The organism is Pseudomonas sp. HS6-2, assembly GCF_049325675.2.
In the GTDB taxonomy this organism is placed as follows: Bacteria; Pseudomonadota; Gammaproteobacteria; order Pseudomonadales; family Pseudomonadaceae; genus Aquipseudomonas; species Aquipseudomonas putida_N.
The window spans coordinates 4,068,185-4,121,592 of sequence record NZ_CM143906.1 but is presented as its reverse complement, the minus strand read 5'-3'; the positions used below and the strand labels follow the sequence as shown (position 1 = coordinate 4,121,592).

62 protein-coding genes and 4 pseudogenes (2 of these 66 running past the window's edge) are annotated in these 53,408 nt (G+C 56.9%); 49 read left to right on the top strand and 17 right to left on the bottom strand.

Annotated features, from left to right (window positions below; translation table 11 throughout):
- The 18 genes in view from ACOKS3_RS19125 to ACOKS3_RS19040 are tightly spaced (at most 50 nt apart) and all read left to right on the top strand, a layout consistent with a single transcriptional unit that may run on beyond the window.
- On the top strand, nt 1-1,086 hold the 3' portion of the coding sequence (locus ACOKS3_RS19125) for a hypothetical protein (protein WP_422763861.1). Its footprint begins 510 nt before the window's first position; only the last 1,086 of its 1,596 coding nucleotides appear in the window; its start codon lies beyond the left edge, outside the window; it ends in the stop codon at nt 1,084-1,086.
- Nucleotides 1,083-2,549 (top strand): DUF1073 domain-containing protein, encoded by a 1,467-nt coding sequence (locus tag ACOKS3_RS19120; protein ID WP_422763860.1) that lies wholly within the window; start codon nt 1,083-1,085, stop codon nt 2,547-2,549. The genes ACOKS3_RS19125 and ACOKS3_RS19120 overlap by 4 nt, the downstream gene beginning before the upstream one ends.
- A complete protein-coding gene (locus ACOKS3_RS19115; protein ID WP_422763859.1) occupies nt 2,488-3,222 on the top strand; it encodes a phage head morphogenesis protein in 735 nt (244 codons plus the stop codon). Before ACOKS3_RS19120 ends, ACOKS3_RS19115 begins: the two co-directional genes overlap by 62 nt.
- A 5-nt stretch (nt 3,223-3,227) precedes the next feature.
- Nucleotides 3,228-4,505, top strand: coding sequence for a DUF2213 domain-containing protein (locus ACOKS3_RS19110; RefSeq protein ID WP_422763858.1), 1,278 nt, complete (start codon nt 3,228-3,230; stop codon nt 4,503-4,505).
- A gap of 11 nt (nt 4,506-4,516) precedes the next feature.
- Nucleotides 4,517-5,011 (top strand): structural cement protein Gp24, encoded by a 495-nt coding sequence (locus ACOKS3_RS19105; protein ID WP_422763857.1) that lies wholly within the window; start codon nt 4,517-4,519, stop codon nt 5,009-5,011.
- Nucleotides 5,012-5,023: 12 nt separating this feature from the next.
- Nucleotides 5,024-6,022, top strand: a complete 999-nt coding sequence (locus ACOKS3_RS19100; protein ID WP_422763856.1) for a DUF2184 domain-containing protein — start codon at nt 5,024-5,026, stop codon at nt 6,020-6,022.
- Nucleotides 6,023-6,032: 10 nt separating this feature from the next.
- On the top strand, nt 6,033-6,302 hold the full coding sequence (locus ACOKS3_RS19095) for an STY1053 family phage-associated protein (RefSeq protein WP_422763855.1): 270 nt from the start codon (nt 6,033-6,035) through the stop codon (nt 6,300-6,302).
- 14 nt (nt 6,303-6,316) lie between these two features.
- On the top strand, nt 6,317-6,700 hold the full coding sequence (locus tag ACOKS3_RS19090) for a DUF4054 domain-containing protein (RefSeq protein ID WP_422763854.1): 384 nt from the start codon (nt 6,317-6,319) through the stop codon (nt 6,698-6,700).
- Nucleotides 6,697-7,269, top strand: coding sequence for a hypothetical protein (locus ACOKS3_RS19085; protein WP_422763853.1), 573 nt, complete (start codon nt 6,697-6,699; stop codon nt 7,267-7,269). Before ACOKS3_RS19090 ends, ACOKS3_RS19085 begins: the two co-directional genes overlap by 4 nt.
- A gap of 2 nt (nt 7,270-7,271) precedes the next feature.
- Complete coding sequence (locus tag ACOKS3_RS19080) at nt 7,272-7,646, top strand: hypothetical protein (protein ID WP_422763852.1); 375 nt, start codon at nt 7,272-7,274, stop codon at nt 7,644-7,646.
- Nucleotides 7,647-7,649: 3 nt separating this feature from the next.
- Complete coding sequence (locus ACOKS3_RS19075; protein WP_422763851.1) at nt 7,650-8,201, top strand: phage neck terminator protein; 552 nt, start codon at nt 7,650-7,652, stop codon at nt 8,199-8,201.
- An 18-nt stretch (nt 8,202-8,219) separates the two neighbouring features.
- On the top strand, nt 8,220-9,698 hold the full coding sequence (locus tag ACOKS3_RS19070) for a DUF3383 domain-containing protein (protein WP_422763850.1): 1,479 nt from the start codon (nt 8,220-8,222) through the stop codon (nt 9,696-9,698).
- A 16-nt stretch (nt 9,699-9,714) separates the two neighbouring features.
- Complete coding sequence (locus ACOKS3_RS19065) at nt 9,715-10,155, top strand: phage structural protein (protein ID WP_099815988.1); 441 nt, start codon at nt 9,715-9,717, stop codon at nt 10,153-10,155.
- Complete coding sequence (locus ACOKS3_RS19060) at nt 10,155-10,592, top strand: phage tail assembly chaperone (RefSeq protein ID WP_422763849.1); 438 nt, start codon at nt 10,155-10,157, stop codon at nt 10,590-10,592. The genes ACOKS3_RS19065 and ACOKS3_RS19060 overlap by 1 nt, the downstream gene beginning before the upstream one ends.
- A 50-nt stretch (nt 10,593-10,642) precedes the next feature.
- On the top strand, nt 10,643-10,786 hold the full coding sequence (locus tag ACOKS3_RS19055) for a DUF6889 family protein (protein WP_422763929.1): 144 nt from the start codon (nt 10,643-10,645) through the stop codon (nt 10,784-10,786).
- A complete protein-coding gene (locus tag ACOKS3_RS19050; RefSeq protein ID WP_422763848.1) occupies nt 10,779-12,455 on the top strand; it encodes a phage tail tip lysozyme in 1,677 nt (558 codons plus the stop codon). The genes ACOKS3_RS19055 and ACOKS3_RS19050 overlap by 8 nt, the downstream gene beginning before the upstream one ends.
- A 1-nt stretch (nt 12,456) precedes the next feature.
- Nucleotides 12,457-13,047: a phage baseplate protein gene (locus tag ACOKS3_RS19045; RefSeq protein WP_422763847.1), complete on the top strand. Its 591-nt coding sequence runs from the start codon at nt 12,457-12,459 to the stop codon at nt 13,045-13,047.
- A gap of 3 nt (nt 13,048-13,050) precedes the next feature.
- The gene (locus tag ACOKS3_RS19040; RefSeq protein ID WP_422763846.1) at nt 13,051-13,365 is read left to right on the top strand and encodes a phage baseplate plug family protein; all 315 of its coding nucleotides are present in this window, start codon (nt 13,051-13,053) and stop codon (nt 13,363-13,365) included.
- Here ACOKS3_RS19040 and ACOKS3_RS19035 read toward each other — a convergent pair.
- Entirely contained in the window at nt 13,362-13,742 is a 381-nt protein-coding gene (locus ACOKS3_RS19035) for a hypothetical protein (protein ID WP_422763845.1), read from the bottom strand. The genes ACOKS3_RS19040 and ACOKS3_RS19035 overlap by 4 nt on opposite strands.
- Nucleotides 13,743-13,772: 30 nt before the next feature.
- On the opposite strand from ACOKS3_RS19035, the gene ACOKS3_RS19030 reads away from it, so the two are divergent.
- On the top strand, nt 13,773-14,756 hold the full coding sequence (locus ACOKS3_RS19030; protein ID WP_422763844.1) for a phage protein: 984 nt from the start codon (nt 13,773-13,775) through the stop codon (nt 14,754-14,756).
- Here the strand turns inward: ACOKS3_RS19030 and ACOKS3_RS19025 are convergent.
- The gene (locus ACOKS3_RS19025; RefSeq protein WP_422763843.1) at nt 14,753-15,313 is read right to left on the bottom strand and encodes a hypothetical protein; all 561 of its coding nucleotides are present in this window, start codon (nt 15,311-15,313) and stop codon (nt 14,753-14,755) included. The genes ACOKS3_RS19030 and ACOKS3_RS19025 overlap by 4 nt on opposite strands.
- Here ACOKS3_RS19025 and ACOKS3_RS19020 point away from each other — a divergent pair.
- From ACOKS3_RS19020 to ACOKS3_RS18975, 10 genes are all read left to right on the top strand, one after another.
- Entirely contained in the window at nt 15,288-15,863 is a 576-nt protein-coding gene (locus ACOKS3_RS19020; protein ID WP_422763842.1) for a Gp138 family membrane-puncturing spike protein, read from the top strand. The two genes, ACOKS3_RS19025 and ACOKS3_RS19020, sit on opposite strands and share 26 nt — an antisense overlap.
- 1 nt (nt 15,864) lies before the next feature.
- Nucleotides 15,865-16,218: a hypothetical protein gene (locus ACOKS3_RS19015; RefSeq protein WP_422763841.1), complete on the top strand. Its 354-nt coding sequence runs from the start codon at nt 15,865-15,867 to the stop codon at nt 16,216-16,218.
- On the top strand, nt 16,219-17,397 hold the full coding sequence (locus tag ACOKS3_RS19010; protein WP_422763840.1) for a baseplate J/gp47 family protein: 1,179 nt from the start codon (nt 16,219-16,221) through the stop codon (nt 17,395-17,397).
- Between the two features lies 1 nt (nt 17,398).
- Complete coding sequence (locus ACOKS3_RS19005; protein WP_422763838.1) at nt 17,399-18,910, top strand: baseplate wedge 1 family protein; 1,512 nt, start codon at nt 17,399-17,401, stop codon at nt 18,908-18,910.
- Between the two features lie 12 nt (nt 18,911-18,922).
- Complete coding sequence (locus ACOKS3_RS19000) at nt 18,923-19,852, top strand: glycine-rich domain-containing protein (RefSeq protein WP_422763837.1); 930 nt, start codon at nt 18,923-18,925, stop codon at nt 19,850-19,852.
- Between the two features lie 5 nt (nt 19,853-19,857).
- The gene (locus ACOKS3_RS18995) at nt 19,858-20,289 is read left to right on the top strand and encodes a tail fiber assembly protein (RefSeq protein WP_422763836.1); all 432 of its coding nucleotides are present in this window, start codon (nt 19,858-19,860) and stop codon (nt 20,287-20,289) included.
- Between the two features lie 69 nt (nt 20,290-20,358).
- The gene (locus ACOKS3_RS18990; protein WP_422763834.1) at nt 20,359-20,985 is read left to right on the top strand and encodes a glycoside hydrolase family 19 protein; all 627 of its coding nucleotides are present in this window, start codon (nt 20,359-20,361) and stop codon (nt 20,983-20,985) included.
- Entirely contained in the window at nt 20,982-21,497 is a 516-nt protein-coding gene (locus tag ACOKS3_RS18985) for a DUF2514 family protein (RefSeq protein WP_422763833.1), read from the top strand. Before ACOKS3_RS18990 ends, ACOKS3_RS18985 begins: the two co-directional genes overlap by 4 nt.
- A 65-nt stretch (nt 21,498-21,562) precedes the next feature.
- Entirely contained in the window at nt 21,563-21,856 is a 294-nt protein-coding gene (locus tag ACOKS3_RS18980) for a hypothetical protein (protein WP_422763832.1), read from the top strand.
- A complete protein-coding gene (locus tag ACOKS3_RS18975) occupies nt 21,853-22,086 on the top strand; it encodes a hypothetical protein (protein ID WP_422763831.1) in 234 nt (77 codons plus the stop codon). The genes ACOKS3_RS18980 and ACOKS3_RS18975 overlap by 4 nt, the downstream gene beginning before the upstream one ends.
- Here ACOKS3_RS18975 and ACOKS3_RS18970 read toward each other — a convergent pair.
- Together ACOKS3_RS18970 and ACOKS3_RS18965 are read right to left on the bottom strand one after the other, a co-directional pair.
- The gene (locus ACOKS3_RS18970) at nt 22,083-23,267 is read right to left on the bottom strand and encodes a tyrosine-type recombinase/integrase (RefSeq protein ID WP_422763830.1); all 1,185 of its coding nucleotides are present in this window, start codon (nt 23,265-23,267) and stop codon (nt 22,083-22,085) included. The two genes, ACOKS3_RS18975 and ACOKS3_RS18970, sit on opposite strands and share 4 nt — an antisense overlap.
- Before the next feature lie 234 nt (nt 23,268-23,501).
- The gene (locus ACOKS3_RS18965) at nt 23,502-24,581 is read right to left on the bottom strand and encodes a patatin-like phospholipase domain-containing protein (protein ID WP_103448137.1); all 1,080 of its coding nucleotides are present in this window, start codon (nt 24,579-24,581) and stop codon (nt 23,502-23,504) included.
- Nucleotides 24,582-24,733: 152 nt separating this feature from the next.
- On the opposite strand from ACOKS3_RS18965, the gene ACOKS3_RS18960 reads away from it, so the two are divergent.
- The 5 genes from ACOKS3_RS18960 (at nt 24,734) to ACOKS3_RS18940 (ending at nt 28,734) form a co-directional block, all read left to right on the top strand.
- Nucleotides 24,734-25,042: a PepSY domain-containing protein gene (locus tag ACOKS3_RS18960; RefSeq protein ID WP_422763829.1), complete on the top strand. Its 309-nt coding sequence runs from the start codon at nt 24,734-24,736 to the stop codon at nt 25,040-25,042.
- Complete coding sequence (locus ACOKS3_RS18955) at nt 25,042-25,356, top strand: PepSY domain-containing protein (RefSeq protein WP_103448135.1); 315 nt, start codon at nt 25,042-25,044, stop codon at nt 25,354-25,356. The genes ACOKS3_RS18960 and ACOKS3_RS18955 overlap by 1 nt, the downstream gene beginning before the upstream one ends.
- Before the next feature lies 1 nt (nt 25,357).
- Entirely contained in the window at nt 25,358-26,026 is a 669-nt protein-coding gene (locus ACOKS3_RS18950; RefSeq protein ID WP_422763828.1) for a response regulator transcription factor, read from the top strand.
- Entirely contained in the window at nt 26,023-27,342 is a 1,320-nt protein-coding gene (locus ACOKS3_RS18945; protein ID WP_103448133.1) for an ATP-binding protein, read from the top strand. Before ACOKS3_RS18950 ends, ACOKS3_RS18945 begins: the two co-directional genes overlap by 4 nt.
- Before the next feature lie 243 nt (nt 27,343-27,585).
- Nucleotides 27,586-28,734, top strand: a complete 1,149-nt coding sequence (locus ACOKS3_RS18940) for an HPP family protein (protein WP_422763827.1) — start codon at nt 27,586-27,588, stop codon at nt 28,732-28,734.
- Here the strand turns inward: ACOKS3_RS18940 and ACOKS3_RS18935 are convergent.
- Complete coding sequence (locus ACOKS3_RS18935) at nt 28,708-29,574, bottom strand: LysR family transcriptional regulator (protein ID WP_103448131.1); 867 nt, start codon at nt 29,572-29,574, stop codon at nt 28,708-28,710. The genes ACOKS3_RS18940 and ACOKS3_RS18935 overlap by 27 nt on opposite strands.
- 180 nt (nt 29,575-29,754) lie before the next feature.
- Here ACOKS3_RS18935 and ACOKS3_RS18930 point away from each other — a divergent pair.
- Nucleotides 29,755-30,468 (top strand): annotated as a pseudogene (locus ACOKS3_RS18930) (AMP-binding protein); the annotation flags it as partial.
- An 822-nt stretch (nt 30,469-31,290) separates the two neighbouring features.
- Here the strand turns inward: ACOKS3_RS18930 and ACOKS3_RS18925 are convergent.
- Nucleotides 31,291-31,653, bottom strand: coding sequence for a helix-turn-helix domain-containing protein (locus ACOKS3_RS18925; protein ID WP_087535182.1), 363 nt, complete (start codon nt 31,651-31,653; stop codon nt 31,291-31,293).
- A 257-nt stretch (nt 31,654-31,910) separates the two neighbouring features.
- On the opposite strand from ACOKS3_RS18925, the gene ACOKS3_RS18920 reads away from it, so the two are divergent.
- The 3 genes from ACOKS3_RS18920 (at nt 31,911) to ACOKS3_RS18910 (ending at nt 33,510) form a co-directional block, all read left to right on the top strand.
- The gene (locus ACOKS3_RS18920) at nt 31,911-32,294 is read left to right on the top strand and encodes a hypothetical protein (RefSeq protein ID WP_140400459.1); all 384 of its coding nucleotides are present in this window, start codon (nt 31,911-31,913) and stop codon (nt 32,292-32,294) included.
- Between the two features lie 42 nt (nt 32,295-32,336).
- Entirely contained in the window at nt 32,337-33,026 is a 690-nt protein-coding gene (locus ACOKS3_RS18915) for an antitoxin Xre/MbcA/ParS toxin-binding domain-containing protein (RefSeq protein ID WP_087535181.1), read from the top strand.
- 136 nt (nt 33,027-33,162) lie between these two features.
- A complete protein-coding gene (locus ACOKS3_RS18910; protein WP_176393454.1) occupies nt 33,163-33,510 on the top strand; it encodes a hypothetical protein in 348 nt (115 codons plus the stop codon).
- Between the two features lie 61 nt (nt 33,511-33,571).
- On the opposite strand, the gene ACOKS3_RS18905 is transcribed toward ACOKS3_RS18910, so the two are convergent.
- Complete coding sequence (locus tag ACOKS3_RS18905) at nt 33,572-33,778, bottom strand: hypothetical protein (protein ID WP_236166879.1); 207 nt, start codon at nt 33,776-33,778, stop codon at nt 33,572-33,574.
- A 361-nt stretch (nt 33,779-34,139) separates the two neighbouring features.
- Between ACOKS3_RS18905 and ACOKS3_RS18900 the strand changes: the two genes are divergently transcribed.
- Both ACOKS3_RS18900 and ACOKS3_RS18895 read left to right on the top strand, forming a co-directional pair.
- Nucleotides 34,140-34,919, top strand: a complete 780-nt coding sequence (locus tag ACOKS3_RS18900; protein ID WP_087535180.1) for a hypothetical protein — start codon at nt 34,140-34,142, stop codon at nt 34,917-34,919.
- A gap of 721 nt (nt 34,920-35,640) precedes the next feature.
- Nucleotides 35,641-36,519 carry a DUF2971 domain-containing protein gene (locus ACOKS3_RS18895; RefSeq protein WP_087535179.1) on the top strand — a complete coding sequence of 293 codons (879 nt, stop codon included), beginning with the start codon at nt 35,641-35,643 and terminating at the stop codon, nt 36,517-36,519.
- A gap of 353 nt (nt 36,520-36,872) precedes the next feature.
- Here ACOKS3_RS18895 and ACOKS3_RS18890 read toward each other — a convergent pair whose 3' ends face one another.
- Entirely contained in the window at nt 36,873-37,238 is a 366-nt protein-coding gene (locus ACOKS3_RS18890) for a putative phage abortive infection protein (RefSeq protein ID WP_206405307.1), read from the bottom strand.
- Nucleotides 37,239-37,476: 238 nt separating this feature from the next.
- The gene (cadR, locus tag ACOKS3_RS18885; protein WP_009403731.1) at nt 37,477-37,884 is read right to left on the bottom strand and encodes a Cd(II)/Pb(II)-responsive transcriptional regulator; all 408 of its coding nucleotides are present in this window, start codon (nt 37,882-37,884) and stop codon (nt 37,477-37,479) included.
- A 95-nt stretch (nt 37,885-37,979) separates the two neighbouring features.
- Between cadR and ACOKS3_RS18880 the strand changes: the two genes are divergently transcribed.
- From ACOKS3_RS18880 to ACOKS3_RS18870, 3 genes are read left to right on the top strand one after another with little or no spacing between them, the layout of a single operon-like run.
- Complete coding sequence (locus ACOKS3_RS18880; RefSeq protein WP_004364974.1) at nt 37,980-38,876, top strand: cation efflux transmembrane domain-containing protein; 897 nt, start codon at nt 37,980-37,982, stop codon at nt 38,874-38,876.
- 3 nt (nt 38,877-38,879) lie between these two features.
- Nucleotides 38,880-39,392 (top strand): signal peptidase II, encoded by a 513-nt coding sequence (gene lspA / locus ACOKS3_RS18875; RefSeq protein ID WP_003821921.1) that lies wholly within the window; start codon nt 38,880-38,882, stop codon nt 39,390-39,392.
- Between the two features lie 21 nt (nt 39,393-39,413).
- The gene (locus ACOKS3_RS18870; RefSeq protein WP_004574636.1) at nt 39,414-40,703 is read left to right on the top strand and encodes an ISL3-like element ISPpu12 family transposase; all 1,290 of its coding nucleotides are present in this window, start codon (nt 39,414-39,416) and stop codon (nt 40,701-40,703) included.
- 35 nt (nt 40,704-40,738) lie between these two features.
- Here ACOKS3_RS18870 and ACOKS3_RS18865 read toward each other — a convergent pair whose 3' ends face one another.
- The gene (locus ACOKS3_RS18865; protein WP_140400458.1) at nt 40,739-41,176 is read right to left on the bottom strand and encodes a hypothetical protein; all 438 of its coding nucleotides are present in this window, start codon (nt 41,174-41,176) and stop codon (nt 40,739-40,741) included.
- Nucleotides 41,177-41,613: 437 nt separating this feature from the next.
- Here ACOKS3_RS18865 and ACOKS3_RS18860 point away from each other — a divergent pair, with 437 nt between their 5' ends.
- Complete coding sequence (locus tag ACOKS3_RS18860; RefSeq protein ID WP_236166878.1) at nt 41,614-43,269, top strand: GGDEF domain-containing protein; 1,656 nt, start codon at nt 41,614-41,616, stop codon at nt 43,267-43,269.
- Between the two features lie 221 nt (nt 43,270-43,490).
- On the opposite strand, the gene ACOKS3_RS18855 is transcribed toward ACOKS3_RS18860, so the two are convergent.
- Complete coding sequence (locus ACOKS3_RS18855; protein ID WP_087535176.1) at nt 43,491-44,114, bottom strand: glutathione S-transferase family protein; 624 nt, start codon at nt 44,112-44,114, stop codon at nt 43,491-43,493.
- A 140-nt stretch (nt 44,115-44,254) separates the two neighbouring features.
- Between ACOKS3_RS18855 and ACOKS3_RS18850 the strand changes: the two genes are divergently transcribed.
- On the top strand, nt 44,255-44,785 hold the full coding sequence (locus ACOKS3_RS18850; protein WP_087535175.1) for a tyrosine-type recombinase/integrase: 531 nt from the start codon (nt 44,255-44,257) through the stop codon (nt 44,783-44,785).
- A 75-nt stretch (nt 44,786-44,860) separates the two neighbouring features.
- On the opposite strand, the gene ACOKS3_RS18845 is transcribed toward ACOKS3_RS18850, so the two are convergent.
- Nucleotides 44,861-45,862 carry a hypothetical protein gene (locus tag ACOKS3_RS18845; RefSeq protein ID WP_140400457.1) on the bottom strand — a complete coding sequence of 334 codons (1,002 nt, stop codon included), beginning with the start codon at nt 45,860-45,862 and terminating at the stop codon, nt 44,861-44,863.
- 128 nt (nt 45,863-45,990) lie between these two features.
- Nucleotides 45,991-47,178, bottom strand: a complete 1,188-nt coding sequence (locus ACOKS3_RS18840; protein WP_206405305.1) for a hypothetical protein — start codon at nt 47,176-47,178, stop codon at nt 45,991-45,993.
- A 439-nt stretch (nt 47,179-47,617) separates the two neighbouring features.
- Between ACOKS3_RS18840 and ACOKS3_RS18835 the strand changes: the two are divergent.
- Both ACOKS3_RS18835 and ACOKS3_RS18830 read left to right on the top strand, forming a co-directional pair.
- Nucleotides 47,618-48,804: pseudogene (locus tag ACOKS3_RS18835) on the top strand (IS1182 family transposase); the annotation flags it as partial.
- 77 nt (nt 48,805-48,881) lie between these two features.
- A complete protein-coding gene (locus ACOKS3_RS18830) occupies nt 48,882-49,640 on the top strand; it encodes a hypothetical protein (RefSeq protein WP_140400455.1) in 759 nt (252 codons plus the stop codon).
- Nucleotides 49,641-49,774: 134 nt separating this feature from the next.
- Here ACOKS3_RS18830 and ACOKS3_RS18825 read toward each other — a convergent pair.
- Nucleotides 49,775-50,008, bottom strand: a pseudogene (locus ACOKS3_RS18825) (2-keto-3-deoxy-L-rhamnonate aldolase); the annotation flags it as partial.
- Nucleotides 50,009-50,177: 169 nt separating this feature from the next.
- Between ACOKS3_RS18825 and ACOKS3_RS18820 the strand changes: the two are divergent.
- A pseudogene (locus tag ACOKS3_RS18820) lies at nt 50,178-50,354 on the top strand (carbohydrate porin); the annotation flags it as partial.
- 340 nt (nt 50,355-50,694) lie between these two features.
- The gene (locus tag ACOKS3_RS18815; protein WP_087535173.1) at nt 50,695-51,060 is read left to right on the top strand and encodes a histone-like nucleoid-structuring protein, MvaT/MvaU family; all 366 of its coding nucleotides are present in this window, start codon (nt 50,695-50,697) and stop codon (nt 51,058-51,060) included.
- A 260-nt stretch (nt 51,061-51,320) separates the two neighbouring features.
- On the opposite strand, the gene ACOKS3_RS18810 is transcribed toward ACOKS3_RS18815, so the two are convergent.
- The 3 genes from ACOKS3_RS18810 to ACOKS3_RS18800 form a co-directional block, all read right to left on the bottom strand.
- The gene (locus ACOKS3_RS18810; RefSeq protein ID WP_236166877.1) at nt 51,321-51,722 is read right to left on the bottom strand and encodes a TetR family transcriptional regulator; all 402 of its coding nucleotides are present in this window, start codon (nt 51,720-51,722) and stop codon (nt 51,321-51,323) included.
- Nucleotides 51,706-53,097 (bottom strand): site-specific integrase, encoded by a 1,392-nt coding sequence (locus tag ACOKS3_RS18805; protein WP_463581451.1) that lies wholly within the window; start codon nt 53,095-53,097, stop codon nt 51,706-51,708. Before ACOKS3_RS18805 ends, ACOKS3_RS18810 begins: the two co-directional genes overlap by 17 nt.
- Nucleotides 53,090-53,408, bottom strand: a protein-coding gene (locus ACOKS3_RS18800; RefSeq protein ID WP_087535084.1) for an IS3 family transposase (it continues 832 nt past the right edge of the window). Within the gene, nt 53,090-53,408 belong to an annotated coding region that runs on past the window's edge; the region does not span the whole gene. Before ACOKS3_RS18800 ends, ACOKS3_RS18805 begins: the two co-directional genes overlap by 8 nt.

Here is a 53,408-nt window from a genome sequence, read left to right as displayed (position 1 = left end):
CACATGCGCATCATGTTCCCCGGTACCGACTCGGTCATCACCGGCGAGTCTGGCGACGGCATCGGCCGGGGCGACCGCAGCAGCTTCTACATTGTCGACGAGGCAGCGTTTCTTGAGCGCCCACAGCTCGTCGATGCGTCATTGTCGGCAACCACCAACTGCCGGCAAGACATCTCAACACCAAACGGCATGGGCAACCCGTTCGCCCAGCGCCGGCACGGAGGCAAGATCAAGGTCTTCACCTTCCACTGGCGTGACGACCCGCGGAAGGACGACGCTTGGTACGCCAAGCAGGTCAACGACCTGGATCCGGTGGTGGTGGCGCAAGAGATCGACATCAACTACTCGGCTTCGGTCGAGGGTGTCGTTATCCCGTCCGCCTGGGTGCAGGCCGCCATCGGCGCCCACATCAAGCTCGACATCGAGCCTACCGGCATGCGCCGGGGGGCAATGGACGTGGCAGACGAGGGCGTCGACAAGAACGCCTTCGCCGGCCGCTATGGCTTCCTGCTGGAGCACCTTGAGTCGTGGTCCGGTAAGGGCGGCGACATCTACGGATCAGTGGTCAAGGCCTTCGCCATCTGTGATGAGATGGGCTACGAGGGCTTCGATTACGACGCCGACGGCCTCGGTGCTGGTGTGCGGGGTGACGCCCGCGTCATCAACGAGGCCCGGCATGAGGTCGGTAAGCGCCGCGTCGATGACTCGCCATTCCGTGGCTCTGGCCCTGTCTTCGACCCTGAGGGCGAGATGGTCAAGGAGCGCAAGAACAAGGACTACTTCGCGAACGCCAAGGCCCAGGCCTGGTGGGCGCTGCGCCTGCGCTTCCAGGCAACCTACCGGGCCGTGGTTGAGGGCATGGAGATCGACCCAGACGAGATCATCAGTATCTCGCCCGACTTGGCCGAGCTCTCGCTGCTGACCATGGAGCTATCCCAGCCGACGTACACCATCAACCAGGTGGGCAAGATCGTTATCGACAAGGCCCCTGAGGGCACCAAATCGCCGAACCATGCTGACGCAGTGATGATCTGCTACCAGCCGGCTACCCGAGCACTGGACATCTGGAACAGGTTGGCAGGATGAGCAAACGACATCAGACCAAGGCGCGAGCCGCGAAGGTTATCGCCGCGACCGATGCCGCCCGCAAGTCCTTCATGACTGGCGACAGCTTCGAGAACTTCGCTGCGCGCGTCGGGCTCCAGGCGAACAACCAGAACGCCGCGTCGCACTACACCTTCGACCTGGTCAGCCGCAACCGCATCCAGATGGAGGCGGTGTATCGCTCCAGCTGGATCGCTGGCATGGCGGTGGACCTGGTTGCCCAGGACATGACCCGCTCCGGCATCGAGCTGGTATCGGACATGGAGCCAGAAGAGAAGGACAAGCTGAATCAGGCCATGGAACGCCTGCAGATCTGGAACAGCCTCTGTGACAACGTGAAATGGTCCCGGCTCTACGGCGGCTCGATTGCCGTGATGCTGATCGACGGCCAGAACGTCAGCACTCCGCTCAAGCTGGATTCGATTGCGCAGGGTCAGTTCAAGGGCCTGCTGGTTCTCGATCGCTGGCTGATTCAGCCGTCGCTGGAGAATCTGGTGACCGAATACGGCCCGCACCTGGGCAAGCCTAAGTTTTACACCGTGCTCGCCGATGCGCAGGCCCTGGTCAACCAGAAGATTCACTATTCCCGGGTGATCCGCCTGGAAGGTGTGCAGCTCCCATACTGGCAGCGCATCGCCGAGAACGGCTGGGGCCAGTCGGTGCTGGAACGCCTGTGGGACCGCCTTATTGCGTTCGACAGCACCAGCTCAGGCACTGCTCAGCTGGTCTACAAAGCCCACTTGCGCACCTACAAGGTCGAGAAGCTCCGCGAGCTGATTGCCATGGGCGGCAAGGCGTTCGAGGCCTTCGTGAAGCAGATGGAGATGATCCGCCTGTACCAGTCGAACGAAGGCATGACCATCATGGATGCCTCGGACGAGTTCGAATCGCACCAGTACAGCTTCTCCGGCCTGGCCGAGGTGCTGCTGAGCTTTGGCGAGCAGATCTCGGGCGCGCTGCAGATCCCGCTGGTTCGTCTGTTCGGCCAGTCCCCGGGCGGTATGAACAGCTCCGGCGACAGCGACCTGCGCACCTACTACGACAACGTGGCCGCCTGGCAGGACCGCGACCTGCGCCCCGGTGTGACCACGCTGCTGGATGTCGTGTGCCGCTCCGTCCTGGGCAAGCCTATGGAAGACGGCTGGGACTTCAAGTTCAACCCGCTCTGGCAGCTCACCGACACCGAGAAGGCCGAGATAGGCGCCAAGGACAGCAACTCCGTGGTTCAGGTCTACGACGCCGGCATCGTCAGCCGCGCGACAGCGCTGAAGGAGCTGCGCCAGTCCAGCCAGACCACCGGCCTCTGGTCGAACATCACTGACGAGGACATCAAGGAAGCGGATAACGACCCGCCACCTGGTGTTGAAGGGCTGGAGTTGCCGAATGCGAACCCTGGACAAAAAGAAGCGCCGAAACCCGGTGAGGATGAGTCGGGCGGAGCGTGAGTACCAGCGCAGCCTGACGCAGGTGGCCAAGCAGGTTGGCGCGATCATCAACGGCTTCCCGCCTGGTGATCCCGCCGCCGACCCGACCATCACGCAGATCCTGCGCCGCTATTCCGACCTGCTGAATGACTGGGCTGTGTCCACGGCCAGCAAGATGATCGCCGACGTCAACCAGGAAGACCGCAAGGCCTGGGCGCAGAGATCGCAGGAGATGTCCAAGGCGCTGCGCGACGAGATCCTGAATGCCAACACCGGCGAGGCGATGCGCGGCCTGCTGGCCGAGCAGGTGACGCTCATCAAGAGCATCCCCACCGAGGCCGCACAGCGGGTGCACGACCTTACCCTAAAGGGAATCGAGGACGGCACCCGGGCAAACGAGATCGCCAAGGAGATCAGGCGGTCGGGTGAGGTGGCTGAAAGTCGCGCGCAGCTGATCGCTCGGACTGAGGTATCCCGCACTGCTTCCACCCTCACCGAGGCCCGCGCCAAGGCGACCGGCAGCACGGGCTACATCTGGCGCACGTCCCATGACGGCGACGTCAGGTCCTCGCACAAGGCGATGGAGGGCAAGTTCGTGCCTTGGAGCGATCCGCCAACGCTCGACAAATTGACCGGCCACGCCGGGTGCCTACCCAATTGCAGGTGCTGGCCTGAGCCAGTCATTCCAGAGTGACAACCATGAAAGCACGTACCCAGGACGAGGCCGGGCGCTGGTTCGCGCCTGAGCGCTTGAGCGCGCGGCAGAGCATGACCCCCGAAGGCTTCCTTCTGTGCGAGGCCGTACCCATCGCCCGGATCGGCACGCTGCTCTACGACGAGAGCGAGCTAGTCAACGATGAGGGGCCACTGATCCAAGGCGGGGCCGGTGGCCTGGTCACCATTGAGCGCAATGCTGACGAGGTGTTTCGCATCGAAACCATCGCCAGCTTCGAGGGCAAGCCGGTCACCCTGGCCCACCCTGAAGATTTCGTGAACCCCGGCAACTGGCGCGAGCTGAGCATGGGGATCACCCAGAACGTGCGCCGAGGCGACGGGGTCGAGAACGACCTGATGCTGGCTGACCTGCTGATCACCGACGCCCAGGCCATCGAAGACGTCCGCAACGGCCTGCGGCAGGTGTCCTGCGGCTATGACGCCGAATACGAACAACTGGCAGTCGGTCGCGGCCGCCAGACCAACATCGTGGGCAACCACGTAGCACTGGTAGAGCGCGGCCGCTGTGGCCCGCGATGCGCAATCGGAGACTCCGACACCATGAGCAAGAAAAAGCAGCTGAGCTTCGCCGATCGCCTCCGTCGGGCGTTCATGTCCAAGGATGCTGAAGCAGCCGAGGCCCTGGCCAAGGAAGCGGAAACCGCAGACGAGGAAGAGGAAGAAGAGGACAAGGGCAAAGCCAAGACCGGTGACGCCGCGACCCTCGACGCCATCCTCAGGGCGGTCAATGCCCTTGGCGCCCGTGTCGGCGACATGGAAGGCAAGATGGACGAGCTGACCAAGGACGACGACGAGGAAGAGACCGAGACCACCGATACCGTCCTGGAAGCCGAGCCGGCAGCTTCGAACCCAGGAGCCACCGGCACCACCTATACCGGCGACGCTGCCCTTCTGACCGACCTGCGTTCCCGCGCCGAGATCCTCGCTCCGGGCATCACCTTCGCTACCCGCGACGCCAAGGTGAAGACCTCCGATCACATCTGCGCCTGCCAGCGCCAAGCCCTTGGCAAGGCCATGGATACCGAAGGCGGCAAGGCCATCGTCGAGCCGTTCCTAATGGGGCGCGCGCTAGACAAGATGACCGCTGACCAGGTGTCTGCCGCGTTCACCGGTGCCAGTGAGCTGGCCAAGCGCAGCAACAACAACCAGGGCGTCCGCACCTCGACCACCACCAAGGACTTCGGCCGCACGCGGTCGATCAACGACATCAACGCCGCCAACAAGGCCTTCTGGAACAAGTAAGGGGATCCCCGATGAGCAACGCATTTCTCTACCGCATGCCGGCGGGCATCCCTGGTGATGTTACCCGTGCCAGCCAGTCCACCATCGAGCCGGTGATGCTGAACCCGTCCCTGCCGTTCGCAGGCTTCGGCCTGTTCGGCAAGATCGCCAGCGACAAGTTCGTGCCGTTCGGTGCCGGTGATACCGCTGGCGCTGAATACGGCCTGCTGGTCCGCCCGTATCCGATCACCGGTGGCTCCGGCTCCGATCCGCTGGGAACCTCGACCCCGCCAACCAGGGGCGTGGCTGACGTCCTGCGTCGCGGCTACATGACCGTGAAGCTGAACGCCGGCACCGCTGCCAAAGACGGCACCGTCTACGTGCGCGTGGCTGCCGCTGCGGCCGGTAAGCCCATCGGCGGCATCGAAGCCGCTGCCGACAGCACTAACACCGTGGCCATCACCACGGCCACCTTCATGGGCGCTGCCGATGCATCTGGCAACGTCGAAATCGCCTACAACATCTAAGGGGAACGCTAGATGAGCAACCTGATTCTGCCGCGCTCGATCAAGCGCGCCCACACCCGCGACGGCATGATGACCTTCGATGCCGCCACCATCGACTCCACCGGCGTCTTCCTGATCGGCGAACTGGAGCGCCTGGACCAGAACCTGCACGGCCCGCTGGCCTCGGTCACTTGGTCGCGCGACATCATGCTGCGCGAAGACGTTTCCATCGCTGATGAGCTCTCCAGCTTCACCAACAGCACCTTCGCCGCCGTCGGCGGTACCAGCCCGAACGGCAAGGCCTGGATCGGCAAGGACTCCAGCTCGATCGCCTCGCTGGCTCTGGACATCGGCAAGACCGCCAGCCCGCTGACCCTGTGGGGCATGGAGCTGTCGTGGACCTTGCCTGAGCTGGCCTCGGCCCAGCAGCTGGGGCGTCCGGTCGACTCGCAGAAGTTCACCGGCATGCAGCTCAAGCACAACATGGACATCGACGAGATGGTCTATGTTGGCGACTCAGACCTGAGCGTCACTGGCATGACCAACGCCGCTTCTGTCACCAACGTCAGCAACGCCATCACCGGCAGCTGGGCAACCGCCACTCCGGCGCAGATCCTGGCCGACGTGAACGACCTGCTGAACAGCGTATGGGCCGCCTCGGGCTTCGCCATCTGCCCGCGTGAGCTGCGCCTGCCGCCGGTAGCCTACAGCCAGCTGGTCAGCCGCATCGTGTCCGACGCCGGTAACATCTCGGTGCTCGAGTTCCTGCGCGTGAACAGCCTGTCGAACTCCATCAACGGCACGCCGCTGAACATCCAGCCGCTGAAGTGGCTGACCAACCGCGGCGTCAGCAACGCCAACCGCATGATGGCGTACACCAACGAGCAGGATCGCATCCGCTTCCCGATGGTGCCGCTGCAGCGCACCCCGCTGGAATACCGTGGCATCCGCCAGATCACCACCTATTACGGCCGCCTGGGCGTGGTTGAAGTGGTGTACCCGGAAACCATCGGCTACCGTGACGGCATCTGAGGGCTTCATCATGGCAAAGCGAAACGTCATCAAGCCCTTCAAGCTGAACACCACTGACGGTGTCATCGACTTCGCGGCAGGCACCCAGGTGATCGACGAAAAGTATGTCGATCACTGGTTTGTTCAGGCCCACCTCGAACCCGAGGTCGTCGATGAAACCGAAGAGGACGAGAAGAAGCGCCTCTTGGCTGAACTCGAAGCGAAGGGCATCACCGTCGGCGCTAACATCAAGCTCGAAACCCTGCGCGAGCGAGTGGCCAAGGCCAACGCCAGCGCCTGATACAGGACCGAACCATGGATGCTGCCAAGTTCCGCGAAGACTTCCCCGAGTTCGCCGATACCACCAAGTATCCTGACTCGGCGGTGAATCTCTGGATGGGCCTGGCAATCAATGTCCTGCCGCCTGACCGCTGGTGCGATTACCTCAACATCGGCATCGAGCTGTTCGTCGCCCACAACCTGACCGTAGCCGCCGGCAACCAGCAGACCGCTGCTGCCGGTGGCGCTGGTGGCCAGGTGAAAGGGCCGGTGAACAGCAAGTCGGTGGACAAGGTCAGTGTCGGCTACGACAGCGGCGCGGTATCGCTCGAGGATGGCGGGTTCTTCAATCTGTCCACCTACGGCATCCAGCTGCTGCAGCTGGCCCGGATGATCGGTTCTGGAGGATTCCAGCTATGAGCTTGAAGGTCACCAAGGACAACGTTGCCAAGGTGCTCCATTCCATCCAGAAGCTGGCCGGCCAGGAGGTTCTGGTCGGCATCCCGGCCACGGAGGCGGAGCGCAACGACGATGAACCTGGGCAACCGCTGAACAATGCACAGCTCGGCTACATCCACGAATACGGCTCGCCCAAGGCCAACATCCCGGCGCGCCCGTTCTTGGAGCCCGGGGTGGAGGATCAGCGGGCCAGTATTACCAATCACCTGCAGACGGCTACCAGGGCTGCGCTGAACGGCCAGGGCGAGAAGGTTGAGCAGTCATTGAATGCGGCCGGCCTCATCGCCTCGACCGGAGCGCGCAACAAGCTCAACTCCGGCGAGTTCGCGCCTCTGGCGCCGAGCACTATCCGCAATCGGCATAAGGCTCGCGGGACCAAATCCATGCGCGCCTCTGAAAAGCGCTACCTGGAACTGATCGCCTCAGGCTCATCGCCTGAGCAGGCCCAGGAGCAGGCCGGCATCCAGCCGCTGGTCAACACCGGCCAGCTGCGCAACTCCATCACCTACGTCATCCGCAAGAAGGAATAGCCATGGCCCTGCTCGATGTCACAGAGGTCCTGCTTGATCCGGACTTCATGGACATGGGCCTGGTCTGCAAGCGCTCCACTCAAACCGTCGGCGACAACGGCCGCGCCACCAATGTGCAGTCCTCGACGACATTTGGCGGGGTCGTTACCAGTGACAATGGCGACATCCTCGAACGCATTGCCGGCGGCGAGCGCAAGAAGGGCTCCATCACCATTCACACCATGTTCCGGCTTACCGCCGGTGACGGCGAAGACAGCATTGCCGACGTCGTGACCTGGCAGGGGCGGGACTACACCGTGGCCAACGTCAACGACTACAGCCACTTCGGGCGCGGATTCGTGGCGGCCTACTGCGATCTTCTACCCCTGGCGGGATAACCCATGGCGAACACATCAGCAACCGGTGGCTACCTGGCACCGGAAGGCGCCCCCACGCCCACGGATGAGTCACTTGAGGACGATCTGCAGGCGATGGTGTCGGGCGTCACGGGAATCCCCGGGAAGTACGTCAGGCCGCGCTGGCAGCCAGGGAACCCCAAGCAGCCAGAGCCGAATGTCGATTGGTGCGCCATCGGCGTGATGAACACCAGGCAGGACGCCAACTCGGCAATCGAGCATGTCGGCATTGAAGATGGCCACGACACCTACCAGCGACACCAGGAAATCATCCTGCTGGCCACGTTCTACGGCCCCAACGCCCAGGCCTATGGCCAGATCCTCAGCGACGGCATGTATGTCCCGCAGAACAGCGAGGCCCTCAAGACCAAAGACATGGCCTTTGTCGAGGCTGGCGAGCTAATCGCCGCCCCAGAATTGATCAACCAGCAGTGGGTGCGCCGTTACGACCTGCGAATCCGGCTTCGCAGGAAGATCACCCGCACCTACCAAGTGCTCAACATTCTTTCCGCCGATCCCACGATCACCACCGGCTGACCATCCCAGGAGAATTCAATGCCTACTCTTGCCGTTTCGGGCGTCGTCAACGTCCAGGTTGTCATGTCTCCACTGGCGGCCGCCCTCCGTGACTTCGGCGCGCTGCTCATCTTGGGGGCATCCAGCGTCATCGACACCAACGAACGCATCCGCCAGTACTCGTCTCTCACTGCGGTAGCCACCGACTTCGGCACCACGGCTCCCGAGTACCTAGCCGCCAGCCTGTTCTTCAGCCAGTCGCCACAACCGGCGATCTTGTACATTGGGCGCTGGGCCAAAGCCGCATCGTCGGCGCGCCTGAATGGTGGCGCGCTTTCGACCGCACAGCAGGCGATGTCGAACTTCACCAGCATCACCACCGGCTCCATGAAGATCACCGTCGACGGCACCGTGAAGACTCTGTCGGCCTTGAATTTCAGCGCCGCGGCGAACCTGAACGCCGTCGCGTCGATCATCACCACGGCCCTAGCGGGTGCCACTTGCGTCTGGAATGCCAACTTCTCGCGCTTCGAGATCACCAGCCCGACAACTGGCGCGACATCGACCCTGACCTACGCAAGCTCCACTGGGGCCGGCACTGACGTGTCTGCACTGCTCGGCCTGGTCACTGGTGTGGCGTCGGCCCCGGTAAACGGCATCGTCGCCGAGACGCTGCTGTCGTGCGTTACCGCGCTGGCCAGCATGTCGGCCAACTGGTACGGCCTGCAGGTTGCTGACGCTACGCCGACCGATGCTGACCTTCTGGGGGTGTCGGCGTTCATCGAGGGCGCATCGCCGTCTCGCATTTTCGGTATCACAACGCAGAACCCTCTGGCGCTGGACGGCACCAGTACCACCGACATCGCCTACAAGCTCAAGGCTGCGCTTTACAAGCGAACCTTCTGCCAGTACTCAAGCTCTAGTGCCTATGCCGTCGCCTCGATCTTCGGCCGCGCCTTCACGGTGAACTTCCAGGGGAACAACACCACCATCACCCTGAAGTTCAAGCAGGAGCCAGGCGTGACCGCCGAAGGCCTGAACACGACGCAGGCCGCCGCGCTAAAGGCGAAGAACTGCAACGTGTTCGTCAAGTACGACAACGACACCGCCATCATCCAAGAGGGCGTGATGTCCAACGGATTCTTCTTCGACGAAGTGCACGGCCTGGACTGGCTGCAGGACGATGTTCAGACGGCCGTCTACAACCTGCTCTACACCAGCACCACCAAGATTCCCCAGACCGACGCCGGTATCAACCGGATCGTCACCACGGTCAACGAGCGCTTGGAGCAGGCGGTAACCAACGGCCTGGTTGCGCCAGGCCAGTGGAATGGCCCTGCATTCGGCGCGCTGACCTCCGGCCAATACCTGTCGACCGGTTACTACACCTACGCACCGCCAATCTCCACCCAGGCCCAGGCCGACCGCGAGGCGCGCAAAGCCCCGGTCATCCAGTCAGCCATCAAGCTGGCCGGTGCCGTCCACTTCGTCGACGTCATCATCAACGTCAACCGCTGATCGGAGCTGATCACTCATGGCAACCTATTCGTTCCTCGATGTAAACGCGACGCTGGTCGGCGCCGGAGCGGTCATCGACCTTGGCTCGGGCTCTGCGAACGCCGAAGAGGGTATTTCGATCGTCGCGGCCAACGACAAGAACACCATGACCATCGGCGCGGACGGCGAGGGCATGCACTCGCTGCACGCCGACAAATCCGGCCAGGTCACGGTGCGTCTGCTCAAGACCTCCCCAAAGAACGCCCAGCTGATGGCGCTCTACGACGCCCAGTCGCTGAGTTCGTCTCTCTGGGGTCAGAACCTCATCACCATCACCAACTCGTCGAGCGGCGACACCACGGTAGCCCGGTCCTGCGCCTTCAAGAAGCGCCCGGACCTGAACTATCGAAAAGACGGCGATATCGTCGAATGGGTATTCGACTCCGTGAAAATTGACGGAATTCTGGGGACCTACTGATGAGTGAATTCGACCTCAACGGCATCACCTACAGGATAGGCAAGCTGTCGGTCTTCGACCAATGGCACCTGTCCCGCAAGGTGGCGCCGATCATCCCGACTCTCATCCCGGTGTTCGTGAAACTGCAGAAGTCCGGCGGCGGCAGCCCGCTGAGCGGCGATCTCACAGGGATGGCGGAGTTGGTCACCCCATTCGCCGAAGGCATCGCCAACATGGACAACGAGTCCTCGGAATTCATCCTGTCGAAATGCCTTGGAGTGATCCAGCGCAAACAGGGTGATTCGTGGGCGCCGATCTGGAGCGCCCGTGGCTCCGTGTGCATGTTCGATGACATTGACCTGGGCACCATGATTCAGATGTGTTTCCGGGTCATCAAAGAGTCGCTTGGCCCTTTTTTCAAAGGGATGCTTTCCGGGCAGAGCACTCCCCAGGCCTGAGCGTAGAGCTTGCCCATCTTCCAGGCGATGAGGATTGGCTTTTGCTCCCCGTGATGGAGGGCATGTGCCGGTATGAGTCGCTGCTCGACGGAACGCTCGACCTGGCTGACATCGCCAAGATGAACGACGCGCTGCTGGTGCGCGCTGAAAACAAAGAGCGCATGCGCCTCGCCGCGGAGAGAAACAATGGCTGATCAGGACGTCATGAAGGAGTTCCTTGTCTCCCTTGGGTTCAAGGTAGACAAGCAGGGCATGAAGTCCTTCACCGATGGTGTCGACAACGCCACTCGGACCGTGAAGAACCTGGTTACCGTCATCACCGGCGCATCGCTGGCGGTCGCGGCGGGCGTTTCAGCGTTCGCATCGAACCTGGAGGGTCTGTACTTTGCCTCAGAGCGGGTTGGCGCGTCGGCCACCAGCATCAAGTCGGCTGAATATGCTGCTCGAGACCTTGGCGCGTCTGCGTCCGAGGCGCGCGGGTCGCTGGAGTCGATGGCGCGGTTTCTGCGCGAGAACCCGGGTGGCGAAGCGTTCCTGAAGGGGATCGGGGTCCAGACCCGTGACGTGAACGGGAATTTGCGTGATACCGCCGACCTGATGGTCGGCCTGGGCAATCGCCTGCGCAGCATGCCGTGGTACCAGGCCAAGCAATATGCCGGAATCCTTGGTGTCGACGACAACACGCTGCGAGCCATCATCAGCGGCGACTTCGGGCGCAAGCTGGAGCAGAACCGCAAACGACTGGCTGGCAGCGGCCTTGACCAGGCCACCAAGGACGCCCATGCGTTCATGGAAGCGCTACGTGGGCTGATGATCCAGTTTGAAAGCTTCACGGTAAGGCTCCAGGCATCCTTGATGCAAAAGCTGGGGCCGGAGCTTCAGAGTTTCTCGGAATGGTTCGAGAAGAACTCTCCGATGGTCGCCGATCGCTTGGCCGACATTATCGCAAAACTGCTTGATCTCGCAGAGAAAGCGGGTCCATACCTCAAGCAGATCTGGCAGTTCTTCGTGGACCTTGATGCTGCAACTGACGGCTGGAGTACCAGGCTTCTGATTTTGGTTGGCATCCTGAACACAATCGGTGCCCTCGGCGTCGTGACGGGCATCTCGAATCTTGCCGCGGCATTCGTGAGGCTCGGAAGTGCAATTGGTGGAGCAGGCACCGCAGCTGCCGGCGCTGGAGCTTTAGGGAGCCTTGCCGCAGGGCTAGGGGCGGCACTCTACTCGCCGTCACTCAATGATGGTGAGGACGAGATCGTTAGGCGTAGACGCGCCAATGAGGATGCTGCTGCCGGGGAAATCAATGGCGGCACCGATATGGGCAACATGATCCTGCAGTACTTCCAGGGGCTTGGCTGGACCAGGGAACAGTCTGCCGGGATCGTTGCGAATCTTTCGGTAGAGAGCGGGTTTGATCCGACGGCCGTCGGTGACAATGGTAAAGCCTATGGGATTGCGCAATGGCATCCAGATCGACAAGCCAATTTCAAGGCTTGGGCCGGGAAGGACATACGACAGTCCACTCTTGAGGACCAGCTGAACTTCATCCAATACGAGCTGACTGAGGGCGCTGAAGTTGCTGCTGGCAAGCTACTGAGGGCCGCAAGTAACTCCAGTGATGCCGGATCGATCGTGTCTCGTTATTACGAACGACCAGGCAGCGGGAGTACGCCGGAGGAGCGTGAAGCGGCGCGGGCCAGGGAGGCGGCTAATCGAGGCGCCATTGCTGCAGGGATTACGCAAAGTACGACGATCAACGTGTATGGAGCCACTGATCCGAATGCAACTGCAAGTGCCGTCAGCGGTGCTCAAAAGCAGGTAACACAGGATATGAAGCGCAACCTCAGCAGCCCGGTGAACTGACATGCCCAACTTTGCAGGCTTCATCACGATCGACGCGAAGCGTTCCATCGACAGCATCGTTGCGCATGTCACCCTGGAGGAGGTCGGTACCGACGAACTGCAGATCACCGACCATCCGGTTGAGCAGGGCGCCGAAATAACGGACCACGCCTATAAGAAGAATCCCGAGGTAGTGATCCGGTGCGGCTGGAGCAATGCCAGTCTTGCCGGGGTGGTGGACAGCTTCAAAGGCCTGTTCTCGGCTCTTACCGGGGGCGATGCGTTCGGCTCGGATTATGTGTCTGGCGTCTACAACCAGCTGCTGGCTCTGCAAGAGTCCCGGCAGCCGTTCGATGTCTCCACCGGCAAGCGCATCTACCCGAACATGCTGATGCGCAGCCTGACGCAGACCACCGACCCCACCAGTGAATACACGCTGATGGTCACCGCCGTGTTCCGCCAGGTGCTGATCGTCAACACTGCGGCCACCACGCTGCCGCCACGGGGTGATCAGGCATCTCCGGCAGATACAGCAGAAACGCAGAGCATGGGTGACAAGCAGGTCGCCCAGTCCTACCCGGCCCCTGGAGGCTGGCAGCCGCCGAATGGGTGACCAATGGCCAACTTCGAAATACCGCTCACGCCTAGCCCGCAGCGCTTCAGCATCACGCTGTCAGGGGTTCAGTACCGCCTGGCGGTCGTCTGGCGGAATGCCGAGCAAGGTGGATGGGTGCTGGATATCGCGGATGCGAACGGCAACCAGATCATCCAGGGTATCCCCCTGGTGACCGGTGCCAACCTGCTCGAGCAGTACGAATACCTTGGCCTGGGCGGCGTGCTTTGGTGCCAGACCACTGACAATCCCGATGCGGTGCCGACCTTCGAAAATCTCGGGGTCGGCTCGCATCTGTACTGGTGGGTTGAGGATTAGTCAGGAATGATCGGCTCTGCATAGCAGCGACAGATTTCGACATCTGAACATTTGTGGTAACCAGGATGCTCGTGTTTATAGTCCCAGCTGAAAAGCTTCCCGGACTTTGATTTGCAGTACTCGCAAACCGTGCCGTCACCAGTTGTGATCCAGCGATATCGCTTTGATCCTGCCAGCTTGGATTGAACTTTGGTTCGTTCAAACGAGCTTATGAATTTATCCCGCAGCGTCGGATTAGCCGAATCTTCATCTATAGGTTTCGGGCCGTACGCCTCAGAAACTGCTTGTCGTGGTTTACGCAAACGTTGCAGAAGAGTGACGACTACAACGATGGCAAAAACAGCGAAGGCGATGATCAGCAGCGGGCCTCTATCCATGGCATATACCAGAGTTGATGAGAAAATCCGATGAGCGTACCCCAATACCTGCGCCAGATCAGCCTCAAGATCGGCAACGACACCGAGGCCATCGATCTTTCAGAGCTTCGCATTCGTTTTGCTGTTCGCCGCGGCACCATTAGCACCCCGAACACCGCCGACATCCGGGTGTACAACGTCAGCGCCGAAACGGCAAGAAAGTCCCAGCTTAAAGAGTTCGGACGCGTTGTACTGCAGGCTGGCTATGCGGGCAACTACGGGGTGATCTTCGACGGCACCATCAAGCAGGTGCGGCGCGGGCGCGAGAGCCAGACCGATACCTACCTGGACATCACTGCTGCCGATGGCGACAGCGCCTACAACTGGTCAGTGATCAACATGTCGCTGGCGGCCGGCTCAACAGCTCAGGACCACCTGAAGGCAGCGGTCCAGGCAATGGAAGGGCGCGGCGTCAGCATGGGGGAAACCGGGCCGCTATCAACCAACAAGTTGCCGCGCGGCAAGGTGATGTTCGGCCTGACACGCGATGTGATGGACAACCTGGGACGCACCCAGGACGTCAGCTGGAGCATCCAAGACGGCAAGATGACGCTGATCCCCAATACCGCATACCTGCCAGGCGAGGCTATCGTGGTGAGCTACCAGACTGGCATGGTGGGGCTGCCGGAGCAGACTCAGAATGGCGTGAACGTGCGCATGCTGCTGAATCCCAGCGTGAAGATCGGGCGATTGCTCAAGATCGACAATGCGAGCATTCAAAAAGTCCGCTATGACCCCAGCCAGCTGCAGGAGGCAGAGGTCGTTAAGCAAAAAATTCAGAACGATTTGAGTGCGGATGGACTGTACAAGGTGCTAATCGCCGACAGCTATGGAGACACCCGCGGCAATGAATGGTACACAGAGGTCATCTGCATTTCCGTAGATGCGACTCTTACCAACAAGGCAATGATAGATAGCGCCGTTGGTATCCCAGGAGCAATTCTTGGGCCTGGAGTTGTGAAGCCTTACGGTTAATGGCACTTCGTCCATCCCTTCTGCTGGCTTACCGAAGAAATAACCTTTCCCTTACCGGAATAGTCGAAATCAACTTCGGCGAAAACAGCCATTGGCATTGTCGAGGTCTTTCCGTCGTCGTAGATAAAAATCGCGTCTCCTCCAAGCGTTTTCCCCCAGCATCCTTTGCCCTCTGCCATTTTGACTATGGCGTTTTTCGGGGTCGCATCCCTAAACGACCGCATGTGCTCAGCATTAACTATGGGCAAATCGCATTTCTGTGTAGTGGACAGGAACTTAAAAAAACTGTCCCTTGTCACCGTCTGCCCAGCACAAAGACTTCCTGATGGGGCAACAAGCATCGTTTCGGCAGAAACAGCCGACGAAGCAGCCAGCAGCCCAGCCATTAATATTCTCCTCACGGTGATCTCCTTGAATGTTGAAGAAAAGCTAGACGATCCGTTGAGCGTCCTGAAGATCGCACAACGCTCTTCCCAATCGAAATTGTGGACTGCGTTGCCCGGGATAATCCAGTCGTTTAACGCGACGGCGATGACCTGCGTTGTCCAGCCGGCCATTCAGTCGTTCGTGACCGCCGACGATGGCTCGATGGTGCTCACGACCTTGCCGCTGCTGCTGGACTGCCCGGTGCAGTTCCCGGCCGGTGGCGGGTGCACGCTGACCTTCCCAGTAAAGCCGAATGACGAGTGCCTGGTGGTGTTCGCATCGCGCTGCATCGATTCCTGGTGGCAGTCAGGCGGTATCCAGGCCCAAGCCGAGCTGCGGATGCACGATCTTTCCGATGGCTTTGCGCTGCTGGGATTCCGCTCGCAACCGCGAGTGATCGGCGGCATCAGCCTGCAGGCCGTTCAGCTGCGCAGCGACGACGGCGCGGCCTTCGTTGAAGTGAACCCGACCACGCACGCCATCAATATCACCACCAGCTCGGTGGTGAACCTGACCGCCCCAGTTATCAACCTGGCTGCTGCCGGGCAAACACTGCTCAAGTTCGTCACCGAGACGTTCCAGGCACTGTTCAACAGCCACACCCATGCATCAAGCGGTACTGGCGTGCCTAATCAGCAAATGACAAACACCCACATGACCACCACCGTAAAAGGCGGCTGACATGCGCTACAGGAAGCTCGACGCCAACGGCGACTACACCTTCGGCAACCAGCAGGCCGACTTCTACAAGGACAACCCAGAAGCAGTAGGCCAGGCCGTAATGACCAGGCTTCGGCTGAACAAGGGCGAGTGGTTCATCGATACGGCAGATGGCACGCCTTGGACCACAGAGGTTCTTGGCGAGCGAACTGCCGCTACGCGCGACGCCGCCATCAAGAAGCGAATCCTCGGCACGACAGGCGTTTCCCAGATCGACAGCTACGACAGCTCGATCGACGCCAGCACTCGGCGCTTCACCGTGAACGCCACCATCACCACCGCCTACGGCCAAACCTCCATAAGCGAGACTCTATAAATGGCGTCGTCAACCGCACCAGTCGTTACGGCAACGGGGATCTCGGCGCCGACTTACGCCGAAGTCCTGGCTTTCCTCAAGGCCCAGTACCAGTCGATCTACGGTGCCGATGTGTACCTGGGTAGCGATTCGCAGGACGGGCAGTTCCTGGGCGTGCTCGCCCTGGCCATCAGTGATGCGAATGCCGCGACCATCGCCACCTACCTTTCCTTTTCGCCGGCTACCGCCCAGGGCGCGGGTCTGTCGAGCAACGTCAAGATCAACGGCATCAAGCGTTCGGCCTCGAGCTTTTCCACGGCAGACGTGCTGGTGGTAGGGCAGGCCGGAACGCCAATAGCGAATGGCGTTGCCGAGGACCAGGCCGGCAACAAGTGGGCCTTGCCAGCGTCCGTAACCATCCCGCCCGAAGGCCAGATCACCGTGACGGCCACTTGCTCGACGGCAGACTCGATAACGGCGCTGCCCGGGCAGATCAACAAGATCGCTACGCCTACGCTCGGGTGGCAGACCGTGTCCAACATCGCCGCTGCTGCTCCGGGCGCACCGGTGGAGACCGACTCGGCCCTGCGTCAGCGGCAGAAGACCTCTACAGCGCTTCCGTCTCGAACAGTTCTCGAAGGGACGATCGGCGCCGTGGCCAACGTCTCTGGCGTTACCCGGTACGGGGCCGTCGACAACGACACCAACGCGACCGACGCCAATGGCATTCCTGCACACACCATGGCGATCATCGTCGAGGGTGGTGATGCCACGGCCATTGCCCAGGCGATCGCGGCGAAGAAAGGGCCAGGCGGGGGCACCTACGGCACGACCTCGGTAACAGTGCTCAACGTGTACGGCATGCCGATCACGATCAAGTTCTTCAGGCCGACCTACCGTGCGATCACCGTGGCCGTATCCATAAAGGCTCTGGCCGGGTACACGACAGCAATCGGCACAGCGCTACAGCAGGCCGTGTCCGACTACGTGAACCAGGTGGCAATAGGTGGCGGCGCAAGCGGCACTGTCGAATGGGCCGATGCCTTGACGGCTGCCAACAGCATTTCCGGCAGCACCACTTTCAAGCTGACCGCGCTCACGCTGACCGGGCCTGGGGGCGCCGGAACGCCCGACGTGCCTCTGGCGTTCAACCAAGCCGCTACCTGCACGCCATCAAGCGTTGCGCTCACGGTGACCTGACATGCCAGACATCAAGGACTACACGGGGAAAATCACCAGCGAGCATTCCGATAAGCCCAAGTACATGGCGACGGTCGAGGCGGTATCGCAGTGCTTTCTTGACACAAGACAGGTGGTGTCTGGCCTGCCTGACGACTTCGACCTAGACCTCGCCAATGACGCCCAGCTAGACGACGTAGGCCTCTGGGTCGGGATATCGCGGCGCATCCCAACGCCGCTCACCAACGTTTATTTCTCCCTGGACGCGGTGGGCCTTGGGTTTGACCAGGGCGCTTGGAAAGGTCCTTTTGACCCGGACAATGGAATCACCGTGCTCGACAATGAGACGTACCGCGCACTCCTTCGAGCGAAGATCGGCGCAAACCACTTGGATGGAACACTCGAATCATCAAAGGCAGTTCTTGACCTGATTTTCAATCCTGATGGGCATGAGCCGTTCTTACCGGTAACAGCGAGCAATGAACAGTTCGGTGTTGGTAATGGAGTTCAAACTGAATTTCAGCTTAAGTATCAAGGTCAGAATGTATATAGCTATGTATCGGCTGATATCTACAGGACTGATTGGCAGCTTCTGCAGAAGCTTTATCCAGTTCCGCGCACTAACTTATTAAGGTTTAGCGAGCAGTTGGATAATTCCGCTTGGACGAAGGCTGGAGGGATAATCGTTACTCCAAATGCGGCCGTCGCCCCTGATGGTACTATTTCCGCAGGCAAGCTAATTGCTCCAAGCGGAGGGGCCACTGCTTCCGCTTCGTGTGTGCAAGTAGTTTCCAAGGCGGCATCTCCAATAGTCTACACTGGGACTATTTTTGCAAAATCAGGAGAAATGGATGTCGTTAGACTGTTCATGCATGGAGCAAATACTACCACGGCTCGCTGTATTGTTAATTTTGATCTAATAGCAAAATCTGTTGGTTTTATATCTCAAGGCACTAGCGGATTCGATGACGCAGTCGCATCGATTGAAGACGCTGCGGAGGGGTACTCGAGAGTTTCCGTAACTGCTACAACTGACAGCAATGCCAGTGTGACCTTTAGAGTTTATTCGATGAGCTCAGTTGTGTCAGTTGGTGATGGAATTTCTGGGATTTATGCTTGGGGAGCTCAGCTTGAACAGAGCTCTGTATATACAAGCTATATACAAACAGCTTCAGCGGCAGTGACTGTTACTGACTACTCAGCTGGTCCTTTTGGCAAAATTACTATGGGTTTAGCCCCATTGCCTGGAGCTCAACTTACGTGGAGCGGCCAGGGTACAGCCTACACCAAAGGCAATTACGCCTACCTGGTAGACAATCAGGACATGTCAATCTCCATCGGCCTTGCTGGCGACCCGCCAAGCGCAATCCAGTGGGCGCTTCTCACCGGCGGATACATCACGCCAAAGCCGCAGAGCGTCAACGTAAAGTACTTCTACTCCCCATCGACGAGCGGTCCACTGTTCGGCTTCGATACCTCAAACCAATACATCGCCGGCTTCGACCAAGGAAGCTGGGGGAATGTCTATTCCTGACAGGGGAAATTCATGGCAACTAACGATTTTCTGTCGTTCGCCGGCGGCTCTGGCGCGAACGTTTTGACGCAGGCCGCTTATGTCGCGCTCAGCAGCACCAGGTCGAACGGCTTCACCTCTGGTACGGCCAACTCGCAGCAGCTCAACAAGGTCTGGCGGCAATCCTCGGTCATCGCAGCCTCGGTTGCTCAGGCGATTTCTGATCTGACCGGCCAAGACGCCGTCGATGACGGAACAACCGCAACCCTTACCGCCATGTTTAAGTCCGCAATTCGCGGAGCAAAGAGCATTCAGCGTTTTACCGCAAGCGGAAGCTTCACAGTGCCTGTTGGTGTCACCCAAATCTGGGTGTCCGGATGTGCAGCCGGCGGCGGCGGTGGATCATCCCTAGCTACCAACTCGTCATCTTTCTGTACGGGAGGCTCTGGCGGAGGTGCAGGGCAGTCTGTTCGCCGCACTCCTTTAACTGTATCTCCTGGGCAGGTGATAGCTGTAACAATCGGCCTGGGTGGAAGTGGCGGAACTCCGGCAACCAATAACGCCGCTGATGGTGGTAATACTCAGCTAGGGTCAGCGGGGGCTTTACTGAATTTACTTGGAGGCTCAAAGGGATTAGTTGGGTCAGGCGGAACAGCCGTTCCTGCAAACTATGGCGGTCCTCAGGGGGGGAATGGATACCCGAATGGCGGCTACGCGTCCGATACGACCTGTTATTCGGGCGGGGTAGCTTCTGGTGGCTTTGGCGGCCTAGGCGGAGTTTCGCAATTTGGAGCCCCCGGAGCGCCTGGTCGCGGCGCATCCGGAAGTTCACCATCGGCTTTTGCTGGATTTGGCTTCGGCGCGGGCGGCAGTGGCGCGGGAGGCGCTTATAACTCCAGCGTAACTGCATCTGGCGGCTCTGGTGCGAAAGGTCTTGATGGATATCTGGAGATCGAGTGGTGAATGTAATGAGCAGATACGCACTGATTGATGGCGGCACTGTGGTCAATGTGATTGCCTGGGACGGCGTCGAATACAACCCAGAAACAGGAGAGGGTTGGAGCCCTCCTGATGGAGTTTCCGCCGTGAGGGTCGAGGACGGCGATGTTCCGAACATCGGACTGAGATACTCGGATGGAGTCTTCGAGCAATCTTCTGCCGGAGAGTTGGTTATTGCGCCTCCAACTGCAGAAGAAATCCAGGCTGCGAACGCTGCCGCAAAAAACACTTTGCTGGTCAACGCAGCGACGCAGATTGCCCCACTGCAAGACGCAGTAGATCTCGATGAGGCTACCGCCGACGAAGTGGCCCTTCTAAAAGCATGGAAGCAATACCGGGTCGCAGTAAACCGGGTCGATCTCGCGAAGGAAAGCCCTGCTTGGCCGACGCGACCTGAATAGATGATTTGGCTTCAGTAGATCGTTCCAAGCCCGCCAAGTGCGGGCTTCTTTTTGCCTGGAGAAAACCACATGCCCATCACCGAGCAGCAGCTGCTGCAGATCATGCCCAAGGCCCGGCCAGTGGTCGGCGCCTTCCTGCCCGCGCTGAATCGTGCGATGGTGCGCTGGCGTATCAACAGCCTGGTGCGCCAGGCGGCCTTCCTGGCCCAGGTCGGCCACGAGTCCGGCCAGCTGCGCAACCTGGTGGAGAGCCTGAACTACAGCGCCGAGGCGCTGGTGCGGACCTGGCCCTCCCGGTTCACCGACCAGACCGCCCCCGGCTACGCCCGGCAGCCGGAGAGGATCGCCAACAAGGCCTATGGTGGGCGCATGGGCAACGGCCCGGAGTCCTCCGGCGACGGCTGGCGCTTCCGCGGGCGTGGTCTGCTACAGGTCACCGGGCGCGACAACTACCGCGAGGCCGGCGCCGGCCTGGGTCTGCCGCTTGAGTCGGAGCCGGAACTTCTCGAACAGGCCGAGCAGGCCGCCCAGTCCGCTGCCTGGTGGTGGGCAAAGCGCGGGCTGAACGAGATGGCGGACGCCGGCCGCATCCGCGACATCGGAAGCATCATCAACACCGGCCAGCCCGGCAAGACGCCTAACGGCTCCGCCGAGCGCCTGGCGCTGTATGACCTGGCCCTGCGGGTGCTGGCGTGAACTGGCTTGGCGCGGTACCGGCCTGGTGCTGGTGGCTGATCGCCCTGGTGCTGGTCGCCGGCGGCCAGCAGTACCGGGTCGTGGTCGCCCAGGCTGAGGCTGTGTCCGCCCGCAGCGAACTCGCCGACTACCGCCTGCAGGTTGCCGAGCGCGACCGGCGCGCTGCCGCCCAGGCTCGAACAGAGGAACAGCGCCGCCAGAAAGTGGCGGACGAGGAGGGGAAGAGTGCACGACAAAAATTGGAGTTGGCCCAAGGCCGCGCCGCTGCTGCTGAGTCTGCTGCTGGCGGGCTGCGCGGGGAGATCGACCGACTGCGCGCCGGCCGATCAGCAACCTGTGGTGCCATCGCTGCCCAGCAGCGCCAGGCAGGAAGCTCTGCCGTCGTGGTGCTCGGGGGACTGCTTGAAGACGCTGACCGAATGGCGGGAGGCCTCGCGACAGCGCTTGAGCGAAGTCGAATAGCTGGGCTGGCGTGTGAGGCGGTAGTCGACGGCATGAAGCCTGGCCGCTGAGCGGCAATTGCCCGGGGCCCTTCCGGTCGATACGATACTGTATTCATATACAGTATTGGTGCCCTATGTACTTCCTCCTCGTTCGCCGTCGAGAGCGCGGCGTCGCCATTCCTGCAGAGAAGATCCGCAAGGTCCAGCCGATGCGTGCCGACGTGCACATCGAGTATGGGCACAGCAAGGCGCTTGGCCGACCATGCATTGAGGCCTGGGTGTTCAACCCGACACCCAGCGGAGACATCATCCCGCGGCTGCACGATGCGTGCGTCACTGGCATGGCCCAGCTGGGAATGAACATCACCGGCTTCGAAGAGATCGACGGCGTGCTGTACGCGCAGTCGTGGTGGTGCAGGTCAGAATGATGGCCGGTCTGCCGCAGGCGTGGCTGGCCGAACTCGACGACCAGGTCGCCCTGGTTACGGATCCCGACGGGCGCGCCGCCGTGCTCAGCGAGATGGCCTATGCCGCGAATCGCCGGGGAGAGATGAGAGGTGATGTTCTCGTCGACATGCTGGAGCTGGTCGAGGCGGCCAGGCTTTGGGCGCTGGCCGATCACGAGAAGGTCTTGGGTCTGCCCTTCGAGAAGGGTTAGGCCTCGGCGTGTGGGAGCAGGACCATGTCAGCCCAGTCCTGCATCATGTCGCGGCGCTGCTCCAGGTAGGTGGCATGGTTGTAAACGTCGCGGATCGCGCTGCTGTCGGCGTGGGCCAGCTGTCGCTCGATCCAGTCCTTGTTGTACCCGCGGCTGTTCATCTCCGTGGAAAACAGGTGCCGGAATCCATGCGGCGACTGCCGACCGGTGTATCCGCAGCGATCCAGCAGGTTCACGGCGTAGTTGATGCCGATCGGCCGAACGGCATCGGAGCGGTTCGGGAATACGAACTTCATTCCGCCGGATATCGGCAGCATTGACCGAAGGATCTCTATAGCCTGGCGCGACAGCGGCACCACGTGATCGCGGCGCATCTTCATCTTGCTGGCAGGGATGGACCAGGTGGCGGTGTCTAGGTCGATCTCCGACCACTCGGCCTTGCGCACCTCTGCCGGCCGGCAGGCTGTGAGGATGAGGAGCTTGGTGGCGCACTGCAGCTGCAGGCCGGACTGGCTACCCTCAATGGCCTTGATGATGGCCGGCATCTCCGAGAAGGCGAGGAATGGTCGGTTTTTGTGCGGCGCCATCTTCTCGGTGACAGTGTGCATTTCCGCCGTGGGGTTGTTCTCGATCATGCCGGTGGCGATGGCATACCTGAACACCTGAGCCATCCACTGCCTGGTCTTGACTGCGGTGGTAACCGACCCGCGCCGCTCGATCCGGCGGATCAGCGTGACCACGTCGGACCTCTTGATCGAATCGATCTGGCGCAGGCCGAAGGCCGGTAGTACATCCAGCTCCATCGCGTTCGAAATGACCTTGACCGTCGACTCGGTCAGGCTTCCTTTCCTGAATTCCAGCCACTCGTCATAGACCCGGCGGAATGTCCTCTCCTGAGCGCCTAGGCGCTCTGCCTTCTTCACCCTCCTTGACTCACGCGGGTCTGTTCCCTGCGCAACATCTTCGCGCGCCTCATCCCTCCGCGCACGCGCCTCCTTCAAACCAATTTCCGGGTAAGTCCCGAGCGAAATCCTGGCCTGCTTGCCGAGCCAGGTGAACCTGAAATGCCAGCTCTTCACGCCGGTGTCAGCGATGTACAGAGAGAGCCCGAGCGAGTCCGCAAGGGTGTAGCCCTTTTCCCGGGGCTTGGCCTGCCTGGCCGCGGTGTCCGTGAGCGCCACTAGTACATTGCCTCTTGCTGGTCGTTGGATGTACTGGATGATGTACTACGTTTCTGTCATTGGGAAGGTACAGCGTGGTACGAGGCGATACGCCAATGACGCCTGATTCAGGGCGTCATGGCTGTTTGTGGTATCGCTCGGTTTTCGGCGGGAATCCACTGTGGAATCCTTGAAGATTTCCACTGTCGTAACTCTGCGTGAATCAATATTGCGCGCAGTCTACCAGTATGGTCGCTACAAGGCTTGCAGGCGTTCGTGCAACCGCCCGGTGGCGATCAGTTCGAGCAGTTCGTCACCCAACCGCTGGCTTTCGGCAATGGCCTTGTACCAGTAGCGCTTGCGGCTCGGCGCATCGCCCATGAAGCGCTTGAAGTCGTTGCGGTCCGGCAGCTTGCCGAAGGGCAGCGCGGCCAGGTACTGCGGCGAGGGGGTCATCAGCAATACGTTCTGCAGGCGCGTGGCATCGCCCTTGCGCCAGGGCAGCGCCTTGTCGAACCAGCCGGGCACCACCTTGTCGGTGAAGTGCGGGTACAGCACCAGGTCGTCGCCACGGTAGGGCAGGTCAAGGTGGTAGTCGAGCAGGCCGCCGTCGCGGTAGGTGCCAGCACCGGCGCCGGGAATATCACGCACGCCTTCCATCACCATCGGGATAGAGCCTGAGGCGAGCAGGGCCTGGCGCAGGTTGGCCAGGTCCAGTGGCAGGCAGCGCGAGGGGAAGTCGGTCAGCGCATCGAGTGGCGGCACGCTGCGCTCATCGTGCAGGATGATCCGTTCAAAGTGCCGGGCCAGGCGCGAGCGCCCCAGCAGGTTGCTGGCGATCACCGAGCCCAGGCCCATGCCCAGGCGGCCACGGTGGTCGTGCGCGAGCTGGCCGTGGCTCTTCACCACCAGGATGTTCAGGCGGTAGTGCGGGTTGGCGAGGATCTGCCCGTCGCGGCCCTGCAGCAGGTCGTCGAGCATGCGCTGGCAGCTGCGGCTGATCTCGGCGGGAGTGACGCCTTTGGCGAAGTCTTGTTCGGTGTACAGTTCGCCCAGGCGGCGGATGCCGGCGACCGGGTCGTCGAGGCAGGCGCTGGCGAAGCGCCAGGAGCCGATCGAGGCGCCGATCAGTGCGCGTTGCCGTGGTGCCGAAGGCAGCCAATCGCCGAACAGTGCCAGGTCCAGGCCTTGGATGCCCAAAGGCTTGGGCCCACCCGCTGCACCTGGCAGCACGCCCACATCGGCCGCCTGCAGGCCACGTTCGCGAATCCGCTGCAGCGCGCGCTGGCCAGCCTTGAAGGTGAGTGCAGGGAATTTGATGTGAATGGCGCTCATGACGGATCTCGCAAGTAACAAGCCGGTCATTATAGGGGCTTGATAACGCTGTAGCTGCGCTATCATGGCGCCAGCTGTTTTCAGGTTGAATTAAGGACCGCTGGTTAGTCTTAACCCCGTAGACAACTTGAACGTCGCTCAGGAGAGCCCCCATGAAAACCTTGACTGCCCTGTTCACCGCCGCCGCCCTTGCCCTGGGCGCCAATGCTGCCTTCGCCACGGACGTCCAGCCCGACGAAGTGGTCAACCTGGTCAACGCCAAGACCATCAAGTCGCTGGATGAACTCAAGGCCACCGCCGTGGCCAAGCATCCAGGCGCCACCGTCACCGATTCGGAGCTGGAAAACGAGTACGGTCGCTACATCTACAAGGTCGAACTGCGCGACACGCAGAACGTCGAGTGGGATGTCGATCTGGATGCCAAGACCGGTGAGGTGTTGAAGGACAAGCAGGACAGCTGATGATCCACTTGCCCCGGCCTGCGAGGTACCTGGCGCTGTCGTTGCTGGCCGTCTGCTCCTTGGCCGTTGCCCGTGACCTGGACCAGGACGAAGCCCTGAAACTGCGCCAGAAGGGCATCATCCTGCCGCTCGAGCAACTGCTGGAAACCGCCCTGGGGCATTACCCCGGGGCGCGCCTGCTGGAGGCCGAGCTGGAAGAACACGACGGCCGCTACGAATATGAAGTCGAGCTGCTGACCAACGACGGCGTGGTGCGCGAGATCAAGCTCGATGCCAGCAGCGGTGCCCTGCTCAAAGACGAGGAAGACGACTGACATGCGCCTGCTGCTTGTCGAAGACAACGTGCCCCTGGCCGACGAACTGACCACCATCCTGCAGCGCCAGGGCTATGCCGTGGACTGGCTGGCCGATGGCCGAGACGCGGTCTACCAGGGCCAGAGCGAGCCCTATGACCTGATCATCCTCGACCTTGGCTTGCCGGGCTTGCCGGGCCTGGAAGTGCTGGCGCAGTGGCGTGCTGGCGGCCTGGCCACGCCGGTGCTGATCCTGACGGCGCGCGGGTCGTGGGCAGAACGGATTGAAGGCCTGAAAGCCGGGGCCGACGACTACCTGAGCAAGCCCTTTCACCCCGAGGAGTTACAGCTGCGCATTCAGGCGCTGCTGCGCCGTGCCCGGGGCCTGGCCAACCAACCGACGCTGGAGGCTGCAGGCCTGCACCTGGATGAAAGCCGCCAGTGCGTGAATCGTGACGGTGTCGATGTCCAGCTGACCGCTGCGGAATTTCGCCTGTTGCGCTATTTCATGCTGCACCCGCAGCAGATCCTGTCCAAGAGCCACCTGGCCGAGCACCTGTACGACGGCGAGACCGAGCGCGATTCCAATGTGTTGGAAGTGCACGTCAATCACCTGCGGCGCAAGCTGGGCCGCAGCGTCATCGAGACGCGCCGCGGGCAGGGCTACATCTATGCCGGGAGCGGTGGATGAAGTCCATCCAGGCGCGCCTGAGCCTGGGCCTGGTTGCCGTGTTGGTGGTGGTCGGGGTAGTGCTCGCGCAGCTCACGTTGTGGCTGTTCGAAGCGGGTTTGCAGCGTTACCTGGAAAACGGCCTGCGCAAGGAAAGCGAGAACCTGCTGGTGGCATTGGTGCGCGGGCCTGATGGCCTGCAACTGGATGAGCGGCGCATCTCCGCTGCTTACCAGCGGCCTTTCTCCGGTTATTACTTCCGTATCGATTTCGAGCAGGGCACCTGGCGCTCGCGCTCGCTGTGGGACCTGGACATGCCAAAGCCGGCTGCGCCGGGGCTGTCCGATAGCCACGAGCTGGGCCCGGAAGGGCAGCAACTGCTGGCCTTGCGAGCTGATTACCGGCGCCTGGGCCAGGACATTTCGATCAGCGTGGCGCAAGATTACTCGCCGGTGCGCGAGGGCTTCCGTCGTCTGCAGCAGATCGGCCTGGGCATGGGCCTGGTGGCGTTGCTGATCGTGCTGGTACTGCAGCGCATCACCGTGACCCGCTCGCTGCGCCCGCTGGAGCGCGCGCGCCAGCAGATCGCCCAGTTGCAGCAAGGCCAGCGCTCGCAGCTCGATGCCGAGGTGCCCAGCGAGCTGGCACCGCTGGTGGACCAGATCAACCACTTGCTCAGCCACACCGAAGACAGCCTGCGCCGCTCGCGCAATGCCCTGGGCAACCTCGGCCATGCACTGAAGACACCGCTGGCAGTGCTGCTCAGCCTGGCGTCCAGCGAGCGCTTGCAAGGCCTCCCAGAGGTGCAGGCGCAGTTGCGTGAGCAACTGGCGCAGATCCAGCAGCGCCTGGCCCGTGAGCTGAACCGGGCGCGCCTGGCGGGCGATGCCTTGCCGGGGGCGCAGTTCGATTGTGATGCCGAGCTGCCGGGCTTGCTCGCGACCTTGGGCATGATCCATGGCGAAGGCTTGCTGCTCGCGCGCGATATGCTGCCCGGGCTGCTGCTGCCGTGGGATCGCGAAGATGTGCTGGAGCTGCTCGGCAACCTGCTGGACAACGCCTGCAAGTGGGCGGACAGCGAAGTGCGGCTGGGGATTGCGCCGACCGACGAGGGCTATCAGTTGTGGGTCGATGATGATGGCCCTGGCATTCCGCAAAACCGGCGCCTGCAGGTGCTGGAGCGCGGCTCGCGGCTGGACGAGCAGGTCGATGGGCATGGGCTGGGGTTGGGGATCGTGCGCGACATCGTCGAGGCGTGGGGCGGGCAATTGGCGCTGCTGCAGAGCCCGATGGGCGGATTGAGGGTGAGCATCGAATTGCCGCGCAAGGCTCGCTAGCGCCGGAGGCGCGAAGCGGCCCCCGTGGCCAGATCAGCACTGCAAAAAAATTGCAGTACAGCCGCATTTTTTTGAATTAGCCCAATTTCCCCCCGCCCGGCACAATCCCCCAGACGAAACCCTGCGGTTTCCATCTCTCCACGGACGGAGCCCCTTGAGCTATTGCATCCGCAATACGAGGCCCAGGCCACTTCGGCTGGGCTTTCTTTTTAATCAGAAAAACTACAGATCCCGATTACCCAAATGTCTGCCATGCGTTCCGAAAGTCGTCTGCAGCGGCTGTTGCCAGCGCCCCTGAATATCGCCCCCAAACAATGGTTGCGTGCTGGTATCGGCGCGTTGCTTGGCTTGTTCCTCGCCGGCTGGCTGACCAGCCTGGCCTATGGCCCGGGCATTGCCCTGCACCTGCTCGGCCCGCTGGCGGCCTCGGCGGTGCTGGTGTTCGCCGTGCATTCCGGGCCCTTGGCGCAGCCGTGGCCGGTGCTTGGCAGTTATGCCCTGGCCGGTGCGGTTGGCCTGGCCATGCGCCAGGGCTTTGGCCCTGAACTGTGGGTGGCGGCCGTTGCCCTGGGGGTTTCGATTCTGCTGATGTGCCTGCTGCGTTGCCTGCACCCACCCGGTGGCGGTGTGGCGGTGAGCGCGGTACTGGCCGACCCGGGGCTGACGGCCATGGGCGATCATCTTCTCGAACCGGTGCTGCTCAACGCGCTGATCCTGGTGGTCGTGGCCGTGATCTACAACCGCCTCACTGGCGTGCAATATCCGAAAGGTGTGGCACCGCGCAAGGACTTGCACCACACCCACGACCCGCTGCCCAGCGAGCGCGTGGGCGTCAGTGGCGCTGACCTGGATCAGGCCCTGGAAGAGTTGGGCGAATTTGTCGACGTCACCCGCGATGAGCTGGAGCGCATCATCCTCGCCACCGAGCAGCACGCGCTGCAGCGCAGCCTCGGTGGCATCACTGCCGGGGCGGTGATGTCCCGCGACGTGCAGTTTGCCTCACCGCAAACCACCCTTGAGCAGGCCTGGAAAATGCTCGCCGCCCACCAACTGAGAACCTTGCCGGTGCTGCAGCAGGGCAAGCTGGTGGGTATTGTCAGCCTCAGTGACCTGGTCGGCCCGGCCATGCAGCGCGGCCAGTTCAGCTGGCGTAACCTGTTCGGCCGCAAGGTGGTGCGCATGGAGCAGGTGATGAGCCGGCGGGTGGTCAGCGTCAGCAGCCAGCACCCGCTGGAGCGTCTGCTGCCGCTGCTGTGCGAGCAGGGCCTGCACTGCCTGCCGGTGCTCGACGGCGAGCAATTGGTTGGCGTGGTCACCCAGACCGACTTGATCGCCGGCCTCAAGCGCCAGTTGCTCAGCGCTGCCTCAGATAACCGGGTCCCAGCGTTGTGACCAATCGCTGGCGCCGGCTGCCACCAGTTGGCGCAGCACCGCGAAGGCCTGCTGCAAGGCCTCGCTGTCGCGCTTGCGCGGGTAGACCAGGTAGGTCGGGTAAGTGAATTCCGGCGCCTGTGGCACGCGCTCGAACACGCCGGTCTCCAGGTAGGCCTGTACCACACGGGTACGGAAATAACCGCTGCCACCCTGGTCGAGAATGAACTGCAGGGCCAACGGCCCGAGGTTGAAGCTCAGCGCCGGGCGTGCGCAGTCGGGCAGGGCGGCGTCATGCTGGCGGCGGAAGGCTTCGCCCCAGTCGATGTAGATGTACGGCTCGGGTTGGTCGACCCGGCGCACGCGGATCAACTTTTCTTCCATCAACTGCTCCACCTGCAGCCCTGGGCCGTAGGTTGGCTGGTACACCAGTGCGGCGTCGAGCAGGCCCATCTCCACCTTGCGCAGCAACGACTCGCCATCGCTTACCTCGCTGCGGATGGCATGGCTAGGCAGCTCGCGGTGCAGGGCGCCGACCCAGTCGAGCAACATCGGGTTGCCCAGGCTCACTTCCGCGCCCACATGCAGCACTTGTTGGCAGCCTTCGGGCAGTGGCAGGTCGCGGCGTGCCGCTTCCCAGGTCTGCACCAGCTGGTTGGCGTAGCTGACGAAGGCTTCGCCGTCACTGGTCAGGCTGGCACCGTTGCGGCTGCGCACGAACAGTTGGCAGCCCAGTTGCTGCTCCAGGCGTTGCACGCGGGCGGTGATGGCGGTCTGCGACACGAACAGGCGTTCGGCGGCGGCGACCAGGCTGCCGCAACGCACGATTTCCAGGAAGGTTCGGGCCTGATCGATGTCCATGAGCTGCTCTGTGGCGGGAAGGGCGGCCTATTCTAGAGGCTTTGCACCGTTGTGGGGCATTTTTGCCTTGTCTGCAAATTTGCAGGTCCGTTGTGACTTTAGTCCCATGGCGGCCCCGGTGTGGCGGGCCATACTCACTATTCGCCCTTCAATAACAACAAGTACCGGGTTTTCATCAACATGACCTACCAGCACAGCTACGCCCAATCCATTGCCGACCCTGCTGCCTTCTGGGCCGAACAGGCCCAATCCCTGGCCTGGCACCGCAAGCCCTCGCTGACCCTGCAGGACAACCCCGACGGCACCCATCGCTGGTTCGCCGACGGCCGCCTGAACAGCTGTTACCTGGCCCTCGATCGGCAGATCGAACTGGGCCGGGGCGAGCAGCTGGCGCTGATCTACGACTCCCCCGTGACCGGTGTGCAGCAGGCCTTCACCTACCATCAGCTGCGCGACGAAGTGGCACGCCTGGCCGGCCTGCTGCGGCAACTGGGCGTGGGCAAGGGCGACGGGGTGATCATCTATATGCCGATGGTGCCCCAGGCGGCCATGGCCATGCTCGCCTGCGCGCGGATCGGTGCGGTGCATTCGGTGGTGTTCGGTGGCTTTGCCGCCAACGAGCTGGCACTGCGCATCGATGATGCCCGGCCGAGGCTGTTGCTCACCGCGTCCTGTGGCCTGGAGTTCGATCGGGTGATCGAGTACAAGCCGCTGGTTGATCGCGCCCTGCAGGTGGCCCGCCATCAACCCCGCAATGTGCTGGTGCTGCAACGGCCCCAGGCCCGCGCCCAGTTGCAGGCAGGCCGTGACTTGGACTGGCAGCAAGCCTTGGCCAGTGCCGAGCCGGTGGCCCCCGTCGAGCTGGATGCTGGCGATCCGCTGTACATCATTTATGGATACCTGCTAACAGTTAGAAGTGATAGAGCCCCTGGAAATGCTTGCTCCTCCGCTTCCTAACAGTTTTTCGGGGTAGGTAACGATCCTGACGAACGGGCCCCTGTGTTAGCTCCCTCCCGCTCCTGTTAGCCTCCACCCATCCAGTGTTCGCTGTGTCTCCGTCCCCCAGAGCCAGTCAGCCTTTTCAGGCGTTCACGTCCGTTATGGAAGCGGCTACCTAAAGGATCATTAATTGATAACTTGTGCGCTTGTTTAACTTAAGTGGAATTAATTGTGGGTGGTTAAATCTGATCTTTCGATCAAGCTTACTTTGCTTTTATTGTGTGTATACTAGTTCTATTGATTTATCTTAATATTGAAGGGGTTATGAAGTGGTTTTATATAGTTTTAGGGCGGAGTGTATAGGCGATGTATGCAATTATTTGGGGCTGGTCGGTGGCCGGGTCAGGATTAAGGAGTGTAAGATTCAACAGGATTCGATGTTTCCGGATATCGAAGTGAGCCTGGACGTTGACGCGGATATATTACAGCTACGAGGCCTGGCTCGCAGAATCGAGGACGGCCATGTGATCGTAGATTCCATCAGGGTGCACCGAGGAAAAACCGTGAGATTGAAATAATGAATTTCTGCTATGGGAGGGTGATAGTGCAGGCTGCTGAAATTCTGATATCAACGATTTGAATTTTTTGATGCGGCGCGCTCGGGGCTTCACTCGTAATTAAATGGCAATTTGCTAGGTAGCTATTTCGCAGCTGGTGAGCACAGTCGCGATACACATTCACGTACTTTCTAAGAATGATTACTCAGATTGTGGATGCTTAATCCGTATTTCCTTCGGACAGGCTTGGTCTGGTGTGGGTAAGCACGGATGCAGAGTCTGATGTCCATAGCTTTAAATACTTGTGATCATCCTCAATCATCCCCAGCAGACTTTGTGATGTTAGCTGGTCGTATTGCTCATATGTGAGTGCGAGCAGCGACACGGGATGGACGTTCAGCGCCCGCGCGATTGAATCAATCTTGCCCAGCGTCGGTAGCTTGAGCCCGCGCTCAAGGTCGCTCAAGTAGGTGCGCCCGCTTACCCGCTGGGATAGTTCGAGGATGGAGAGGTTGTGCCGCAGCCTCACCTGATTGAGGGCAAGCCCAAACGCTTTGGCTAAGCGTTCCTCATCGGGTGTCATCGTAAGCCCTTGCGCTCAAAAGCCTGCATGGAGCCTGATCGCATAAATCTTGACGACGGCCAATTGGCTGTTTCTTAATTTGCATATCGATGACAATCTGTTAGCCTAGAAAAACGACCTCTGTTGATGCATCGCGGAAGTGGCTAAACGTCACGCCTCCGCTGCGCACAGCTGTGCTTGAGGTTAGCCATATAATTAGATGAATAGTAGGCGTGTCAATATCATTTACCTCTCGCGACGAGGTGGTAGGAGGCTGCATGGATTTTGATGTGGAGCATGAATTGATTGCTCGTTTTTATCCTCAGTTTGGTTTCAAGGGCGAGCCATCTGACAATGCGACTTGGGGAATAAATTGCGGAAACGGCTGGAGCGCCATGATTCGCTCCATGTGCATTGCACTGGAGTATCGGGAGAAACTAACAGGTCAAAGGGTAGCTTTCACTTCCATAAAGCAGAAGATGGGTATTTTGCAATGCACGTTTGCCGGGTCTGATGAGTTCACCCGAGGCCTTGCGGAACTTGCGCATTGGATGTCTTACGTAACGTGCGAGATCTGTGGAAACAAAGGAAATATCGCTCGCGGTAATCAAGGATGGGTCAGGGTGCTCTGTCCGTCATGCCGAACGGCTAATCCTGGTTAAAAGACGTTGCCGGAATCAGTAACTAAAGCGGAGATTTCTATCATGTTTTTTACACATCCCGCCCTTGAGCGATCGTCAGCAGAGGGAGCAGCACATGCTTGGACGTTCGTGACCAGAACCTGCCTCCGGGAATGGTTCTATATCACTCATATTGTAGATGGCGAGGAAACCATCCCTCCTGAATTGAGGATGGTTCAAATTGACGATGGGTATGTGTTTCAGCGCTTCATCAATGCCGTTTGGAAGAACCGGAGCATTGGTGAAATCTATCTAATGAGCCCTGCTTGGACGTCTGACGGAAGCCGAATTCTGACATGGCGATGCGAATTGCTCTTGGAGATGAAACGCTTTTCTCAAAGGGCTGAGGGTCGGCCACGTTATGCATATCAGACAGAGTTTGGCGCTCGTTCCTCCGAGCCTTGGGATGGGCAATGGGATAGCGGTGAAGGCGAGTTGGTGTATCAGCATCCTGACATCGAGGGGAAGTCGCGGCAGATCCCACGGCGTAAAGCGAATGCCGATATTCACCATGCTAAGCAAGCGATCAACTGGGCTTGTGAACTATTCCTCGGTGACCTAAGGGCTGCTGCCCAGTGGCTTCACAGCCCTTTGGCTGAGTTGGGTAATCGCGCTCCGTGTGACATGGCGAGCGTGGAAGATAACCGACTGCTCGAAGGTGTCGTAAGCAAAATTGAGAAGTCAATGAGTAAAAATGGTGGACTCCATGTTTGAATGTCCAAATCTCTTGATGCCCAACCATCCTGACCTAGTGCAAAGGGTCAGAGAGTATCTGAACAGGTTCGACCCCCCACATAAAATTGTATACCTCAGATCTTTGGTATCAAGTCCAAGGTTGTCGGACCACTTCGTGCGCAACCTCGATTCCAGCGGCTTAGTTCTTGTGGCGGATAGCTTCCTTGCAGAGCACACAATGCTAGGGGATCACAGGCAGCGCAGCTACGGGGTATCGCTAGAGGCTTGGGGTGGAATGAAGGAGAGTGTTGAAATCGTCAAGGATTTTCACTTCACGGACATCACTGTTAGCAGGGTGCAGGTCTGGCCTTTCGACCCTTCTTCGCTGGGTCTGGATGCGATGAAAATCGCGGTGGCGATCTCCATTACAGATCTAGAGATGATCTATGAATCACGAATCTTTGGTGCAGTGAATGATCTGCTGACTGAATACAGGATTGACGCCGATCCTGATGCTTTGTGATCAAGCACTGATCGTCAATACCGCGGGGCGCGGAAAGACCCAGGTGGGAGTGGGGGAGTGATTAATGCAGACTGCCGCAGTGACCGCCCATTGAGCGTTGGTAGTACTCAGAAACGGCCTGGAAAAGCACTTCAGCCTCAATCTTGTACTGCTCAATGAGCTTTGCCGGGGCGCCTGCTTCCACCGCCTCGTGGTAGATCCTCAGTGCATCCAAAGCCTGCTTCATCAGCGGCTCATCGGAGGGCAGCGGGGGAACGAACATTTTCATCGCTTAGTCTCAGGTGGGTAAGCCGAGCTGAGCGCTGACCTCAGAGTCGGTGATGCGCTCGGCCTCAGAAGTGAATCCCATCTTCCAGGACGCCCGCATGCCCTCTCACCTGTTGGTGGTTTGGGGAGCGTACCTGCATAAGGTCAGGGGCTAGTGATGATATGCCGAGCTGCTCAACAAGGTAGGAGGGAGCAGCATTACTCCGCAGAGTATATAAGTGTCCCTTCATTCTAGCGGTTAGATTTAGATGAGCGGCGAGGGGTAGGTCGATTTCGCGGGTCTTGGTGGCGTCCATTGAGGGCCATATTGTGTTTTGATATCAATACGCTATATTGGTAAGGGGAAATTACAGGATATATCTATGGATCTTTACGGTGTCAAGCCATTATTGGAGCGAGCGAAGGAGTTACTGGGGAGAGATGATGAGTATCTCCTGCGATACGCATGTCTTGAGCTTCGCTTTTGTTTTGAGCTAATCGCATATAGGCAGCTGCAACAGTATGGGGATAAGATCCCTGGTTCCATAGTAGGGCAGTGGAAGCCTGACCAAATCATCAGACTGCTTGCTTCTTTCGATCCCTCAAGCGAGCAGAGCGGCACCTTAAGTATCGGGTTGCAAAACTCGCCTGATGAAATCCCTACAGCTTGGACAACCGTCGGTGAGTCCAAATCTATTCCGTGGCGGATCTTTAGGCGGCATTATCAATCATTAGGGTCTTATCTGCATGCCCCAATGCCTAAAAAGCAGGGTGGTAAAGCCAAAGCGATAAATAAAGACAAGCTTAGGACCATGGTGGCAGATATCGAAGATGTGATGTCCGCCACCGTCATACTGGCAATTCATCGTACTATCAATGCCACTTGCGATTGTGGTCACGTGATCTTCATAGGTGAGAAGGAATACGAAGATGGAGAGTTGGCGCGATGCTCAAACAAAATGTGTGGTCGCTATTGGCACAAAGTTACTGAGGTCGATGGCAGCCAAGTCCTGAAGCCAGCAACAACCATTCTCTTCAAATGCGAGTGCGATGCAATCATGTCTGTGCCTGTTGAGGATGTATGGAAGCGGTTCTCGTGCAGAAACTGCGTGAGTACATATCGAGTAAATCTGGGGTACTCTTCGGTTATGAAAATGAATTAAGTGACGACTGTGCCCGCTCGAACGGCCGAATTTATTGATCTCGACGGTTGCTCAGTGATAGGCGGACGGATATTTGGCTGCCGCTGCTACGCCCTCCTGGGCAGCCCTGAATGACCAAGAATTTTGATGTCCGACTTACGCTGCCGGGCTGCTCATGAGGTCAGGCAGAGCTTTCTGTGCACCTTCGTGGGCAGGGTTACATTTATACCCTTCATGCTACAGGCCCCGTGTGCCGGGCTCTATGGGATTTTATAGACGATTATAAAGTGATTATAGATCGCTCTGGGGCTGGATCTGCCCGGGGACCGCGACGGCCTTCCGGCCTAAGAAGACCCGTCCCGGTTTTGATAACCACAGAGTATCCAGGGCGTAGGGCTATTTCAGATCTGCTGGTGACCTGCGACGGGACTGCGAAGTGTAGACGGAGATATTGTTGCCCGCAAATATTTCTCCCGACAAATATGCATAGGCCGCTAACTAACCAGCCAGCTTCAACAACTGCTGCCGGTAATAAAAAGCAGCAACCAGCCAGCCACGGATCATAGGCACTCTACTGGTTCGTCAGTACTGTGTTGCAATAGCATGTCGTTATTTTCCGGCTCAACATATAGTGTAACTGTCGCGAGATCAATTAAAATAAGATAAAGTATGGTTAGTGGGGTGCTGGCCATGCAGCATCAAGTCACTTACGTCTGCTTTTGGTTGCTCATCAGGAGAGGAAATGAAGGTTCCAGAAATTCTCTATAAATACACAACTGCTGACACGGCAAAAATAGTATTAGAGTCCGGGCGTTTGAGGTGGCAAAGTCCTTGCCAGTTTAATGATGTAGGCGAACTTCAGCGGATGCCCATGTTATCTCCTGACTTCGAAGAGTCCAGGCCGATTTACCTTAAGCAGCTCGTTGATATAGCGTATTCAGATTTGAATGTCGACCTGTCTATTTATTCTCAGTGGACACAAGAAATTATTGGGTCGCTGAAAAAGTTGAAACTGCAAGGCGTATCTCCAGAAAGTGCTCTAAGGAAAATCGAATCAGTTGCTCCCCAAGGTACGCAAAGCTTGGAGAGCACTTTCAGGAAGAGTACAGAGCTGAATAACGATGGAAGCCTTCGCTGCTTCTGCCTGACTGAAAATGATTATAATGAATTGATGTGGGCGCATTACGGTGACAGTTATAAAGGTTGCATGTTGGGGTTTCAGCATGTTAACGAGCTGTCAACTCCATTCGCGGCGGCCGAGAAGGTACTATACACCGATGAAGTCCCAGTCATTGGTAGTGCTGTAGATTTCTACTTGTATGGACCCAGTTCAAAACAAAATAAAGATACGCGGCTGGCTATTTACTATACGAAGGCAAAGGTTTGGGAGTACGAAAAAGAGTGGCGTGTGATTTACAAGGTAAGCCCTATTAAAGGTGCTCTGTTTACGGATTATAAATTTTATGCCCAGGAATTGGAGTCGATTACGTTTGGTTTAAGAATTAGTCAAGAAGCCAGAGATAGTATTTTAGATCTAATATCCTCACAATATCCTCATTGCAAAATTTATTACTTAAGAAGGGCTGGCGGTGTAATTCAACGTGTGAAGTATGAGGGCTAAACAACCCTTAAGTAGTAGCGTCTTTCATGAGGGCTAACAGGAGTGTCCTTTAAATAATTTTACTTTCAGCACTATCAAGGCGGCATGAATGGTAATCCTATAAAGGGATATCGCGATTTCTATAGAGCAGGTGCAGGTAAGCCTCTGTCAATAATCATAGTGGTGAAAATATGATAGTTAGCGTTGTCTGCTTCTGGCCGATAGGCAATGCTCCGGGACGACAGCTTTGGGTCTATAGCTGCCGGTCGTAAATGACAGCTTTCGACCCATAGCGGTCACTAACGCTTGGTGAGGGCTGGGCTTTAGTTCGTCCCTGTAAGCTAAGGATCGACTTGGTTCGCTAGCTAGGTATTTTAATTTGCCCAAGGCTCAATTTCATCTTCTTCAAAACTTATGTTGAAGTACTTCTTGGGATCGTAGCCGTCACAATAAGCTACAGGTAGATTTGTTAGAAGCTCGTATTTTTCTATGTAACCCTTTGCATTCCATTTTTTTCCAAATCTAGATACTAAATTAAAAAATAAAATATAAAGCTCCGGATTAGAAAGCTGCGCCCTATAAATTTTCACAAGATTTATTTTTTCACTTTCAGATAGGTATTTATCGTTATCTACAAGCTTTATTGCATTGTACATATTCCTGAAGTAACTGCTTAGGTCTGTTTGGTTCGTCCTTCCAAGCTTCAAGTCCTCGCGAGCTTTAACCTTGCTAAGCATCATTCCAGCTATAATGCTGCCACTCTGATGAAATGATAGTTTCTGACTTATGAAATCTATCCAGGTGTCACTTTGACCATAGTAAAAGCACATATAAGCAATATCTATTTTTTGTGCGTCAGTTAGGTTGCTAGATAGTTCTTGGTCAATTTCAGGGTAAGCGGATTAAATGGTTGATCTTACCTTTGCATGAGAGTGAGACAGACCGGCATCTCATCGGATTATCTGGTTGATGCTTCACCTACTGCTGGTGCATGTTTCCTTCGCTAATTCCAGCAAGAACCCCACACGCCTCAACTTCCCGGTCATCGTTGCAACTCGCTCTCAGTGAAACGAGTTGTTTCTCAAGCGCTTGCAGAGCGGTTATCTGCGACCGCACATGAGAGATGTGATCATCGAGCAAGGCGTTGACGGCGGTACAAGGCTGATGAGGGTCGTCCTCATAGCTCTGTAGTTCGTGAATCTCAGCCAGTGACAGGCCCAGGATTCTGCAGCGACGGATGAAGGCCAGCCCCTCACCATGCTTCTCGGTATAGACACGGTAACCGTTGTCCTGCCGATCAGGCGGCGGCAACAAGCCCTGCTGTTCATAGAAGCGGATCGTCTGTGTTTCGACCCCTACCAACTGCGCCAACTGACCAATGCGCATCAGCCTCCTCCCCAACGGATTCTTTACTCTATTGACCTTATAGTAGCTTTATAGTTTTAAATGGTACCACAACATTGTTCAAGTGGAGTCGTATCATGAGCAAATCCTGTGGTGGCGCCTGTGGCGGTGATGCAACGTCCGCAGCGGATACCGATATACAGGCCTCCTCCGAGGCGCCAGGGAGATGGGTCAGTGTTTATGCCGTGCCGAAGATGGACTGTCCATCAGAAGAACGAATGATTCGCCTAGCCCTGAACGGCTTTGAGGAGATTCGGGCGCTGTCCTTCGACTTGTCGAACCGCCGGCTGAAGGTCGTGCATGACGGCGAGGTCGAGCCCGTCACCTCGAAACTGAAGACCTTGGGGCTAGGCGCCTCGCTTCAGGAAACCGTCGCTGCAAATCCGGAGACCATCAAGGCCGCCGAGTTTTCGGCAGCTTCTGCTAAGCAAGAATCCGGGACCCTGCGCTGGTTGCTCGGCATCAATGCACTTCTGTTCGTGGTGGAAATGACTGCCGGTCTGATCGCCCGGTCCACCGGCCTGATTGGAGAATCCCTGGACAATTTTGCCGATGCGGCGGTGTACGGGCTTGCCCTTTATGCGGTTGGACATAGCGTGAAAATGCAGGTACGTGCCGCGCATCTTGCTGGTGTACTGCAACTGATCTTGGCTGTGGGCGTGCTCGTAGAGGTGGTGAGACGCTTTGTATTCGGTAGTGAGCCTGAATCGCTGGTGATGATGGCTATCGCATTCGTCGCATTGATTGCCAATACCAGTTGTCTGCTGCTCATATCCAAACATCGGGAAGGCGGGGCGCACATGAAGGCAAGCTGGATATTCTCGGCCAACGACGTGGTGATCAACCTGGGGGTCATCACCGCCGGCGCCCTGGTCGCGTGGACCGGTTCCAATTATCCGGATCTGATTATCGGCACCATCGCGGGGGGCATTGTACTTAACGGTGCCAGACGCATTTTGGCGTTGAAGGGTTAAATAATGCTCATTATTGGCAAAAAGCTCTCGCCGTATGCCCTATTGTCCATATCGGGCCTGCTGGCAGCGTCTGATCAGGCTGTAAAGTGGCTGGTGCAGCAATCAATGGCCTATGGCGAGTATGTTTCGGTGACCCCGTTCTTTAACTGGGTGCACCTATGGAACACCGGTGCCGCATTCAGTCTTTTTGCGAATGGTGGAGGCTGGCAGCGCTACTTTTTTATCGGAATCGCGGTAGTGGTCTCGATTTTTCTGATCAAGCTGATCCTTGAAAATCGTCATAAAGGAGAAGCCATCGCTTACAGTCTTATCCTCGGTGGCGCCATGGGCAACCTGATTGACCGGGTCTTTCGCGGCTATGTTGTGGATTCCTTTGATTTCTATTGGCGAGACTGGCATTGGCCGGCCTTCAACCTGGCTGATATTGCAATTGTCCTCGGTGCCTTACTTTTCGTTTCCAGCAGCTTGTTGGGTAAAAAAGCAAACACCAATGCCGAGTCGGATGGATCTGACTGACACCTACGCCTATACAACACCATGACCGAACTTCCCGACAACATCCTTCACCTGCCGCAATACCAAGTACTGGGCTGCAAATCAACCGACGACGAAATGCACTTCCAGGTGGACGTGCCCGATCCCATCGCCTGCGAGGAATGCGGCGTGCAGGGTGAGTTCGTACGGTTCGGCAAGCGTGACGTTCCCTATCGTGATCTGCCCATCCACGGCAAGCGGGTCACTCTCTGGGTGGTCCGCCGCCGATACACCTGCCGGGCCTGCAAGACAACATTCAGGCCCCAGCTACCGGAGATGGTGGACGGATTCCGTATGACACTGCGGCTGCATGAGTACGTGGAGAAGGAATCCTTCAACCACCCCTACACCTTTGTGGCGGCACAGACCGGCCTGGACGAGAAGACGGTGCGCGACATCTTCAACGCCCGCGCCGAGTTCCTGGGGCGCTGGCACCGCTTCGAGACGCCCCGCATCCTGGGCATTGACGAGCTATACCTGAACAAGCGCTACCGCTGCATTCTGACCAACATTGAGGAGCGAACCCTGCTCGACCTGCTGGCCACCCGCCGCCAGGACGTGGTGACCAACTACCTGATGAAGCTGAAAGACCGGCAGAAGGTCGAGATCGTCAGCATGGACATGTGGAACCCCTACCGGGCAGCGGTCAAGGCTGTGCTGCCCCAGGCCCGTATCGTGGTCGATAAGTTCCATGTGGTGCGCATGGCCAACGATGCCCTAGAGAGAGTGCGCAAGGGCCTCAGAAAGGAGCTGAAACCGTCCCAGAGCCGGACTCTCAAGGGAGACCGGAAAATCCTGCTGAAACGCGCTCACGAAGTCTCAGACCGGGAGCGCCTCATCATGGAGACCTGGACAGGCGCGTTCCCGCAACTGCTGGCCGCCTACGAGCACAAGGAGCGCTTCTACGGCATCTGGGACGCCACCACACGGCTCCAGGCAGAAGCCGCCCTGGACGAGTGGATAGCCACCATCCCGAAGGGCCAAAAGGAAGTCTGGAGCGATCTGGTCAGGGCAGTGGGAAACTGGCGCGAAGAGACCATGACCTACTTCGAGACGGACATGCCCGTCACCAACGCTTACACGGAGTCCATCAACCGACTGGCCAAGGACAAGAACCGTGAAGGGCGCGGTTACTCCTTCGAGGTGATGCGGGCACGAATGCTCTACACCACGAAGCACAAGAAGAAGGCACCGACTGCGAAGGTCTCTCCTTTCTACAAGAAAACCATCGGTTACGGACTGCCGGACTTCGCAGAGGAACTCAACTACGGAGTCGATCTATCAACCATCTGAGGGTGGTATCAGATTGATGGGGTGAAGGTGCCCCATCAACCATTAAATCCGTATACCCCAATTTCAGTAACTGCTTGGAGCAGTCGCTTTAGTTGGATTTTATAAACTACAAAAGCTCTCCTTCCCTCCTCACTAATTTGACTTTTTTCTGTTTCAAGGCTAGGCACCCGAATACTTCTAATGTTTTCATTATGATAGTCAAGCATTTTAAAAAATCGATCGCGAGCACCATTTTTTGATATCTCTAGGTGCTGGGAGACTATTGTGTAAATCAATAGGATAACGCTAAATATTGCAAAGATCGTCCCAATGAAACCACCAAAAAAGTCGCCAAATTTCGCCGCCAATTCTGAATCAATCTGAAGACTTGTATTAAAATATGTGTCGTTAAATAAAATGAATGCGGCTACTGTCAGTGATGCCACTCCAAGAGATACGCAGCATATTTTTATTGCTCTAATTGTCCAGTCCATATCACTCTCAAGATTTTAGTCTATAGTTAGGCGACTCATGTAAAGCATTAATTTTCCAATTTTGTCCGCAGGACGTTACTTGGCCACGCGTAATACTTTAACCTGTTCAGTCGAGCGCTGGAAGCGGGCATAGTGAGGGTGTAAAATCGCCAAGACCTGTCCCTAGGTTATGAAGTTTTTGGTAGCGTGTATATGGTCGGTATTGAGTTAGTCTACTCCTTTGCGAATGACTGTTTTTGGCCGTGAGCTGCCCCCACGAAGGCAGCTATGGGTCGGTAGTTGCCTGTTGTAGGGAGGCAGGCGCCAGCCACGCCGAAGCGAGGATAACGCCGCTTTGGTTATCGTGGCTGGCGATTGCTGGCCCTACATGAGTGATGTCACAATGCCTTGCCACGACTTGCACGCTCAACCACGAGCGCGATTCACGGACTCTCACGATGCCCAGCCTCTGTTGCTGTTCTAACGCGCTCGACCGGCCGGAGAGAATTCTGTTGGTTCGGCTGCGTCGACTGCTGTGTTTTGTGTTGCTCTCGGCTCAGGCTGCGTGGGCGAGCCCTGTCACTCAACAGAATAGTGCTGTGCAGGTGATTGATGTACAGCTACGTTGGAAACATCAGTTCCAGTTCGCGGGCTACTACGCCGCCATAGCCCAGGGCTATTACCGCGAAGAAGGGCTGGACGTGCGCTTGCACGAAGGTGGCCCCAATGTCACACCGGTCGAAGAAGTGCTCTCTGGGCGTGCCCAATATGGCGAAGCCAATAGTGAATTGCTCTACGCACGCCTGGATGGAAAGCCCTTGGTAGCGCTGGCGGTGATTTTTCAGCACTCACCTTCCGTGCTCGTGGCTCGTACAGACCAAGGTGTTCGCACTGCGCACGACCTGATCGGCAAGCCGTTGATGCTGATGGATGCACAGACAGATGCCGATTTTCTGGCGATGTTCCGGAGCGAAGGTATATCCCTCGAAAAACTACAACTGCTCCCCAGCAGTTTTCAAATTGAGGATCTGGCCAGCGGTAAAGTGACGGCGTTCAACTCGTACCTGACCAACGAACCCTTCTACCTGCAACAGCGGGACGTGGAATACAACATCATCTCGCCCGTCACCTACGGGATCGACTTCTACAGCGACATCCTGTTCACCAGCCAGGCCGAGATTGACGAGCATCCACAGCGTGTCGAGGCCTTCCGCCGCGCCACCCTGCGCGGCTGGCGCTACGCGATGGATAACCCCGAGCAAATCATAGACCTGCTGCTCAATCAGTATTTGGTGGAGAAAAGTCGCGCGCACTTGCAATTCGAAGCTCAGGCCATGCGTCCGCTGGTGGTATCTGACCTGATCGAGATCGGTCATATGAACCCAGGGCGCTGGCAACGTATGGCTGAAACTTTCCTCGAACTGGGCATGGTCGACAATATCGCCGGATTGGAAAACTTCATTTACGATCCCAACCCGCCGCAACTCGTCGAGCGACTGCGCAGGACCATTGTTCTGATCAGCATCGGCTCTGTGCTTGTCCTGATGTTCGCTCTGGTTCTGTTGAATGCCCAGCGCCATCTACGCAACGAGATCAAGTTGCGCAAACTCGCCGAAGAGGAAGTACACAAGCTGGCTTTCTATGACAGCCTGACTGGCTTACCAAATCGCAATAGTTTTATTCCCTTCGCTAGTCAGAGGCTGCTCGACGCAAAGAGTCGTGGAGAGCATCTGGCCTTGTGCTATATCGACTTGAACCACTTCAAGCAGATCAATGATCGTTATGGCCACCAGGCGGGCGATGCCATGCTGATCCACGCAGCCTCGGCGATCAAATCCAATATTTGCGAGTTTGAACTAGCTGCGCGCATGGGCGGTGATGAATTTGTCGTGCTGCTCGACGGCGCGCATCACCGAAGCGATATCCAGCGCGTCACCGGTGAAATCTGCGAAGCCGTCGCCTTGTGCATTCCATGGGGAAACAGCCAAATCAAGGTTAGCGCCAGCCTAGGGGTGGCGTGGTATCCGGAAGATGGTGAAGACCTCGACGATTTGATTTTAAAGGCTGACACCGCCATGTTCCAAAGCAAAGCCAGTATCGCTGCGCAGGCTTGAAGCTGCTGCGTGGTGCCCCTGCGAAGAGACTTGATGGTTAGAAATCAGTGTGCCACGGCGGTGTGCGTCGCCCTTCGCATGAGGCTTCTATTCAGCGCCGTTGACTGACCCGGATTGTGAACGCTGAATGGCCACTTCTGGCCGATAGTGGCCGAAAGCTGGCGGTAGCGACAGGATGCTATCCACCTGTGAAGCGGACACAAAACTCCTCTGAGACCGTGTCATGGCGTCCCGTTTCTTCCGTACAGGCGGTAGCCTGGTCGACGACTCAAGCGTTCGTAATAGTCGCTCACGGCAGGAAAGTCCGGATGAGCAAGCGGTGTTTCAAACCACCGATTAACTGACAGGCCGATCGGTATGTCTGCGAGAGAAAACTCATCGCCGCTGACGTAGGCCCCGGTTGAATCGAGCTGTCGATTGAGGATCTCCATGTACCTCGACCAGTTGTTGCACGCGGCCGCCAACGCGCTGCTGTCCTGATGCTCAGGCGAATGCCTGACCAGCGACATGAAGGCATAACTCCACGACTTGTTGAGATCTGACGCTTGCCAATCGATCCATTGATCCACCCGCGCCTTGGCTCTCGCCTCAGTCGGGTAAAGGTGAACGCCGTTGTAGCGCGACGCCAGGTAGCGAATGATCGAGTTTGACTCCCAAAGAATGAAGTCGTCGTCCTCGATGACCGGCACCATGGCATTGGGATTCAGCGCCAGGAATTCAGGTGTGTGCGTCGATCTGAAGCCAGAACCCCAATCCACCCGCTCAAAGGGAATTTCAATCTCGGCGCAGGCCCAGAGCACCTTTCGTACATTGATCGACGATGCCTTACCCAATATGCGCAACATTCCATGTCCTTATCGTTCGGGGTACTTGGTCTGAACTACTGACTCTATTGCCTAATGGAACGGGTTGTCCAGACTCTGCTGTTGGCCGGTTAGCGACCCTGGTTAGCCATTCTTGTTCTTCCACACGTGGAGGACATGTCATGAAAATCATCGCTACCGGCAGCCGTCAGCCTTGGAACAAAGGAAAATTGGTCGGGCAGAAACCCCCGCTGCGACTGAGAGACATCTGGGCCATCCGAGTAAGGCTTCAAATTGCAGAAAGAACTCGGGATCTGGCTCTCTTCGATCTGGCCATCGACAGCAAGCTTCGAGCTTGCGATTTAACAAAGCTCCGGGTGCGCGACGTTACCCACGGCGAGCACGTATTATCACGAGCGATGGTGATGCAGCAGAAAACGCAGCGGCCAGTGCAATTCGAGATTACTGAACAAACACGGTCTGCTGTCGCAGCCTGGATACGTCAGGCCAAGCTACGCAGCGAGGACTGCTTGTTCCCTAGCCGACTGCATACCTCTGACCACCTATCCACTCGGCAATACGCTCGTATAGTCAAAGGCTGGGTGAAAGCCATTTTCACACAGCCTGGGGCGAAAGCAGACGGTCGCGACTGTGCTCTACCGACCATAGCCGCCGTTGGCCGAGATCGGCTGACGACCAGAAGCGGCCACTGATTCTACTCGTCGAGTCATGTCGTAGAAATGTTTGGCCGTGGGATTTGCACACTCTCTTCAAAATTTCCAGAAATGCTAGCTATGGGGCAAATACCGCTTTAGTCTTTCAAGCTCGTCCTCTGAAATTGAACCGCGGTGCTTTTCTGTGAGCCGTTGGATATCTTTGTAAAATTTCCTACGCTCGGCAATTACCTCAGGCGTCCCCTGCAAATGAGGATCTGAAAACGCAGCTGCCGGATCTATAATGTAAGACTCGCATTCCTTAAATCGCCTGATAGCAGGAATAATCCAAGCAGCTGGATAAAAATGCACATACCCATTTCCAGCCTTTTGAATCAGTCCAACCCATTCGGTTTGATTCGTTTTTGGCTGAAGGTTTGTGACAATGCCACCACTCATACCGTTTAACTCATCGTGTGTTGAATTTTTATTCAGCTTCACGACTGGGAACCCGTTTTCGAATACGCATTTCCCTGGCAAGATATCTTTGGAGAGATTTACTGTATGTACAAACGGAGCATCATTTTCGTAGTGATAATTAATGTCATTTCTCTGGGCAGGGAATCCAGAAACGATGAGATACATACCTTCAAAAATTGATTTCAATGGCAACCCCTGCGGAGAGTGGGGCGCGTCTAGATCAATAAAGCGATCTGGGTAAAGAAACAAATCCCCTAGCTCGATCAGTACAATGTCGTCGTTATCGATGGTTGGTGAATCGTTAGTTATTAGTTGCCCGATTTTCCAACCCCGTATAGGGAATGAAAACTCTTCTATTGATGAACTGAATTTTTTACTGAATACATGGGAAAAGAAAGGGGACTCATTTTGAAAGATTTGGTCCGGTACATGCTCACTGATTACATGTTGAGCAGTGAGGATAAAAAATTTTTCCTCAAATTTTATTAAAATTCCGGTGCCACCCCAGCCCCACACTGTGTCTGCGTAATAAAATCCTCTTTCAGCAATAGTGCTATCGCTGTGAGTAAAAAGAAGCCGCCTCGGTGATTGGATAAGGCTTCCTTGAGTCATCCGCTCATACGCGCGGCTAACTTTTTTCTTGCTGATTTTTGCCATAGGTAATGCCACAAGCCTGAATTTAACGAAAGTGCACTTTGGCGCTTATTTTCCTTTTGGCGCAGGCATTGTACCTTGCGACGGATCACGGCCTTAAAGATGGCCCGTGTTGATTTACTCCCATTATTTCATAGCTCGCGATCATTCAGAGTATTCACTAAATTAACATCAATGTCGTCTTTTGTCTGCGCTATCAGAAAATTAAGCATCTGCTCTCCGGCGTAGAGATGGAGGGAAACTACACTTTTTGTCCAGCACAAAAGCTGTGACTCTAAGTCGGTCCCTTCCGAAGTGAAATATTCGCGGCCAAGGTAGCGCATCGGCTGACCCTGTGTATTGCAATCGCGCCAGGGTACGAAGCAGTAGTGCAGCGGTAAGTCATTTATCTCTCCTGTCTGACAGCCAACATAAATTTTTTCAAGCTCCAGGGCAGCAGTACTGTGGACTAGATCGTGGCGGAATTGAATTAATGACAATGCGCCTGGCAAACATTTCCATTTTTCAAGAATTCCATCAATAAGGACTTGCGGAAGCGTATTACCTTTTAGTTTGAATAGATCAGAAAAATGTTTTCCTTGATTTGATCTGAATTTTTCTATCGGACGAGGGCTGTTATTTAGGCAGTGTATGAGTTTGCTCAGAATGTCAAGGGATGTGCATAGTGAGATTACACACATTGTAGCGAGGCTTGCCGCGTGATATGACTTTGGTCCCGAATGAACTATTTCTCGCACCTTCATATGCTCACGACTCCAGCTTTCTTCAGCGATGGTTTTTCTCTGAGTTGTCAGGAAGTCTAAAAGCGAACGCGTCGAACGATGCAGAAGTGACATTAGGTCACTACACATACGCTGAATTTGTGTATGTGAAAGCCTAATGGCTATACAGTTTTGTGTGTACGGAGTTAGGAGGTTCTTTGCAGTAGTGGAGATTTTTTTGTCTATGTACTCAAGAGAGTCCTTGCTTCCGCTGCCAAAGCCTGACTCGAAATAAGCAATAGGGAGCATAGCTGAAAACTTGTCATAGGTCGCTACAAGGTTTCTACCTACCTGCCAGTATCTGTAGTGATCTGAAATTCCGGCAACATAATATTTCTCTAGCTGAAACCAATTAACGAATTTTGGCGAAGCCATTGAGTTTAAATCGTCTTCACTGCATATAATGCTCACGCGCGCTATGGAGTTTACAATTTTTGATACCTCAGCTATATCTACGGCAAAGAAAGGCATGGTGCATACACCGAATACGTCCTCCAAGACATATCGACCTTCTCCTAAAGCACGGGCAAACAATCCTTTGGTTGTGAGATACCGCATCGCTAATATTCTCAAATAACTTGACGTCTCTAGTTTACCCCGTTCGATGCGTGTTGTGCATCAGCGCGTCTTGGCGTAAGTCGCATCCCAACTGGCTTCCCAAATGAGCCGGATATGTAGAAGCGTCAAGACCAGCGTGATGATTTCATGCACCCTGCAAATCTGTTTCGCTGACCTACACAAACTCCCCACAACAGATGTGCGTGCGACAAGCCTTCCCTATCTCACTCCTTCCTTCAACACCAGGCCTGTTAGACAGAAGGGGCCAGGGTTCCAAGAAAAGACAGCAAGGGGGGAGGGGCCTGAGCTAGAGTTGAGTTAATGTGTCTGCTGTGGGTCGAGAGCGGCCGGTCGTGGGCGTCTGCTATCGACCCAGGCTGTGTGAAAACGCCTGCGATTGTCTAACCTTCTGATCGTCGAGGTCGTGGTGGGGACGGTCATGAAGCGATTCATCGAAGGGGAGTCTCGGACGCAAGTCACGTTGCTGCCGGAGTGCCTGGACGATTACATCACCGAAGAAAATCCAGTTCGGGTGGTCGACGTTTTCGTCGATGAACTCGACCTGGGATCACTCGGCTTCGAGGGTGTCGATCCGGCTGCAACGGGTCGTCCGGCCTACCATCCAGCAGTCCTGCTGAAAATCTACATCTATGGCTATCTCAATCGGATTCAGTCCAGCCGCCGGCTTGAGCGTGAGGCCGAGCGCAATGTCGAGCTGATGTGGCTGACGGGGCGATTGGCGCCTTACTTCAAAACAATTGCCGACTTCCGTACAATGGTAAAGCCATTCGCAGCGTCTGCCGGCAGTTCGTTGTGCTTTGCAGCAACCTTAATCTCTTCTCTCAATCGATCAGCGCCATCGACGGCAGCAAATTCAAAGCCGTGAATAACCGCGACCGCAATTTCACTCAAGGCAAAGTGAAGGCGCGCATGCAGCAGATCGAGCAGAGCATCGACCGCTATCTAGCGGCAATGGATTCAGCGGATCGGGCAGCGCCGGAAGTGGCTGAGGCCAAGACTGAGCGGTTGAAAGACAAAGTCGAAAAGCTGAAACAGCAGATGCAAAAACTCAAGGACATCGAGGCGCAGCTTAAAGCCAGTCTCGATCAGCAAATCTCGCTTACCGATCCAGATGCCCGTTCGATGGCCACAAGCGGCCGAGGCTCCGGCACAGTTGGGTACAACGTACAAACAGCAGTCGACGACAAACGCCATCTGATCATTGCCCATGAGGTGACCAACGTTGGTAATGATCGCGGGCAACTGAGCAATATGGCTAACCAGGCACGTGAAGAAATCGGTGCTGAGGCGCTGACGGTGGTTGCTGATCGAGGCTATTACAAAGGCCCGGAAATCCTTGCTTGCGAGCAAGCTGGCATCACCACCTTTGTACCGAAACCACTGACATCGAGCAGCAAAGCGGATGGCCGATTCGGCAAGCAGGACTTCATCTACATGGCTGTTTCGGACGAATATCGATGCCCCGCGGGCCAGTTGCTGACGCGCCGGCATTCCTCGGTGGAAGACGGCATGTTACTGAACTGCTATTGGTTTTCAGGATGCCAGAACTGCTCCATGCAGAAGCAGTGTACGACCGGTAAAGAGCGGCGATTAAAGCGCTGGGACTGCTTGGCTAAGGCAACCATGACTAATGTGCTCCTTGAGCGCGAGAATATCTGATTTTGGATTAGAAGGATTACGACTTGTTTCGATTTGGTAAGCTGCCGATAAGTGGAATGCATATAGCAATTATTGCTGTCTTCCTTTGTTTACATGCAGGTTTTGTCGCCTGGTTCGTATGGCCGGAAACTTCAATCAGTAGAGCGAGGGTGTGTGAGGTAGGTGGTTGCGCTGATGAGGTTTTTTTGGTTCATGGAAAGGTAAATGAACTAGGTGCGCGGCGGGTAAAAAAAGAACTAGAGGAATTGATTGCTGCGCATCCTGAAATTCAAAAAGTATGTGTGTCGTCGAGAGGGGGCGTAAGCGACAGTGCGATGGAAATCGCCGACGCCATTTTTTCTCACAGTTTGGAAACTTGCTTGGCACTCAAGTATCGGTTGGAGGGCGCTGCTGGAAATTACATTGAAGGGGAGTGTCAGTCAGCATGCATTTGGATGATTTTAGCAGGTAAAGACAGGATTTTGTACGACGATCGTCTTTGGCTTGGATTTCATGCGGCTAGATATCGAATCGGCGGTATAGCTGTTGCAGATCTCCCAATGTATATAAGCAGGTTGACTCGCTACGTTAGTGCGCGCAAGGGGGGATATGAGGATATAGAGCCCTTAACTAGTCTCACATGGTGGGCTTTCCAGCAGGGAGCAAATGTGGAAACCACAAATTGCACCGCTCGGGAAGTACAAAACCTATATCCGTATTTCACCACGGTTCGCTTGGTCAGTAATGCGCCTTATGAGCGTTGTGGCATTGTGCCGCCAGAAAAGGTAGAAAGGACTCTCTAGAGTATATCTGTTCTTATAGCTTCTTATTGACGCGTACGGTCCGTGCTAGATCCTTTTTGATGCTACTTGCTAATTCAATATCAATTTTTAGATCAGAAGAGGCGCAAATGCGCCCCTTTTGTATTCTGCAAGGCTCAGTACACGCCGCCACCAGCGCTGCTGGTCACAGTGCTTTCCTTGAACTTGCCAGCGAGGGCGTGTAGGCCTCGCATTAGCACTGTCCTGTCTACACCTCTACTGCCACGAAGGTAGCCCCCAGCTCAATCTAACGACGAGCCAGTTTTTCGTCGGTGGTGAGGATTCCCGGCTTTGCGTGCCTTGCCAATCCTGATAATAGAATCTTCAATGATTGCCTGGACTTCTGGGTGGAGCTACAAGGATTTACTGCCTTACTTCAAGCGTGCTGAGAATAACAGTCGGCTTGCTGGCCCATTTCACGGGACGGACGGGCCAGTGCGCGTCTTCGACGGTTTACACCGCCACCAACCGAGCGATGCGTTCATCGTCGCTGCTCAGCAGGCTTCTGGCGCACCAGGACTTGGCGTGTACGAGGAGAACCACTCCAACACCGAATCACGCAACGGCTTCAAACTCAGCGGTAGCGGCACAAAGGGTGCCATGCTACCTGTGGAGATCGAACGGCAGCCGCGACTCGGTGGCCTACCGGGTGAATATCGCGCAGGGTATAACTACAGCAGTACTGACTCCAAGGATGAAGGTTCGACCGAACTCACAGCTCGTACGCCATCCAGGTAGTTAAGGCTGTGGATGATGCTAGGGGGGAAGGTGCAAGCCTCCTCCTGATCTCTCGCACGCGATGACGCGGCTCTCGACTGGCCTCCAGTTGCTCATATTCCCGTATTCAACGTACAGAGCCTTGGCGAATGATTGGTAAATCAAATCGAATGTTAGGGCGCCAGTGTCATCCGACGTTGATTTCATTGCACAGGTTGGCCTAGGTCGTGGCATGGGTTGGGGCACTCTCAAACGAGTGCAGCGAGCTAGCAAAACGTCTACTATGCAACTTTATCATCCAGCATAAGGAATATTTTTTATGTCTCGACTTGCAGAGTTTCGGGAACTTGAGCGCAATTTGGCTGCGCAGCTCGCCGAGCTGGAAAATCTGAAGAATGACGCTGGCTTGAAAGAAGAAATCGAATTCGAAAAAAAGCTTCGCTCGCTGTTGGAGACCTACGGGTTTAGCTTGCGGGACGTGATTAATATCCTCGATCCCAAGTCCGCCCGTCGAGCCTCTGGAGCGCCTGCTCCGAAGCTTCAGCGGAAAGTTCGGGAAGTCAAAATTTACAAAAATCCTCACAATGGTGAAGTGATTGAGACGAAGGGCGGCAATCATCGTCTTCTGAAGCAGTGGAAGCAGGAGCATGGTTCGGATACCGTGGAATCTTGGCTCACGCGCTGATACGTATCATGCTGAAGGGATTTTGAAGGAAGAGGGGCTCATACGAGCTTTCGGAGCACCAGCCCCCTGGGTAATTTCCGTGGAACGGGTAAATAGATTCATAGTCTGCATCTACGGTCCCTTCACCACGCCTGGGTGACTTGAACACAGCCGTAATCATCTATGAATGCGGGGGCTTGCACGCTCGTGGTCCGCAGTCTCTGATCGATAGGCTGAGGAGCGCAGGTCTAGGCGGGCTGGGCTCTGAGGGCACATCCGAGTCAGTTTTTCCTAATGTCGACGATGTTCGAGTTTTCCATTTGCGCTTTCAGTTTTCGGTTTTCGAGGACAAGCATTTCATTCAGTGAGGCCAGTTTCGCGACCTGAAGGCGAAGTTCTTTGATCTCTTCTCGGTAATCCGCGCTTTTTCTCCGCTCTTCCTTCAGCTGATCGTGTTTCACGTCACGCTGCATACGGCTAGATCTACCCTGGCGCAGACGGATGTCTTCGGCAGCTTTTGGATAATGGTTGTGAATGAGGGCTGGCGAAATTCCAAGCTCGCGAGCTACGGCCGAGATGCTGACCTTAGTTTCACCAATCTTGGATCGGCCCTTCTCGATGGCGGCCGCAGCCAGCAAGATTTCTTTTTCTCGGTCTTGATGCGGCTTACGTGGCTTGTCCAAGGTTAGTCTCCACATTGATACCAAGATCACCAAGCACTGCGGCGTAACGCTTGAGATCCCTGTTGACGCGTATGATACCTGGCTCGCCAATGTCCTTACAGTCGAGAAGATTCTGTAGGTTGCCATAGAGTGCTTGATAGATGGGCGCGTGCTCCTTGCCAATAACCGCGTTGGTACAGTCACCGCAGCGGCTCCGTTCCACGGTATTTCCAACGCACCCGGTGTCATCGGCTGTACACCATGAATGGCCATTGCTTCGGATCGCAGTGCTCTCAGCAATCGATTTGATCATCGTCGCGTGATCCGGAAAAATTGCCAGATTCAGGGGATCGCGTTGCCAGCCTTTCAGGCTTCGACCGTACCCGCCTCCGAGATTTTTCTCGTCGATCCACTGCGAAACCACTCCCTCTTTAATCAATTGCTCCTCACTCTCTACCTCGAAAAGCAAGTCAAGGTCAAAGTGTTGACCCCAAGTATCATCCATCGCGTATAGCAGAGTCATGTCCATGGACCAGTGCTTGAAATGTTCTTTCAAATAGCGGAGGTCGCCAAATTTGCTGTGGGCAGCATAGTTTGCAAATTTTCGACGAAACTGGTGCGTTGTTATTTCCCAGTTCAATCCCGCACTATCAACAAACTCTTGAAGGCGAACATTCCACCCTGAGTTGCCGAGGGAACGGCATCCTTCAACACCTCCAGATTTGTTGGTTGCAAGAAACAACGCTTTAGCATGCTTCGCGGCACGTGCTATTTCCGGATCGCGAGGATTGGCTTTGCGTCGTGCTGCAATCTCTATTGCAATCTTCTTTTGATAGGGCTCCGCCCACCGCTCCATTATTCGAATCGCTCGGACGGCAACGGGTGGTACCATCCAGTCGGAAGGTCCAGCATAGGTTTTTTCCGACACGGCTCTCATCCAATGATATATTTCGCCATCATCATCTTCGGTTTTATGATGAGATCCGTTCTGTAGATTAGCTAGCTCATGATTGCGACATCCTGATGTCGCAGCGATAATGATGTAGCAAGAAGTTCGAAGGTCAGTTAGTTCTTTTCTTAGATCAAAAGGTTTGTGGGGGTAACCTAATTTCAAAAGCGTTTTGTTTTTTAGGGTTCGTTGTTTTCCCTCAGTGATTGGCAATTTATTTATCTTCTCCATTTCGTCTCTCAGGTTGAGCAAGTAATCAGCCTTCTCTACCTGATCATGTGCTTTTTTGAACATTGCACAGAAAATGTCGTCTGGGATCAGTGGTGTTAAGCTCTGGTGTTTGTGAGGGGCGTTTGCCCCAGTTCTATTCGCAAGAATCACAGCTGAAGAGTCTGGCCAAGGATGTTCGATCAAGGGCGTTTGAATCGCCCCTGGTTTTCTAGACACTCTCCAAGCTCAGGAAATAGCGTTTCTCATACTCTACTGGAGACAGCTGCATAGCACTGCTGTGTCGGCGTTTAGGGTTATAGAACATCTCGATGTAATCGAAAATATCACTTCGGGCTTCTTCACGGGTTGTGTAGATCTTTCGTCGGATTCGCTCTCGCTTCAAAAGCTGGAAAAAGCTCTCGGCTACGGCATTGTCGTGGCAGTTTCCCCGCCGGCTCATGCTGCTGATTACATTGTTGGCCTTCAAAAAGCTTTTCCAATCCGAGCTACTGAACTGACTGCCTTGATCTGAGTGAATCATAACTTGC

What these genes read in the sequence shown, in the direction of transcription:
- ACOKS3_RS19090 (WP_422763854.1), top strand. Translation starts at nt 6,317, where the DNA reads ATGGATGCTGCCAAGTTCCGCGAAGACTTCCCCGAGTTCGCCGATACC.
- ACOKS3_RS19015 (WP_422763841.1), top strand. Translation starts at nt 15,865, where the DNA reads ATGCGCTACAGGAAGCTCGACGCCAACGGCGACTACACCTTCGGCAAC.
- ACOKS3_RS18920 (WP_140400459.1), top strand. Translation starts at nt 31,911, where the DNA reads ATGGATTTTGATGTGGAGCATGAATTGATTGCTCGTTTTTATCCTCAG.
- ACOKS3_RS19035 (WP_422763845.1), bottom strand. Translation starts at nt 13,742, where the DNA reads ATGGATAGAGGCCCGCTGCTGATCATCGCCTTCGCTGTTTTTGCCATC.
- ACOKS3_RS18850 (WP_087535175.1), top strand. Translation starts at nt 44,255, where the DNA reads ATGAAAATCATCGCTACCGGCAGCCGTCAGCCTTGGAACAAAGGAAAA.
- ACOKS3_RS18960 (WP_422763829.1), top strand. Translation starts at nt 24,734, where the DNA reads ATGAAAACCTTGACTGCCCTGTTCACCGCCGCCGCCCTTGCCCTGGGC.
- ACOKS3_RS19115 (WP_422763859.1), top strand. Translation starts at nt 2,488, where the DNA reads ATGCGAACCCTGGACAAAAAGAAGCGCCGAAACCCGGTGAGGATGAGT.
- ACOKS3_RS18995 (WP_422763836.1), top strand. Translation starts at nt 19,858, where the DNA reads ATGAGCAGATACGCACTGATTGATGGCGGCACTGTGGTCAATGTGATT.
- ACOKS3_RS18975 (WP_422763831.1), top strand. Translation starts at nt 21,853, where the DNA reads ATGATGGCCGGTCTGCCGCAGGCGTGGCTGGCCGAACTCGACGACCAG.
- ACOKS3_RS18925 (WP_087535182.1), bottom strand. Translation starts at nt 31,653, where the DNA reads ATGACACCCGATGAGGAACGCTTAGCCAAAGCGTTTGGGCTTGCCCTC.
- ACOKS3_RS18950 (WP_422763828.1), top strand. Translation starts at nt 25,358, where the DNA reads ATGCGCCTGCTGCTTGTCGAAGACAACGTGCCCCTGGCCGACGAACTG.
- ACOKS3_RS19005 (WP_422763838.1), top strand. Translation starts at nt 17,399, where the DNA reads ATGCCAGACATCAAGGACTACACGGGGAAAATCACCAGCGAGCATTCC.
- ACOKS3_RS18890 (WP_206405307.1), bottom strand. Translation starts at nt 37,238, where the DNA reads ATGATGCTTAGCAAGGTTAAAGCTCGCGAGGACTTGAAGCTTGGAAGG.
- ACOKS3_RS19105 (WP_422763857.1), top strand. Translation starts at nt 4,517, where the DNA reads ATGAGCAACGCATTTCTCTACCGCATGCCGGCGGGCATCCCTGGTGAT.
- ACOKS3_RS18865 (WP_140400458.1), bottom strand. Translation starts at nt 41,176, where the DNA reads ATGGACTGGACAATTAGAGCAATAAAAATATGCTGCGTATCTCTTGGA.
- ACOKS3_RS18990 (WP_422763834.1), top strand. Translation starts at nt 20,359, where the DNA reads ATGCCCATCACCGAGCAGCAGCTGCTGCAGATCATGCCCAAGGCCCGG.
- ACOKS3_RS19085 (WP_422763853.1), top strand. Translation starts at nt 6,697, where the DNA reads ATGAGCTTGAAGGTCACCAAGGACAACGTTGCCAAGGTGCTCCATTCC.
- ACOKS3_RS18880 (WP_004364974.1), top strand. Translation starts at nt 37,980, where the DNA reads ATGAGCAAATCCTGTGGTGGCGCCTGTGGCGGTGATGCAACGTCCGCA.
- ACOKS3_RS18840 (WP_206405305.1), bottom strand. Translation starts at nt 47,178, where the DNA reads ATGCGGTATCTCACAACCAAAGGATTGTTTGCCCGTGCTTTAGGAGAA.
- ACOKS3_RS19065 (WP_099815988.1), top strand. Translation starts at nt 9,715, where the DNA reads ATGGCAACCTATTCGTTCCTCGATGTAAACGCGACGCTGGTCGGCGCC.
- ACOKS3_RS19045 (WP_422763847.1), top strand. Translation starts at nt 12,457, where the DNA reads ATGCCCAACTTTGCAGGCTTCATCACGATCGACGCGAAGCGTTCCATC.
- ACOKS3_RS18905 (WP_236166879.1), bottom strand. Translation starts at nt 33,778, where the DNA reads ATGAAAATGTTCGTTCCCCCGCTGCCCTCCGATGAGCCGCTGATGAAG.
- ACOKS3_RS19120 (WP_422763860.1), top strand. Translation starts at nt 1,083, where the DNA reads ATGAGCAAACGACATCAGACCAAGGCGCGAGCCGCGAAGGTTATCGCC.
- ACOKS3_RS19110 (WP_422763858.1), top strand. Translation starts at nt 3,228, where the DNA reads ATGAAAGCACGTACCCAGGACGAGGCCGGGCGCTGGTTCGCGCCTGAG.
- ACOKS3_RS19010 (WP_422763840.1), top strand. Translation starts at nt 16,219, where the DNA reads ATGGCGTCGTCAACCGCACCAGTCGTTACGGCAACGGGGATCTCGGCG.
- ACOKS3_RS18940 (WP_422763827.1), top strand. Translation starts at nt 27,586, where the DNA reads ATGTCTGCCATGCGTTCCGAAAGTCGTCTGCAGCGGCTGTTGCCAGCG.
- ACOKS3_RS18815 (WP_087535173.1), top strand. Translation starts at nt 50,695, where the DNA reads ATGTCTCGACTTGCAGAGTTTCGGGAACTTGAGCGCAATTTGGCTGCG.
- ACOKS3_RS19020 (WP_422763842.1), top strand. Translation starts at nt 15,288, where the DNA reads ATGACCTGCGTTGTCCAGCCGGCCATTCAGTCGTTCGTGACCGCCGAC.
- ACOKS3_RS19030 (WP_422763844.1), top strand. Translation starts at nt 13,773, where the DNA reads ATGAGCGTACCCCAATACCTGCGCCAGATCAGCCTCAAGATCGGCAAC.
- ACOKS3_RS18855 (WP_087535176.1), bottom strand. Translation starts at nt 44,114, where the DNA reads ATGTTGCGCATATTGGGTAAGGCATCGTCGATCAATGTACGAAAGGTG.
- ACOKS3_RS18980 (WP_422763832.1), top strand. Translation starts at nt 21,563, where the DNA reads ATGTACTTCCTCCTCGTTCGCCGTCGAGAGCGCGGCGTCGCCATTCCT.
- ACOKS3_RS18845 (WP_140400457.1), bottom strand. Translation starts at nt 45,862, where the DNA reads ATGGCAAAAATCAGCAAGAAAAAAGTTAGCCGCGCGTATGAGCGGATG.
- ACOKS3_RS19025 (WP_422763843.1), bottom strand. Translation starts at nt 15,313, where the DNA reads ATGGCCGGCTGGACAACGCAGGTCATCGCCGTCGCGTTAAACGACTGG.
- cadR (WP_009403731.1), bottom strand. Translation starts at nt 37,884, where the DNA reads ATGCGCATTGGTCAGTTGGCGCAGTTGGTAGGGGTCGAAACACAGACG.
- ACOKS3_RS19100 (WP_422763856.1), top strand. Translation starts at nt 5,024, where the DNA reads ATGAGCAACCTGATTCTGCCGCGCTCGATCAAGCGCGCCCACACCCGC.
- lspA (WP_003821921.1), top strand. Translation starts at nt 38,880, where the DNA reads ATGCTCATTATTGGCAAAAAGCTCTCGCCGTATGCCCTATTGTCCATA.
- ACOKS3_RS18945 (WP_103448133.1), top strand. Translation starts at nt 26,023, where the DNA reads ATGAAGTCCATCCAGGCGCGCCTGAGCCTGGGCCTGGTTGCCGTGTTG.
- ACOKS3_RS19050 (WP_422763848.1), top strand. Translation starts at nt 10,779, where the DNA reads ATGGCTGATCAGGACGTCATGAAGGAGTTCCTTGTCTCCCTTGGGTTC.
- ACOKS3_RS18915 (WP_087535181.1), top strand. Translation starts at nt 32,337, where the DNA reads ATGTTTTTTACACATCCCGCCCTTGAGCGATCGTCAGCAGAGGGAGCA.
- ACOKS3_RS19075 (WP_422763851.1), top strand. Translation starts at nt 7,650, where the DNA reads ATGGCGAACACATCAGCAACCGGTGGCTACCTGGCACCGGAAGGCGCC.
- ACOKS3_RS19095 (WP_422763855.1), top strand. Translation starts at nt 6,033, where the DNA reads ATGGCAAAGCGAAACGTCATCAAGCCCTTCAAGCTGAACACCACTGAC.
- ACOKS3_RS18895 (WP_087535179.1), top strand. Translation starts at nt 35,641, where the DNA reads ATGAAGGTTCCAGAAATTCTCTATAAATACACAACTGCTGACACGGCA.
- ACOKS3_RS19000 (WP_422763837.1), top strand. Translation starts at nt 18,923, where the DNA reads ATGGCAACTAACGATTTTCTGTCGTTCGCCGGCGGCTCTGGCGCGAAC.
- ACOKS3_RS19060 (WP_422763849.1), top strand. Translation starts at nt 10,155, where the DNA reads ATGAGTGAATTCGACCTCAACGGCATCACCTACAGGATAGGCAAGCTG.
- ACOKS3_RS18965 (WP_103448137.1), bottom strand. Translation starts at nt 24,581, where the DNA reads ATGAGCGCCATTCACATCAAATTCCCTGCACTCACCTTCAAGGCTGGC.
- ACOKS3_RS18860 (WP_236166878.1), top strand. Translation starts at nt 41,614, where the DNA reads ATGCCCAGCCTCTGTTGCTGTTCTAACGCGCTCGACCGGCCGGAGAGA.
- ACOKS3_RS18935 (WP_103448131.1), bottom strand. Translation starts at nt 29,574, where the DNA reads ATGGACATCGATCAGGCCCGAACCTTCCTGGAAATCGTGCGTTGCGGC.
- ACOKS3_RS18955 (WP_103448135.1), top strand. Translation starts at nt 25,042, where the DNA reads ATGATCCACTTGCCCCGGCCTGCGAGGTACCTGGCGCTGTCGTTGCTG.
- ACOKS3_RS19040 (WP_422763846.1), top strand. Translation starts at nt 13,051, where the DNA reads ATGGCCAACTTCGAAATACCGCTCACGCCTAGCCCGCAGCGCTTCAGC.
- ACOKS3_RS19080 (WP_422763852.1), top strand. Translation starts at nt 7,272, where the DNA reads ATGGCCCTGCTCGATGTCACAGAGGTCCTGCTTGATCCGGACTTCATG.
- ACOKS3_RS18900 (WP_087535180.1), top strand. Translation starts at nt 34,140, where the DNA reads ATGGATCTTTACGGTGTCAAGCCATTATTGGAGCGAGCGAAGGAGTTA.
- ACOKS3_RS18870 (WP_004574636.1), top strand. Translation starts at nt 39,414, where the DNA reads ATGACCGAACTTCCCGACAACATCCTTCACCTGCCGCAATACCAAGTA.
- ACOKS3_RS19070 (WP_422763850.1), top strand. Translation starts at nt 8,220, where the DNA reads ATGCCTACTCTTGCCGTTTCGGGCGTCGTCAACGTCCAGGTTGTCATG.